Raw genomic sequence first — 57,671 nt, 5'->3', positions numbered from 1 at the left:
GCCGCGAGCGCGTGGCGGACGGCTCGGCAGAGTTACGCGGACCTCGGCCAGGAGGGACACGCCGATCGTGTCCGCACCAGGGGAGCCGGCGGTACCACGGATTGCCTGGTCGACACCTGAGGCCTAACGGTCCGCAGCCCTGAGGTCGCAGCGCGTTCCGGTGTCGCCGAGCCGAGGTAGAGGTGGACCGACCGTCGGTCGGGGCCGGTAGGCGGCATGAGACCCTGGGGCTTTGACCACAGGGGGTTAAATTGCGTCGCAGCATGCGCACTCCGGATCTCGGCATGCTGTCCACCCGGTTGCTGTTCGGACTGCAGTCCGAGCTTTTCCGGCGCAGCGCCGAGGAGGGCTTCGACGACATCAGGCCCCGGCACGGTGCGGTGACAGCCTATCTGGACGAGGACGGTCTGCGGCTGACCGATCTGACCCGGCTGTCCGGGCGGAACAAACAGACGATCGGCGCCATCCTCGATGAGCTGGAGAAGCTGGGCTACGTCAAACGGGTGGCCGACCCGGAGGACCGCCGTGCCAAGCTGATCGTGCCGACCGAACGTGGCCTGCGGTTGACGGCCCTGGCCGACGCCATCGTCGCGGACATCGAGCGAGAGTACGCGGCCAAGGTCGGAGCGGACGCCTACGAACGTTTCCTCCAGACCCTCGCCCTGATCACCGAGGACGTTCCTGGACGACTGGAGTGAGCGATCCGAAGGGCCCGGCTTCAGCCGAGTACGCGTTCGAAGGCGAGGGCAAGCCCGAGCAGCCTGCTGTCCGAGCCGGCGTACCGATCAGTTGGACTCCGACCGGGAGCCCGGCCGGGTCTGCGCCCGGGGGCAGTGACACGGCCGGCAGGTCGGCCACCGAGACGCCGAACACGTAGCGCATCAGCCATGTCACAACCGGCTGGCCGCGAGAGCCGGGCCGCCGTGGTGGGGCCCGATGTCAGCTCGGCTGCATCGCTACGGGTGGTTCTCTGACCGTTGGTGTGCCGCACGTGGCCTTCGGCTGTGCTCACCGGCGGTAGGGGTCACTACCAGCCAACCCGGTTCGACGCGCAGGCCGTGGCAGGTGACCACCCGACGCCCTGCAGGTATGCGCCGGGTCGTCGCCACTGTGGGAAAGAGTTTTGTAGAGCCTGTCGAGGTGCGAGCAGATCTCTCCGGCGGCGAGGCCGACAACTCCAGGTCCGCCGCTCTTCGCGCGGGGCGGTTCCGGCGAATAGTTCACGCGCGGGAGACGCTCACACGTTGCGGTCGCGCGTTAACGTGGCGGGGTCGTTTGAATGGGGTGGTTCATGGCCTTGCGGGATCTTGTGCGACGGGTGCTTGCGCGGCAGGCGGAGGGCATCGTCGCTCGGCCGGTGCCCACCTTGGACGGTTCCGCGGAGACTGTGCCGTTCGTGGCTGATGAGGTTTACCTGGTGATCCGGGTCAGCCAGTTGTGGTTGGCCAATGAGCGCGAGCTGTGGCGGGAGTTCTTGCCCTTCGGCGTTGTGGTGACCGAGTTCCTGCGTGGCGGCACCAGGGTTGCCGTGCCGCACCTGCTTGGATCGGCTGAGCTGAGCCGGCGGCTGCAGGTGACCGGCGAGCGGGACGCGGTGGAGATCTCGAACCTGCGGGTGGCCGGGCCGGTGCCCTACGAGGGCGACGACGTGAGTCTGCTGCTGGCGCTGTTCCGGGCGAAGACGTCGGACCTGCTGGAGCGCTCGCTGAGCCTGATCGAGAACCTGAGTGCCGCCGTCGGTTTCGCAGGGTTGGCGGGTTCCACCAAGATCGCCAGAGCACTGATCGACGGTATCGAGTCGTTCGTGGTCTCTTCGGCGCCGCAGTTGCGCGTCGGCGCGTACCACTCCTGGTCCGCCCCGACCGGCCCTGGCGGCGCGGCCAGCGGCCCGACAGAGCTGGCGTCCACCCACTTCGTGATCATCCGCCGGCCGGCGGGCGAGGCTACCCCGGCGGAGCTGCGGGTGGTCGGCGGCCGGCTCTGCCGGGTGGCTGCCGACGGCGCAACCGTGCCGTACACGGAGCACGACTTCATCCTGGTCCGGGTCGAGGCGGTCCGGCACCGTGACGACTACCGTCAGATGCCGTTCTTCCAGCTCTGGCAACGGACCCGCCAGCACCTCGCGGACGGCGACCTGGAGGCGGCCCAGGTGCTGTGGCGGCAGACCGCCGGGGCGCTCTGCACCGACGAGCTGATCCGCCCGCAGCAGGAGGCGCTTTTCGCGGAGTACCAGCGCCAGTACGTCGCGCTGGTGGAGCGCGCATCCGCCATGGTTTCCACCGTGCGCGGCGACGGGCACTCCCGCGACGGCGAGTCAGGCTGGGGCGCCGCGGCGGAGTTCGAGGACGACCCGGCGACCCTGTTGCGCAGTCTGGGGAGTTGACGCTATGCCGTTCTTCCGCCGCCGCCGATCCGGCTCCGCCGAGCCCACCGACGGGGGCGCGCCCGCGGGCGGTGCCGAGAGCGGGGACGAGGTCACCGAGGAGGTGTTGATGGCTGTGGCCAGTTGGGCGCACGGGCTCATCAACACCGGCCAGTTGGCGGAGGCGGACCGCGCGTTGCGCGGCATGGTCGGCCACGCGTGGGCCCTCTCGCCGAGCCCTGCCAGCTTTCTGGTCTTCCGGCTACTCGGCCAGTGCGCACGGGTCGCCGGCCAGCTCGACGACGCCCGCCGCGCCTACGCGTCGGCCTTCGAGGTGGCGACCGCGATGCCGGACAGCGACCGGGAGCGTGCCCTGGACCTGCGGGTCGCGGCGATCACCGGGATGGCCGCTGTGGAGATTGCCGATGAGCACCTGGACAAGGCTGCGGAGCTCTTCGGGATGGCCACCCAACTGGCCGAGATGGTGACCGACAAGACCGGGCTGGTTTCGGTCCTCTCCGGGCATGCCGAGGTGCTGCACCGGCAGGGCAAGGTAGGCGCCGAGGAACTTTACCGGCGGGCGCTCGACCAGCCAGGCGTGGACGGGCCCCGGCGCGGCATCCTGCTGGACAACGCCGCACGGGAGCTGTTGCGGCAGGGCCGGCGGGACGAGGCGATCGAGGCAGCCGCGGAGGCGGTGCGACTGCTGGCCGACTCGCCGGCGCGGTACGACGCCTACAAGGCGATGATCAACCTGGCGACGCTGCGCCGGGAAGTAGACCGGGCCGCGGCCGGCGAGACGTTCACCGCGGCGCACGACCTCATCCACGACCTGCATTCCCAGGTGGACGCCGCGCACTACACGTCCGGCTTCCGGGCCCGGGTGCAGCGCATTGAGGCGGCCACCCGGGAGCGGGCGGGCGACGACCTGTTGGGCCTGGCTCACCCGGCTTTCCGGGAGATGATCGCCGGCCTGGCCGATCCACGGATGCGGCGGGATCTCGCGGTCGGCGCGCCCGCCTTCTTGGCGGGGCGGGCGAGCGAGGAGGGCCAGCGGCACTTGCTGGAGCACCGCTACGGCGAGGCGGAGCGCTCGCTGCGCACGGCCGAGGAGCTCTGGATGCATCTCGGCGCCTCGCACGCGCTGCCGGCGGTCTGGTCGGCGCTCGGCCTGCTCTACACGACAGTCGGCCGCTACGACGAGGCGCTGGCGCTGCTGGAGCAGGCCCGGCGGACGGCGCACGAGATCGGTGACGCCCGCGCCGAGCTGACCGCGTTGACGAATCTCTGCACCCTGCTCTCCCGCGAGCCGACCCGCACCGAACTGAACGTGCTGGAGCTGGTGGCACAGGCCCGCGCGCTGGTTGACTTCCTGACCGTGCAGATCCCCGGCGACACCACCGGCGACCTCGGCATCCTGGACTCCATCGCGGCCAGCCTGGCCCGCGACCACGGCGCGACGGCGCTCGCCGACCGCTACCTGCTGGCCTCGATCGACGCGGCGCAGCACGCACACGACCGGCACGGCGCGGCGCTGCCCTTCGCGGGCCTGGATCGACTGGCGCTGCGGCTCGGCACACTTGTGCTGGAATGGTCACGATCGGGCCGGGCGGCGCAGGCCGCGCCCTTCCGCGAGCGGCTGGTGGCGCTGCGCCGGGAGGCGACAGACGCCGCGGTGCGTTATCCCGCGGACGCGGCACTGGGGCTCGTCGCGCTGGCCGCCGGTGAGCGCACCGATCAGACGTTGCGGGTGCTACGCGACGCCTGCGACGGCCATGACGACCTGCGCCGGGGCATCGCCGACCTGAGCGACGCGGCGGGCTTCGGCACGATCTTCGCGCCACCGTTCGTCGAGGCGGCGGGCCTGGCGCTTGAGCTGGGTCGGGTCGAGGAGGCCTTCGCGCTGCTGGAGCGCGCGAAGTCGCGGGCGCTGCTGGAGACGCTGCGCGACCGCGAGACCGGTGCCGACCCGGCGGACCCGCTGGTGGCGCGCGAGGCAGCCCTCTGGGCCGAGCTACGCCGGTTGCGCGCGTCGGGCGTGGACGACGGCCCCAGACCCGCCGAGGTCGAGGAGCGCCGGCAGCTGTTGGCCCGCCGGATGGCGGCCTCCGAGGACCAGCACAGAGTACGCACCGAGCTGCTCGATCTCTGGCGGCAACTCGCCGCGACCCACCCGACGATGCGTGCTCACCGGATGGCTGAGCCGATCACGGCCGACGAGGCGGCCCCGCTGCTGGCTGCCGCGGACGACGCGGTCCTGGTGGAGTACCTCACCGGCGCGGCCGGCGTATGGGCGTTCACGCTGAGCGGCACGGGCCTCACGGCCCGACAGTTACTGGGCCCGGACCTCCCCGGCGCTCCGGCCGCCTCCGACGTCGAGGCCTGGCAGGACCTGCTCGAAACGGCCGACGGCGACAGGATGCAGAGGCTTGTCGAGCACCCGGTGCACGCGGTGCTGACCGCCCCCATCGTCGAGGTGCCGCCGGGCCGGGCCGTCTACGTGGTGCCGCACGGCTCCCTGCACCTGGCCCCCCTGCACCTGCTCCCGCCGGCCGCTGACGCCGCCTCCGCCGGTGGTGCCGCTCCCGCTGGTGACGTCGCTAAGTCTGTTACCGCAGAGATCGGGGTTCGGCCCGGGACGTACCTGTTGCCGAGCGCCTCCCTGCTGAGGGCACCCCGACCGAGCGCGGCACGTACCAGCCCTGTCGATGATGGACCCGACGCGCGCGCCGCTGGGACGGGTGGCGAGATCGCTGGCGGAGTCCTCGTGGCGGGCGACCCCCTCGGTGACCTGCCCTATGCGCGATCCGAGTGCGCCTACGTGGCTGACCGGCTGGGCGGTGCGGCGCGGACCGGCGCCGCCGTAACGTCGGCCTGGCTCGCCGACGCGCTCGCCGGCCCCCAGCGTCCGCGCCTGGTACACCTGGCCTGCCACGCGGTCTTCGACCGGCGGCGCCCCGAGCGCAGCGGCCTGGTGCTGGCCGCTGCCTCGACCACACCCGGAGCGGCGAACCGAGGTGACGGCGCGCAGCTGAGGTGGCCGCTCGACGAGGACCGGCGACGCGGTGAACCGCCGGGCCCAGGGCCCACCCGTCCCCAACCGGGGGCGGGCGCTGGTGAGGGGGGCACCGAACTGGTGAGCCTCGCCCGGCTGGCGCAGTGGAACTGGGACGGCACGGTGGTCGTGCTGAGCGCCTGCGACAGCGGACGGCACCAGGTGCACGACGGGGACGAACTGGTCGGGATGGGCCGGACCCTACTGGCGTCCGGCGCCCGCGCCCTGGTCACGGCGATCCGGCCGGTCCCCGACCTGGCCACGGCGCTGCTGATGGGCTGGTTCTACGACGGGCTGGACCCGAATGGTCGGCTCGGGCCGGAGCAGGTCGGCACGGCCCTCGGCCGGGCCCAGCGGCGACTGCGCGAGGCCAGGGCGGCCGACCTGGTCACACGCGGTGTCCAACTGGTGGCCGCAGGGGGCGACCACGCCCTGCTGGGCTGCCGCACGATCGCGGTGGCGCACCGGGCAGCAGGCGACATCGACGCGTTCGTGACCTGGCAGCGCCACCTCGGCAGGCTCGTCGAGGGCCAGCCGCTGCCAGCAGATGCCACCACCCGGCAGGTGTCCACGGGTGCTCCCACGTACCGTACGGTTCGCCCGTTCGCCGGGCTCGCCGACTGGGCCTCGTTCACCGTCTACGGCGCGCCTTGACTCATGGCCGACTCGCAGGTCCCGTGGGGTGTGGCCGCGCTGAGCGGCGAGATCACCGAACCGGCCTGGCGCACCAAGCCCAGCCCGCATCTCGTCGCCACCGACGACCGCATGATCCCACCGCCGGCTCAGCGGATGATGTCCGAACGCGCACTTCGGCTTCACGGCAGGTCGCCGCCGGCCACCCGATCCAGCGGACCCCTGACTACTTGGCTTGACTCGCCGTCGCGCACGGTCAGATCATGCCGGCGCGCAGCGCGTACGCGACAGCGTGGGAACGGTTCCGCAGCTTGAGCCGGTGGGTGAGGCCGTAGATGACGTTCTTGACGGTGCGCTCGGAGTAACAGAGTTTGCCGGCGATCTCGCCGGTGTCGAATCCGTCCGCCATCAGGCGCAGCACGTCGACTTCGCGCAGGGTGAGACCGGCGGCGTTCAGGCCGTTGGGGGCGAGCACCTCGCGCTGCAACCGGTCGATGTGCTTGAGCAGCTCACCGACCAGGTTGGGCGGCATGACGCCACCGCCGTTGGCTGCGGCCAGGACGCTGTGCGCCAGCCGCTCGGCGGTGACCGCCGCTCGCGGCAGGATGGCCACCACGCGGCAGTCCACCGCGGTCAGCAACTCGCTTTCGGTGATCTCCCTGAGGACGAGGACCACCGGCAGGCCGTTCGCGGCGGCCGAGCGTCGCAGCATCGTCACGACGTCCACGGTGAGCTGCTCGCAGCCGAACAGCAGCACCTGCGCGCCGGCGCCGTCGTCGGTGGGCAGCAGTTCGACCGCCGAACAGGACCGCAGGAAGTTGTCGAGCCCCGCGTAGCTGAACGGGTCCGACGCCTGCAGGACAAGTCGCACCTTCTCCACCGTCACCTCCGCGTGTGAGGACTACGGTGGCAGTCTGCGGAGGGGGCCTTCAGAAAATCTCCACACCGTCTTCACGGTGGGTCCTCGGCACGTGAAGATTCGTCGCCAGTGGGGTCGACAGTGGATGTGGGGTCCGGCCCGGGCGGCACCTGCCGGGCGTGGCGCAGCGCCTCGACGTACGTGGGGAACTCCGTCGCGGCCAACTCCAGCCGGCCGGGCGCGAGCTGGTCGGCGAAGACGGCGTCGATGACGTCCAGGGCGAGATCGTCGGGAATCTCGTCCACCCGCTGAAACGGCACGTGCCCCCAGATACGCAGGATGCGCAGTCGGGCCCGTACCGCGGAGAGGGTGCGTTCCAGCTCGGCTATGGCCTGGTCGGCCCGCGCCGCGTCCAGTGTGAACCGCCCCTGACGGGCGAGGGCGAGCAGAAGCTCGCCGGCGAACGGGCTCGACGGTGCATCCGGATCAGTCGGCACGGGTCGAGTGCATCAGCTCCCTGGGCGAGACGGGTAGCATCGTCGAGGACGCTGCCCGTACTCCCGGCGGGATCTACCCGATTGTTGGGTACGGTGATCGAGTGGGTGATGCGGTCCTGAGTGGCCGGCTTGGTCATGGATGGTAGACAATCCCTCGGTGGGGAATAGCCGGACGGGTGGGACGCTCAGGGAGATTCCGCCCGTTCCGCAGGGCTGGGCCCTGCCGGCGGCGTCACACCGTCAGTCACTCAGGGCAGCGAGCTAAGGGCAGCAATGTCAGCGGAGCAGGTGGGGATCGATCTCCGTTTGTTGGGCCCGGTACGAGCCTGTCGGAACGGCGTCGAGCTTGTGCTCGGCTCGGCACGCCGGACGGCCGTGCTCTGCGTGCTCGCGTTGCACACCGGGCAGAGCGTCTCCCGCGACCAGTTGGTCACCGCCGTCTGGGGTGCGGAGGCGCCGCCCAGCGCGACCGGCAACATCTACACGTACGTCTCCACGTTGCGTCAGACACTGGAGCCGTCCCGGAGCAGACGGGCGGCGGGGCAACTGGTCAGCTCGGGCGGGGGCTGGTACCAGCTGCACCTTCCGCCGGTCTCCGTCGATGTTCTCAGGTTCGAGTCGCTGCGCGAGACGGCCCGACGGCAGCGGTCCGCCGGAGACACCGACGCCGAACTCGCCACCGTGGCGCAGGCCCTGCGGCTGTGGGGTGGCGACGCGCTCGCCGGGGTTCCCGGACCGTTCGCCGAGCGACAGCGGCTGCGCCTGACCGAGCTGCGGCTCGCCACCGCCGAGCGGTACACCGAACTGCTCGTCGGGGGCGGACGTCACGAGGAGGCCATTGACCTTCTGCGCGATCTGGCCGCTGCCTATCCGCACCGGGAGGACGTCCGGGCCAGACTCGCCACCATGCGGCCACCTGCGGACCAGACCACGAGCCCGTCCGCCGCGACGGGCGGCACACCGTCGACGAACGGCCGGATGGAGCCGACCGACGGGCCGGAAACGCGTACCGCAGGGGTGCTGGCAGCCGGGCCCTGGCCGCGCACCGGTACCGGCGCCGCCCTGCTGTTCGGCCGCGACCCGGCAGTGCGCCGGCTCCGCCGAGCGGTGGCGGAGGCCGCCACCGGGCGGGGCGGCAGCATCCTGCTCGAAGGACCCGCCGGCATGGGCAAGACGGCACTGCTCACTGCCGCGTTGAGCGCAGCCCCGGACGGGTGCCGCATCGGCTGGGCGGTCGGGGGCGAGGTCGCCCGGGACACCCCGCTCGGCACTCTGCGCGATTGTCTCGACTCCGCGCTGGCGGCCGGACCGCACCAGCTCATGACGCAGGCGCCGATCCCCGCTTCGGTGCCGGACAGCGACGCGGCGGCCGAGGCGGTGCGAACCGTTCGACGCGCCGCAGCCGACGGGCCTCTTGTCCTCGTCATCGACGATCTGCACCGGGCCGATCCGGTCACGCGGCGCGCCTGGGCCACTCTGGGCGGGCAGGTGGGCGAGCTACCGCTGCTGCTGGTCGCCGCCGTCCGACCCGGTGTGAACGAGGCGGCCGAGCGGTCCGCCGCCGACGTCGTGACGCTGGGTCCCCTGGACCCCGACTCGGCCGGCGCACTGGTCCGGGCGGTCGCTCCGCAACCGCCCGAACGCCTGGAGGTGGCCCGGATCCTCGACGAGGCCGGCGGGCACCCGGACTATCTGCGTCAGCTCGCCCGGCACGGTATCGACCCGTTCCCGGCGGCCGCTCTGGCCGCGACGGTCCGGGCACACCTCTCCCCGTATCCTGACGATGTCCGCCAGGTGCTGCGGGCAGTCGCCCTCCTCAGCGCGTACGAGGTGCGGACCCCCGGCACGCAGCCGCCCGGGTGCACGATGGCCGAGTTGGCCGCGGCGACCGACCACCATCTCGACGAGCTCGCCCGGATGCTGGCCCCGGTGCGGGCCGCCGGGATCCTCGCGCCGGGGGACCGGCTGTGCTTCCACCACCGGGTCGTGGTCCGCGCCCTGTGCGAGGGCACGCCGGCCGCGCTGCGGGTCACCCTCTGCCGTGGGTACGTCGAGCGGCTGTCCGCCGCCGGCACCGCCCCCGAGCGGGTGGTGGCGCTGCTGCTCGCCGGGGAGGTCCCGGTCGACGACCGCTTCGGCGGTTGGCTGGCCGACCACGTCGAACGGGTCGCCGAGGCAGCGCCACGGATCGCCGTCGCCGCCCTCGCCCAGGCGCACGCCCAGCACTCCCTCGATCCCGCCCTTCGGCTCACGCTGACCGCGTGGCTGGCCCGACTGCTGCTGCGCCAACGGCACAACGCCGCGTCCGAGGCCGGCTGGGTCGCCGCGCGCACCGCCGATCCGGACTTGGCGGGGGAGATGCGCTGGACAGCGGCGCACAGCCACGAGCGGCGGGGTGACGTCGAAACCGCAGCGGAGATCGCCCACGTGGCGCTGCGGGAACGTCGGATCGGCCCGCAGTGGATCGACCGGCTTCGCGCACTGCTCGGCCGGATCCGGCCGGACCTGCCGGGCAACCCGACCCAACCGCAGATCTCTCGATCGGGCCTCGTCGGCGGGGAAAGGTCGATCGCCTCGTGACCGCTGGTGCCGTCCGCCGCGCTGCTCGCCTCGGGATCCCCAGCCCGGAGGGTCCACGCTGACCATGCCGGAGGATCGGCTGCGGGTGTCCGTCCTGGGACCGGTCCGGGCCTGGCACGGTGATCGGGAGTTGTCGCTGGGCGCCGCCCGGCAGCGAGTGATCTTCGCGCTGCTCGCCGCGGCCGGGGGACGCGACGTCGGGCGCGACGAGCTGATCGCGGGGGTGTGGGGCGCGTCGCCGCCGGCCACCGCGGCGGGCAGTGTCTACACCTACGTCTCCGGGCTACGTCGCAGCCTCGGACCTGGCTCGTTGACCTCTGGCAAGGGCGGTTACGCCCTCCGCCTGCGCCCCGACGACCTGGACGTCACGCGGTTCGAGACGTTCGACGCCGAGGCGGAGCGACTGTACGCGGCCGGCGATCGTGCGGCAGCGGTCACCCGGCTCGACGAGGCGTTACGGCTGTGGCACGGCGAGGCGTACGCCGGTGTCGCCGGTGATCGTCTGGAGGCGGAGCGGGTCCGGCTCGGCGAGCAGCGTCTCCGCGCCGCCGAGCGGCGTGCCCGGATCCTCGTCGAGCTGGGCGACGACACGGTGGTGGCCGAGCTCGTCGTGCTGGTCCGCGACCATCCCCTGCGCGAGTCCCTGCACGAGGTGCTGATGCTCGCCCTGCACCGGGGTGGCCGGCGGGCCGAGGCGTTGGCGGCGTACCGGGCGGCCCGGGATGCTCTTCGCGCCGAGTTGGGGGTCGAGCCGGGGGCCGCCCTCACCCGGCTGCACGAGATCGTCTCCGCCGGCCCGTCCGATTCGCGGTCGGCTTCGGACGTTCCGGCAGTTGCCGGGAGCGCACGGCGGCCGGCGCTCGGCGGGTCGGATGCGACGGTTCTGCCGGGCCGCGACGCGGAACTGCGGCTGCTGCGGGACCTGGTGGGGACGCTCGCCGCCGGTCAGGGCGCCGTCGTCTGGGTGGAGGGCGAATCCGGCATCGGCAAGACCACCCTGCTTCGCGCCGCGTTCGACGACGCGGTCGCCCGGGGCTGCCGAGTCGCGTGGGGTCGTGTCGAGGAGCCGGACCACCACGCCCCAATCTCGACGGTGCTCCGGGCGATGGGGCTGGCGACCGATCGTGCCGCAGGTCGACCGCCCACCGGGGGGCTGCCCACGGACCTGCCGACCGGGCAGCCCGGCGGTGTCGCCGCAGGCGACGGTCCCGAGCTGACCGAACGCGTGCTGACCGAGGTGCGCGCCGCCTGCGCCACCGCGCCCCTGCTGCTGGTCCTCGACGGTCTGCACCACGCCGACCCTCCCGACGTCACGCCGTTCTGGGAGCGACTGGCCGCCCTCGCCCGCCGGCTGCCGTTGCTGGTGGTGGCCGCCGCCCGACTGGAGCCGGGCACCCGGGAGCTGGCCCGGCTGCGCCGCGCCGTCGAGGCCCGGCAGGGTCACCTGCTCCACCTGGACGCCCTGCCCGCGACCGCGATCGAACGGGTGGTGACCGACCTGGTGGGCTCGCCCCCGGGGCCGAACCTGGCCGAGGTCGTGACCATCTCGGCGGGCAATCCCCGCTACGCCCACGAGCTGACCACGGCCCTGCTGCGACGGGGCGCGGTGCGGGTGGCCGACGGTGTGGCGGAGATTGCTCCGGACACCCCGATCGAGGCCCCGCGTCCGCTGCTCGCGATGATCCGCGCCACGATGGACAGCCTCACGGCCGACACCCAGGAGGTGCTCCGGACGGCTGCGTTGCTGGGTGACCGCTTCTCGGTCGACGACGTCGGCGCGGTGGCCGGGCGCCCCGCCGCCGATCTGGTGCCCGCTCTGGAGGAGGCGCTCACCGCGAAGGTCGTCGTGGACGCCCGCACCGACCTGGCCTTCCGACACCGGTTCCTGCGACAGACGCTGTACGAGAGCATCCCCGCCCCGGCCCGGTCGGCCCTGCACCGGCACACCGCCGAGGTGCTGGCGAACGGCGGCAGCCCGGTGGGTCGAGTGGCCGAGCAACTGGCCGCGGTGACCACGACGATGGACGCCTGGGTGGTGTCCTGGCTCGTCGCCGAGCACGTCGAGCTGGCACGGCGGGCGCCGCAGCTGGCCAGCGAGTTGCTCCGCCGGGCGCTCGGCACCGACCTGCCCGATCCGCACCAGCGGGAGCGTCTGCTGGTCGCCCTGGTGCGGCTCGAATTCCGCCATGAGCGTCCGGCCCGCGACGAGGCGCGGGAGGCCGTTCGACTCGCCGAGGACCCGGCCGATCGGGCCGAGATGCGTCACCTCCTCGCCACCATGACCCGCCGCGGTGGTGACCTCGCGGCGGCGCTCGACATCGTCGAGGAGGCGCTCGCCGACCCCGCCGTACCCGCGCTCTGGCACACCCGGCACCGGATGTTGCGGGCCACCTTCCAGCGGGGCCCGCTCGACGACCTCGACCGGGCGGACCGGACGGCGGCGGCGCTGCACCGCGCCGCGCTCGCCGCGAACCAGCCGTACGACGCGGCGTCCGCCCTCCAGACCACCTGGTGGACCAACACCAACCGGCGCGACCACGAGCGGGCGCTGGAGTACGTCGACCGCGCGCTGGACATCATGCGGGACCACCCGGCCTTCTTCGGCCTGTACCTGGATCTGTTGGACAACCGGACGTCGACGCTGCAGAACCTCGACCGGCTGGAGGAGGCGGAGCGGACGCTGCGTGAGGCCGCGCTCCTCGCGGTGCGTCACCGGCTACCGTCCGGGTTGCACGGTGCCGCGGCGGTGCAGCGCTACTGGTCGGGCCGTTGGGACGACGTGCTCTCCGCGGTCAGCGCGGTCAGCGACGACCCACTCGGGTCCACACTGCTGGGCGCCCGGGAGCCGAGTGCGGTCGCCATGCTGCTGCACGGCGTGGCCGCGCTCGTCGCCGCCCGCCGCAACGACACGGTGTTGGCCAGCGGGCACCTGAACTCGACCGAGTTGACGCCGGCCACCGAGGCCGAGCGCGAGTGCTCCGACTTCCTGCTGGTCGCCCGCGCGCTCGTCGCCGAGCAGCAGGGTCGCCCGGAGCAGGCCCTGGACATCCTCGACCCACTACTGGCACCGGCGTACGCCCCGCTGCTGATGCGCCACCAGTGGCTGCCCCATGTCGTCCGGCTCGCGCTGGAGCTGGACCGACGTGATGTCGCCGAGCGGGCGGCGGCCGTCGGTGCCGACGAGGCGGCCAAGGAGGTCCGGCCGGCGCGGGCACGCCCGGTGGCGCAACGGTGCTGGGCGCTGCTCACCGGTGATCCGGAGCCCGCGTTGGCCGCGGCGGCGCACTACCGCGCGGTCGGCCGGGTGGTGGAACTGGCCGCCGCGCTGGAGGAGGCGGCGGTGCTGCTGGCGGCCGGTCGGCACCCGCACGCGGCGACGCGGGTCGGCACCGAGGCGGCGAACCTCTACGCCACGTTCGGCGCCCGATGGGACCTGCGCCGCACCCATCGCCACCTCGGCGAGTACGGCGTGGCCCTGGACCCTGACCGGTTGCCCGAGGGTGAAGGGGTTCAGCGCACCTCGATCTCGTGCAGGGAATATCCGTAGTTGCCGCCCCGCTGGGTGCCGTACATCCGGACATAGCGCCCGGCCGCGCCGTCGACGGGAATCCGCTCGACCCCACCCTGGCTCGCCGAGGTGCTGTGCACCGTCGTCCACCGCCGGCCATCCGGGGAGAGCTCCAACCGGTAGCCGGCGGCGTGGGCGGACTCCCAGCGCAGCACCACCTCGTTGACCTGCCACAGCGCACCGAGGTCCACGGTCAGCCACTGGGGGTCGCTGAACTGGCTGCCCCATCGGGTGACGGGGTCACCGTCAACGGCTTTCGCCGCAGCCCAGGAGGGGCCCTCTGCGCTGGAGGCGGTCACGGATTGGCCGAGGGCCAGGTTACGGCCGGAGGTGTTCGCGGAGCCCCGCGTGGCGGGCCTGACCGGGGAGGTGGTTGCCCGGCCGGCAGGTGTCTTGCCGAGGGTCGTCGCATCGCGCCCGCGAGTCGGGGTGGGCGCGGTGGGGGAATCGGTCGCCGCGGAGAGGCGTGGTGTCGGCGGTGGCACCGCGCCCGTGGGCGGCGACGGTGACGGCGACTCGAACGATGACGGGGCACGTTCGTCCCGGGGGATGTCGGTGGTGCTGGCCTTCTGGTAGGCGATGGTCGCCCCGACCACCACCGGCAGCGCGACCAGTGCGCTCAGCGCCATCCGCCGGCGGCGGGCCGACCGGGAACGGACCGGCCGTTCGGGGACCACCGCCGGTGGTGGTGGTGCGACCTTCGGCGCCAGGGCCTCGACCTGGTCACCCAGGAGGATCGCGGACAGCTCCGGGGCGGTGGGCCGGTCGGCCGGATCTTTCGCCAGGGCCGCGCGCACCACCTCAAGAAGGGACTCCGGCAGCCCGTCGAGGTCCGGCGGTTGGGTGAGGATGCGCCCGGCGACGGCAGACGGCGAGTCGCCGTGGAACGGCGTTCGACCCGTGCCGGCAAAGGTGATCACGCAGCCCCAGGCGAACACGTCGGCCGCGGCCGTGACCGGGTTCTCCGACTCGCCGGAGAACCGCTCCGGAGCCATGTAGGCCACCGTGCCGACCATCGCGTCGGTCCGGGTGTGCGCGCTGGTGACCTCGAACGGTCGCGCGATGCCGAAGTCGATCACCTTGGGGCTGCCCGGAGGCAACAGGACATTGTCCGGCTTGAGGTCGCGGTGGATGATGCCGGCGCGGTGGATGCCGGTCAGCGCGCTGGCGACACCGACGGCGAGCGAGTGCAGCCCCCCACCACGCAGCGGACCACGTTCGGCCACCACCTCGTCCAGGCTGGGGCCGTCGATGTACTCGATGACCAGGTAGGGCGGATCATGGTCGATGTCGGCGTGGAGGAACTCGGCAGTGCAGAACGGCGGGACCCGCCGGATGCGGTCGACCTCGCCACGGAAGCGACGAGCGAACTCGGCATCCGTCGCGAGGTCCGGATGGATGAGCTTGATCGCGACAAAGGTGCCGTCGTCACTCTCGCCGAGGTAGACCACGCCCATGCCGCCCCGGCCGAGCCGACCGACGAGCAGGTAGTCACCCATCCGCTCGGGGTCGGTCGGGCGCAGTGGGCTCACCCGGTACGCGGTGTCGATCATGTCTCCTTCTCGGACGGAACTGGACGAGCCGCGCCGCTGCCTGACCAGTTCGAGATCGATCAAAGCATCGATCGTCCAGCAGGCGACGCCCGCCCCGCATCGGTAGAATTTACCTAGCCGGGCCGGGCGATCCGATGGGTGAGCCGAACCGGTTCGCGGCTTCCACCGGCAGCCGACCCGTCAGCGCCTCGGCCGTCGCGGTGCCGCGTGCGAAGTCGATGTCCGCGTACTACCGAACGGGTCCGACCGCGCCGGCTCGAACGCCAGGGGTAGGTCCTCCTCCATGGCGTACCGGTTGAGCCAGCGTTCGATCGGCTCGCTCGACGGTGCCACCCACGGCTCCGCGCCGGTCTTCGGCACCACCAGCGGCCCGGTGGCGAGGCTGGCCATGATGTCGCCGGTTTTGATGGCACGGGCGGTGTTGAAGGGGAACAGCCAGCACCACCCGCGTTCGGTGGCTGACTCCGGCAGCAGCGCCAGCGGCTCGTCCGGTCGATTCTGTTCGAGGCGCCGGAGCGCCGCGTTTGCCCGGGCGAGTGCCCTGTCGGCGTTCATGGCTCGGTCCTTTCTGTCGTTTCTGGGCTGGAGCCTGCCCCGACCACCGCGGTGGTCGGGGCAGGCTCGCGATCAGTTGACGGGTACCCGGGCCTGCCGTGGCTGCGGCAGGAAACGGGCCGTCATCGGGTCGTAGTAGCGGGAGCCGTCGTAGTGCAGTCCGGTCTCGGCGTCGAGGTACCGGCTGCTCCGTCGCAGCGGGATGCCGTCCGGGCCGGTCGGCCGGCTGCCGTCGGTGCCGACGAGATGCACCGGGGTGCCGGCGTCGTCGGTCACCACGGCATGCGCCGTCCCGTCGCTGACCTGTGCGACCGGGTACGTTCCGGTCGGGTGGTACTCCCACGCCGTCGTGGTGACCCTGCCGTCGCCGTCGCGGTGGTGCTCTTCGACGAGCAGGTCACCGGACCACACGAACGTGGTCTCCTCGATCACCACGCCCTTCTCGTCCGCACGCTGCTTGGCGATCCGCCGATCGAACGCGTCGTAGCGGTATCGCCACCGGTCGTCGCCCGGCGTGGTGACCGTTGCCAGCCGATTCTGGTGGTCCCAGGTGAAGTGCCAGTCGCCTGACGCACCCGAGCGGCTGGTTGCCCGGCCCAGCTGGTCCAGCGTGTACCCGATCTCGCCCGGCTCACCCGGATGCTGGTCCGGCCCCGCGCCGGGGACGGTGGGCGGCTCGATCGTCGGCCCCGCGTCCCAACCGCGGCTGACCTCGCGCCCACCCTCGTAGGCGAACCGGAGCTGCTGCCCGCCAGCCACCAGGATCATCGGTCGTCCGGACTCGTCGTACGACCACTGGGTCACCGCGCCGGAGGGTCGGGTCCGCGCCGTGACCGTTCCGAACCGCTCGCTGTAAGAGACGACGACAGCGTGGCCGTTCACCGCCTCGGTGGTGACCCGGCCGAAGGCGTCCCGCGTCAACTCGATCGTCGAGTCGGCGTCTTCGGCCGCGACGACGCGACCGGCAGCGTCGTACACCAACCGGGTCACGGCCGTGCCGGTGCGGCGCTCCACCACCCTGCCGAGCAGGTCGTGGCTGAAGTGGGTGACGGTGCCGGCCGTGTCGGTCTGCTCGACGAGCTGCCCCGCGGCGTCGTACGCGTACCGCTGGGTGCGACCCTCGAAGTCGGTCTCCTCGGTCACCCGGCCGTTCGGATCGTACGTGTACTGCCACCTCCGGCCCGCCGGGTCGGTGATGGTGGTCAGCCGCAGCTCGGTGTCGTAGCCGTACTCGGTGCGGTTGACCGCGTCGTCGATCCGGGCCGTCACCAGGTCGAACGCGCCATACTCGAAGCGAGTGCGGCGGCCCGCCGCGTCGACGGACTCGACCAGGTTGCCCTCGCCGTCGTACCCGAACTCCTCGACGGTGCCGTCCGGGTTCTCCCGCCAGGCCAGTTCGCCCTCGATCGTCCAGCCGACCTGGGTGGTGCCGTGATCGTCGTCGATGGCGGCGACGCGGCCGAGACTGTCGTACTCGAAACTGGTCTGGCTGCTTCCCGTCATCATCGCGGTGACCTGCCGCGCCGCGTCCCGGACGATGGCCGTCGGCCCGGCCTGGGTGACAGTGCCAGGCCCGTCGTCGACCGGCCGGTCGAAGCGCACCACCTCGCCGGCGGCGTCGGTCTCGGCGAGCACCCGACCGTCGTCGTCGAAGGCCCGCTGGCGCGTGCCGCCATCGAAGTCCGTCCAGGACAGGGCCCGACCGAGCTCGTCGTAGGCGATCGTGGACCGGCTGCCGTCCGCCCGGGTGACAGTTGCCAACCGGCCGTCGGCGTCGTACTCGAAGGTGGTCGTGCGTCCCAGGGCGTCGGTCCGCGACCGGAGCCGGTTAGCGCCGTCCCACTCGGTCCGGGTCGTCCCACCGAGCGGGTCGGTCACGGCGACGACCTGGAAGCGGTCGTTCAGCTCGTACCGGCGCACGTTGCCGAGCGAGTCGGTGACGAGCGTCAGGCTGTCCGAGTACGTGAACCGGTACCGCAGGTGGCCGCCCCTGCCGTCGGTGCTGACGCATCGACCGGAATCGTCGTAGCGGTAGGTGTACCACTCGCCGTTGCGGTCGTCCCAGCGCACGATCCGCGCGTCGGCGTAACCGAAGCGGGTGGCCGCGCCCGAGCTGTTGACCACCTCGACGAGGTTGCGCTCCTGGTCGTAGCCGAAGCGGTAAGCGGTCTGCGGCACGCCGGACCGGTTCGGCAGCCACAGCACCGTGAGCAGGCCGGCGGAGGAGCTGAAGCCGATCCGGGCGCCGGCCGTGGAGCGCAGTTCGGTGGGCGTGCCTGCCTCGTCCCGCTCGATCGACCAGCGCAGATCGCCCTCGATCACGTCGCTGAGCAGCGATTCCGGGCCACTCCCGCTGGTGAACACGAGGGTGCGTCCGGATGTTGGTTCGGTCAGTAGCCAGCCTCCGCCGGTGAGGCGGCGCAGTGGCAGGGTTCGGCCGAGTTGTGGTTGGGCTTCCTCGCCTTCGGCGGGGAGGGGGTAGGTGAGGATGGAGCCGTCGGCGGCGAGGTAGCGGACGTGGTGGTGGTCGATGATGAGGCGTTGGTCGAGTGTGCTGGCCCAGGAGGGGCCGAAGGAGCGGCCCCATTGGTAGTCGGAGCGGTGGGTGCGGGTCAGGGTGAGGCCGGGTAGTACGGCGTCGGTCTCGGTCAGGATCATGCGGCCGGTGGTGACGTCGATGGGGTCGCCGGCGGTCGGTGTCTCCTCGGTGCTCTTGGCCACCGTCGCCGGCGGCACGTCGGTGAGAGAAGCCGGGGCCGCGGCGTCGGTGCCGCCCGCCGGCTCCGTCGTCTCGATCAGGACGACCGAACCCTCCGGGCCGATCGTGGCAACGGCGCCGAGGCCCCCGAGCTGGCCGTCGATGAAGACCACCGGGCCCGACGGGTACCTGATCACGTTGACCACGTGCACGGAAGCGCCGGCCGGCCCGGGACGGAAGGCGACGATGCCCAGGCTCCTGCTACCCCTCGGCAGGTCGCCGAGCGCGTCCATCAGGCCCTGCACACTGCCGACCTCCCTGACGGCGCCGCCCGGATGTGCCGTGCGCACGCCGTCCAGGGTGGTCGGCACCGACGTCGGCGGTAGGTCGAGGACCCGCCCGGACCGTTGGTACTCGTCGATCATCAGGGCGGATTCGATGCCGGTGCGGCCGCTGCCGCCGGCGCCGATCTCGTTGACCCAGCCGAGGCTCCGGTTGCCGAAGTTCTCCAGGTCCGTGGTGGTGTTCGCGGTCGTGCTGTGCACGTTGTTCGCGAGCACCGGAAGGTGCGTGCCGTTGGTCAACGGCACACTGCGGAGCAGGTCGTTGGGGACAGTGCCGTCGGTGGCGACCACCGTTGTGGGTTGCCGGCGGGGGAGGTAGTCCGAGTCGTCGAGCGTCCTCTCGATCGCCGGCAGCGGGTTGTTCGAGTCGAGACCGTCCAGCCGGTCGTGGGTCTGCTCGTACAGGTTGACGACTGGTTGCAGGTCGGCCTGGTCGCGGGAATCCAATGCCGAGACGAAGCTGTCCCAGAGCGCGGTGGCGGTGGCGTGGTCGGGGTGGGACTCGTGCTGGCCCAGGAAGTCGCGGACGGCGTCGGTGCGCGCGTCGGCCAGGGCGGAGAGGTCGTCGAGGATGCGCTGCCGCCCGTCGACGCCGAGGTTGGGATCGAGCACCCGCGGCGCGGGCTGGGTCGGGTCGGCCGCGGTGCCGTCGACAAAGGCCATGCCGACGTAGGGGTCGTACGATCCGCTGCCGTAGGGGGCGGAGCTTCCGCCGTAGTGGGACGACGATCCGCCGGGATAATCGCTGTACGAGACCGGGCCGTAGCTGGTTTCTGCGTAGGGGTAGTAGCCCGACTGCCCACCGCCGGGGCCGCTGTTTCCACCATATGGCGGCTGGCTGCTCTCGGGCGCGGGAGTGTTGTCGAGATGCCGCTGGATGCGACTCACGAGTTCGTTCGCGGCCTCGGTTCGATCCTTCGTGTTGTGGTGGTACGTCCTGGCGTTGCGTCGGGCGGGATCGTTCTGTGCGAAAGCGGCCTGGGCGGCTTCCCGCAGCTCGCCCGCGTAGGATTCGTTCGTTTCCGCCCGAGCGGCCACGGTCTGCGCCCGATCGAGCAGGCCCGTCAGCGCGGTTGGCACCCGGCCCGGCGAGCGATCTCGCCGAAGGTCGTCTTTTATCTGGCGAATAGCATCGCGGATCTGCCCGTCCTCGGTGCGGATTGCCTGAATGATCTGGTGCGCCACGGCCGAGGTGAGCGGGGGCGGCGCGGCGTTGGATCGCACCATGGCCGACAGATCGTCGGACTGGCGATCGATGCCGTCCAGGTCGGAGTTCTTGTCAGCCAGGTAGCGGAACTCCCCGCCCACGATGCCCGGAGGATCGATGCCGTCTGTCGTGGGGTTGATGCCCAGTTGTTGATAAAGACCGAAGAACGGCACGTCGGTGCCGTCTGGATAGCGATGCCCGTGGAGAAGGTTGTTCGCCGCGTCCCTGAAGTGGTGGCTGCTGAAGTAGTCGACGTGGTTCGTCTCGAAATTGACGAGATGTTGCTGGATGGCGTACTGGTGTCCCTGGTCGAAGCCCTCCAGGTGTCGATGCATGAGCTGCTTGATGTGGTCGGCTCGGTCCGCCACATAGGTCGCGACCACCTGCGGCAGAGCGTCCCGCATGTCCCGGAGCTCCTTGCGGGGTGCCAGCAGAAGGAAGTGCTTGCGCAGTACCCGGCTGCCGGTGTTCGTCCCCTCGAGGGTAGCCACGAGTTCCGCCGCGATAGCAGGAAACGCGATGGCGAGATGCCCCTCCAGGCGCCTTTCGTGCCAGGGCAGGGCCCGACCCCCGGTGTGCTGGCGGAAATCAGCGACGACCTCTTTCCCGAGGGCGAGACCACTCTCGACGAGTCGTCGGGGGGTCTGGTTTGCCGTAGGGGGGTAGTGGGTGGCGGCGTACCTGAGGAAAATTGGCAGGGAGTGGTTGTGCATGCCCACCGTCCACTGGGTGTACGGGGCGGTGAATTGGCCGCCCAGGACACCGACGGCATCGCCCGCCGAGACACCTCCAAGGGTCACGTACTGCATCCCCGGCACGTCCCTGAGCGTGTCTCGGAGCGAGTAGTGCCGCCCTTCCGGAACGGTGAGGATCGCGTTGATCGCCGCGTTTCGTGCCTCGCGGACGGCGTTGGGATCTGCGGCGCTTTCTTCCCACTGCTCCACCCGGCTCGGCCCGGAGACCACCTCGACGATCATGACGATGCCAGTTTGATTGCCGAGGGTGCGTTGCTGACTGTCGATCTTGAAGACCAGCCCGGGCGCCCGCGCGATGGCCTCTCCCAGATGAAGGGGGAACTGCGGGTTCAGCGCGCCGATCTGGACGCCGACCTCCGTCTCGGTGGCTATCCGCCAGTGGGTGTCGGCGGCGGCGATGTCGGCGGCGGAGGGGACCGGACCACCAGGCATGTGGGTCTGGTCGTGGAAGACCTCCGTGACCCGTCCGTCCGGCTCGGCGGTGTAGGTGACCCAGGCATCGTCGGAGAAGACGTGCCCTCTGCCCGTGGTGAAAACGGTCGTCCGGGCCGCCGTGACCGGAACGCTCGGCAGTCGCTTCGCCAGGTTGACGGCGAAGAGTGGACCCGCGTCGCAGGCGACGACGGTGATCGGCCGGTTGTTCCAGCCGGGGTCGTTCTCGATCAGACCACCGATGACGTCCGGATCGTAGGCGTGGCCGCCGGCGACGATCTCGCCGTCGACACCCTCCACCGCCAGCTTGTAGTCGGGGCCGACCGGGAGGGAATCGGCGTGGGTCTGGTGAACCACGTCGGTCTCGTGCAGCATGCGCAGACCGGCCGGCGTGAACACCGGCTGGATCGGCCCGAACCGGGTCGTGCCGGAATCCGCCACCACCCGGCCCCTGCGCCGTGCGGTCGAGGGCGCGTCACGGTTACTGTCGCTCCCCGGCCGGGAACCCGGCTCGGGCAGCGATGGCAACCGGTCCCGGACGTCCTCGACACTGGCGCTGCGTGACAGGGGCGTCGCCCCGACCTCGGAGTGCCACAGGTCGGAGTGCGCGACCGTACCGTCGAGATCGGGGGCCAGCAGAGATGCCGCCGGTGCTGCGCCGTGCAGCGCCTCGGGCGAGGGTGGGGCCGCGCGGGCCGGCAGCTGACTGGGCTCACCACTGCGGGCTGGGGTACCCGCCGCGGTGCTGTCGGCGAGCGGATCCAGTCCTGGCTGGGCGACCTTGCAGCTCGTCAGACCAAGCGGGTCCGCGACGGTCAGCGGGTCCGTGACGTACGCCGTCGGGTTCGACCCGCCGGCCAGGCCGAGCGGGTCCGGGCTCAGGTAGCGGGCCGTCGCCGGATCGTAGAACCGGAACCGGTTGTAGTGCAGACCGGTCTCGGCATCGAAGTACTGCCCGGGGAAGCGCAGCGGGGTGGCTGACGGTCCGTGGCTCCGACCCCACAGGTCACTGCGCGCCCACCAGCGCAGCGTGCCGCTGGGCTCGACGAGGTGCGTCGGTGTGCCGACGAGGTCGGTGACGACGGTGCGCAGTTGGTCGTCGGTCTGGGCCACCGGCGTCGAACCGCCCGGCCGGTACTCCCAGGACATGATGGCGATGGTGTCGCTCGCATCCTGATGGCTCTGCTCCACCATCAGATCACCGGACCAGGCGAACCGCACCTGCTCGACCACGCTGTCGTCGGCGGCGAGGCGCTGCTTGGCGATCCGGCGGCCGAAGCCGTCGTAGCGATACCGCCAGCGGTCTCCACCCGGCGTGACCACCCGCACGATCCGGTCCTCGGCGTCCCAGGTGAAGCGCCAGACGCCGGCCGCGTCCGAGCGGCTGACCAGCCGGCCGTTCTCGTCGTACTCGAATGTGGCGTCGTCCGATCGCACGAGCATGGTGCCGTCGAACTCCCACCGGCCGATTCCGGTACCGGTCAGACTGCCGAGTGCGTCGTACTCGTACCGCTCACGCTCGGTCCTGTCGGCGACCACGCTCCGGATCCGGCCGACCCCGTCGGCCTCGAAGGACCGCTCTCCGTCGAGGGTGTCGACGATCGCTGTCACCCGACCGGTGGCGTCGTAGCTGAAGTCACGTTCGGTGGCGCCGGCGATCTGCTGGACCGTGAGCCGCCCGGCGGCGTCGAAGGTCTGTCGCAGCGCCACCACGTCGTCGACCGTCCGGTTGATCTCCCGCCCGTGGGCGTCATGCGCGAAGCGCACCAGGTGGCCGCCAACGCTCAGGCTCGCCGGCCGGCCGCCGTCGTCATAGGTCCACCGGCTCGACCGACCCGACGGTGTGGTGCGCGTCTGCACCGTGTCCAGTTCCGCGTGGTACGAGGTGCGTACGGTCTGGTCGTTGATCGTCTCGGCGACCACCCGGCCCCGGGCGTCGCGCTCGAAGCGGACCACCGAGTCGGGGTTGACCACGGCGACGATCTGGCCCCGCCCGTCGTACTCGAATCGCGTCACGACCTCGCCCGCGCGCCGTTCGATCACCCGTCCCCACTGGTTGTAGCGGTAGTGGGTGGTCTCGTCGGCGGAGTTGGTGTGCGCGATCAACTGTCCGGCGGCGTCGCGCGTGTATCGCTGGGTGCGACCGTCGAAGTCGGTCTCCTCGCTGAGCCGGCCGGCGGCGTCGTAGGTGTAGCGCCAGACCTGCCCGGCCGGGTTCGCGACGGCGATCAGCCGAAGCTCGGTGTCGTAGGTGTACTCCATGCGGTTGCCCGCCTCGTCGATCCGTGCGGTCGGCAGGTCGAACGGCCCGTACTCGACCCGCACCACCCGACCTGCTCCGTCGATGCTCTCCACTAGGTTCCCTTCGCCGTCGTAGCGCCATTCCTGTCGGGAGCCGTCCGGGCCGACGCGCGAGGCGAGGTCGCCCTCGGGCGTCCAACCGAGTTCCGTGCTGCCCTCGTCGGTACCGATGACGACGATCCGACCGAGGTCGTCGTACGTGTAGTGGGTCTCGGCCCCACTCGTTGCCACCGAGGTGGCCTCGGTGAGCGCCCGCCCATCGGCGTCGTCCTCGTAGCGGGTCGTGCGGCCCAGTGGGTCGGTCCGGGACAACAGCCGGTACCCGTCGTCCCACTCGTGCCGGGTGGTCGCGCCGAGGCTGTCGGTCTCCGCCACCACCTGGAACCGGTCGTTGAGTTCATAGCTGCGCACGTTGCCGAGCGAGTCGGTGACGACCGTCAGACCATCCGAGTACGCGAACCGGTACCGCAGGTAGCCGCCCTTGCCATCGGTGCTGACGCATCGACCGGATTCGTCGTAGCGGTAGGTGTACCACTCGCCGTTGCGGTCCTCCCAGCGCACGATCCGCCCGCTCGTGTAGTCAAAGCGTTCGGCGTCGCCAGAGCTGTTCACCACCTCGACGAGGTTGCGCTCGCCGTCGTAGCCGAACCGGTACGCCGGCTGCGTGGCACCGGACGGGGTGGGCAGCCACAGCACCGTGAGCAGGCCGGCGGAGGAGCTGAAGCCGATCCGGGCGCCGGTCGAGGAGCGCAGTTCGGTGGGCGTGCCGGCGCTGTCCCGCAGGATCGACCAGCGGTTGTCGCCTACGGCCACGTCGCTGAGCAGCGATTCCGGGCCGTTTCCGTTGGTGAACACGAGGGTGCGTCCGGATGTTGGTTCGGTCAGTAGCCAGCCTCCGCCGGTGAGGCGGCGCAGTGGCAGGGTTCGGCCGAGTTGTGGTTGGGCTTCCTCGCCTTCGGCGGGGAGGGGGTAGGTGAGGATGGAGCCGTCGGCGGCGAGGTAGCGGACGTGGTGGTGGTCGATGATGAGGCGTTGGTCGAGTGTGCTGGCCCAGGAGGGGCCGAAGGAGCGGCCCCATCGGTAGTCGGAGCGGTGGGTGCGGGTGAGGGTGAGGCCGGGTAGTACGGCGTCGGTCTCGGTCAGGATCATGCGGCCGGTGGTGACGTCGATGGGGTCGCCGGCGGTCGGTGTCTCCTCGGTGCTCTTGGCCACCGTCGCCGGCGCTACCTCGGCCAGTCCGCCCGGGTCCCCGGCCCGCTTCTGCACGACGTCGACAGTCGTTGTCGCCTTCGGCCCCCGGTCCCGAAGGCTGCTGATCTCGTCCTGGGAGGCCCGACGCGTCTCCGACGACGCGGAGCGCCTCGTCGCGGTGTCGTCGATGTGGCGTGCGCCAGTCGGAGCCCGCGCGTGCCCGCGGTCGTCGTCCTCGTCGTGCGGCGCCGGGTTCCTGGAAGCTGGCCCTTCGACAGTGGTCGTCACCGGTCGAGGCGTCACCGGTCGCTCCACCTCTCGCGGTGCGGGAGAGGCCGAGCGGATCCCGGTCGGGGAGCGGCGACCCGGGGAAGCGTTCGTACCAGGAGCGCTCTGACCCTGTTCCTTCGGCACGGGGATCGGCGAGCCGTAGGGGGGCGGCGAAGGGGTGAGATCGACGTATCGCGGTGGGGCCGACCCGGGTACCGGGCCGACGGCGGCCCCGTAGGACGGGGGGTCCGATGGTGTTGACGCCGTGCGGTCGATCGGGCCGGTCGTCGATCCGGTCCTCGCCTCCGACGTGGTCGGCGGCGGGGAACTGGCAGCGCCGGGCGTGGTGGGCGAGCCGGTCGGCGGTGTGATCGCCGGACTGGTGGTCGCGGTGGAGGGCTGCGCGGTCGTGGTCGCACTGGCCGGGGTGGCGCCCGGTGGGGTAGCGCCCGGTGGGGCGGTGGCCTGCGGCAACGGGAAGGTCGCGAGTGGGGAGCCCGGCGGAGCCGCGGCTGTGGTCGGTGAGCCTGGCGGAACCGCGGCCTCCGGCGACGCCGGAGGCGCTGGTGGGGCGGTGGGGGTGGCGGTGCCGCCTGCGGCGGCAGGTGCGAGCTGGGCCGGCGAGGGCTGCCCCGGCGTGAGGGTACCCGGGGCATCGGACGGTGCACCCGTCTGGTCCGGCACCTGGCCGGCGGGCGTGCCGACCGCGTCGGGGGCCTGGCCGGCGGGCGTGCCCACCCGGCCGGGGTGTTGGTCGGACGGGTCGTGCGGCGCGTCCGGTGGGGCCGGCGGGTCTGGACGGCTCACCGGGGATGAACTCTCGCCGGGCATTGGGGTGACCCCGTCCGGCGGCCTGCTGGCGGTGCCGCCGGTGGGCGAGGGCTCGAGACCGGGCAGTCCCGGACCCGGGGCCGCGCTGGCCGGCGGCGTCTGGTCGGCACGCTGGGTGGGGGGCGCTGCGCTGGGTCCGGCACTCGGCGGATCACCGGACCACAGGGGTCCGGGGTGACCACCATCGATGGTGGCGCTCGGCGGCGCGGGCGCGGCGACGGAGGGCTGCGGAGCGGACGGGGCGACCGGTGGCGGTCCGCTCCCGTTCGGCGGAGCACTTCCGGATCCGGCATCCGGGGGTGACGTGTCGCCAGAACCCACCGGTCCGGCCCGCAGGTTCGTCGGATCGTCCAGTGGGGAACGGGTGCCGCCGTGCCCGTCGGTGCCGACAGGGCCGGTTGGCGGGGGAAGGGGCCCGCCACCCGCCGCCAGGTCCCGGGACGGGCCCGGGCCACCCAGACCGGACGCGTCGGGCCGGGCGGCCGGGCCGCCGCCGACGGCCGCGCCGGCGTCGTGGGCGTACCGGCTGGCGTAGGTGCCGACCGCGGCCGAGACGCCGGTGGCCAGGGCGTCGAAGCCGGTGATCGCGCCGATCATCGCCAGGTAGGCGAACTCGCCGAGCGTCTCACCCGCCGCGCTCAGCCCGGCTTGCCCGTGGGTGGTGCCGGAGAATCGGGGGAAGTACCGGCCGCCGATGATGTGGACACCGCCGGCGATGGTGCCGACGGCGGCCCCGGCGCCGACCGACTGCCAGAAGTCCGACGAGCTGAACCCGTCGTCCTTGTTGTCCTTGGCGATCACGATGGTCTGGGCGGCGACGTTCTCCGCGCCCTCCTCCACGCCCTCCTCGGCGCCCTGGACCGTCAACAGAACCATCAGTTCCTGGAGTCGGTTCTGCAATCGGTTGAGCAGCGTCTGGGTGATCTTCTGACCGATATTGATGTACGCGGGCACGAGCGCGACGCCGAAGCCGGAGGCCATCGCCGTCGCGATGTCCAGGACGATCATGAAGGCCGCGACGACGATCTGGGTCTGGGCGTAGTCGATCTGCTGGTTGGCCTGGTCAGCGACGTTGCCGGCGACGAGGGCCTGCCGGATCCCCCCGGGCAGCGGCCGGGTGATCTCGTACTGGAACTGGGCGAACGCGTCGGCGGCCGGACCATCGAGGTTGCCCTCCAGCCCCTGGCCGAGCGCCTGCGTCGCGGCGATACCGTTGTTCAGGTACGCGCCGAACCGCTCCAACTCGACGCTGAGCGCCTTGAGCTGCGACGGGTCACCCTTGGGGAACTTCTCGCCGACCGTGTAGAGGATCGCGTCGTACGCCCACTGCCAGGCGGGGTCGTTGGGTATGTGGAAGTCACCCATCGCGACGACGTCAGCCCCGATCCACGATCAACGGCGTGGCCGAGCCGTGGGCGTCGAAGCTGATCAGCAGCGGCTGGTAGTCGGGCGCGGTGGGATCGACGACTTCGTCCGCCTTCGGCCGGACCAGGAAGAAGTGGTCGGCCGACGCGATGGGGACACCGTCGGCGGTGGTCAGCCGGCGGTCACCGAGCGGGACGATCGAGTCGTAGGGGTTGGCGTCGAGTCGCGACGTGCCGTCGGGGAAGGTGGTGAGCGTCAGCAGTTCACAGCCCGCCGGGATCGGAACACCGTCGACGAGAAGGCCGTCGTCGACAGACATCCGGTGTGCGGAGATCAGCGGTCGGGCCGTCGACTCGGCTGGCGCCGACGACCCGGGGAAGCGGGAGTCCTCCCGGCCCGACTCCGCGCCCACGACCGGTTTGGCGTCGAGGATGCCAGTCCGCATCGGGCCGTCGGCCGGCAGACGATCGTGCCGCCGGCCCGTCCCCGGTGCCGGTTGCTCCACGTGCTCACCGGCGGCGGCGAGGCGCGGGGTCGGCGCGGCAGTCTCCCCGGCCACGGGTTTCTGGTGGAGGCGCCCGGCGCGCTCGGTGATGCCGGCCAGCAGATTGCCGGCGTGCTCGGTCCGGCCGGCCAGCAGATTGCCGGCGTACTCGGTCCGGCCGGCCAGCAGCGGGAACCCGCCCTGCTCAAGCCTGCCGGCGAGACGGGGGGCGGGCGGGGTCTGCCCGTCGGGTACGGGCTCGGTCGCCGCCACCCGCTCGGGTAGCTTCGTGAACTGCTCGGCGATCGTACGTCCGGCGGCTGTCGCGTCCTCGTCCGCCTGCCGGTAGCCCTCCCCGCTGGCGCGCAGGCCGACCGCGGCGTACTCCAGATAGCCCAGGACGCCGAGGACGGCGCTCTCGACGCTGTCCATCGTCCCGTCGAACTGCTTCTGGAACGCGTCGCCCAACTCGTCATCGCCCCACGCGCGCCCGTGCGTGGATCGCAGCAGGCCCAACAGCCGAAGAGCCTCGTGGTAGTGCGCGACATGCGCGGCGTACGAGTTGCCGACCGCGATGACGCCCTCGGGATCGACCCGCAGGTACCCGTTGGGCTGACTCACGGCTGCTCCGGGTCGAGGCCGAGCAGCGCGCGGACCGCGCTGGTCATCCGGGGGCCCCCGGGCGGCAGGTACATGTCCGGACCGGCGTCCCCCCGAACCATCCTGGCCGCGTCCATGCCCGCCGGCAGCAGTGGCGCGAGCAGTTCCGCCGCCTGTTCCATGACCTGCTCCTTCGCCTCGGCGAAGGAGCTCATGATGGTGGCCTGTAACTCGGTGGGAGTCATCCGCCGGTACGCGCCGGTCGGAAAACTGATCTCGCTCAGCACGCCGTTCTGCCCGACCGTGACCGTCACCTCGCGGCGCGGCGAGGTGGCAGAACCCCGCACCCTCCCCATCCGCTCCTGGAGGTCGGTCAGGCTGCCGCGCTGACGCTCGTACTCGGCGAACAGCTCCTCGAGTTGGCGTTGCTGGGTCATCGGTCGGCTCCCTTCGGGACGGGCTCCAGTAGAGATCCGCCCCCGCCCGGCGCGGAAGGGGCGCGGCGCTCGCCGCGCACGAACGTGCAGAGCTTCTTCCCGACCGCACCGGCCGAGGTGGACCGGGGCCGGGTGGGCCGAGGGCGTGCGGGGGTGAAGGAGGCAAATCCGGCGGTCATTCGGGCATCCGTCCGGCGGGTATCTTGCCGCCGGCCGTCGGTCACCGGGAATGTTCGGCGTGGCGGACGCCGAGCCCCGGAGGCTCGACGCCGCCATCCACGGCACGTACGACGAAAGGAGTGCCGTTGTGGCAATGCAACCGGTCCAGACCTCGAATCCGGGCATGCAGGCGGCGGCCACCGAGTTCGCCAGCAAGGCCGAGAGCTTCACCACGGAGCTGCGCAACGTCAACACGGAGATGGCGATTCTCCAGGCGAGCTGGCGCGGTACCGCATCGAACAACTTCAACCAGGCGATGGACAACTGGGAGAGGTCCTTCCAGCTCATCATCAAGAAGCTGTTGCACATGATGGACGTGATGGGCACCACGACCGCCGGCTACCGGACCGCGGAGGAAGACGCCTCGTCGAGCGCCCAGACCTTCGCCACGGCGCTTCCCGGCGTCTGATCCCTCGTCATCTTCTCGAAAGGACGGATCGTGTCCGACTATCGGTTCGATTTCAACCAGGCCGACGCCACTCTGCACGACATGAACCGCATCAACGGGCGCATCTCGAGTTCCCTTGACGAGATGGAGGCCAACGTCGAGCGAAGCACCCAGGAATGGAGTGGCGACGCGCGGGCGGAGTACGCCGTGGCCAAGATCGAGTGGCGCAACGCCGCCAACCAGATGACGGTCTTCCTCGAACAGGCCCGCCAGACGCTGCTACAGATCTCGGACAACTACGGGACCACCGAGCAGCGCCACACCAAGATCTGGAATGACGTCCGCGGCGGCTGACCGCCGGCCGGCTGCCGGGGTCTGGTATTCCTCAGTGGCCGGCACGTCCCAGGCACCGATCCCCAGATTCGGCAGTGCTGGAAAGGTTGTGCTCCTGTGGCCTCCATCGATCTGAGTCATCCCAACGAACGGGCCATCGACCACATCGGCATCCTCGACAGGTTCAACAACGGTGAGATCGATGGCTTTCCCGAGAAGCATCCGGACGGCTGGATCCAGGCGGTCATCGATCGCGTGCAGGCCGAGATCGGTTCCGGCACGAGCCGACTGGAACGGATCGACTGGTCGAACTACACCGCCGAGGAGCGGGCCGCCTGGGAGTGGTACAAGGCCGAGGTGGTCGACACCGAGAGTTGGAAGGAACTGGTCCGGGAATTCAAGGACGACCTTCCTCCGCAGGACGCTCTCGGTTGGAAGGAGTTCGGGGATTCCGACAAGCTGGAGGTCGACGGACGGATCCGCACGCCGGAGGTCAAGGTCTATTCCGGCGGCGACAACAAGGACGGCGACCTGAAGGTCAGCACCGAGGCGATCCGCTACTTCGCCAACTCCCTCGGAGCGCTCTTCGACAACCCGGACGGCCGGGGCGGCAGCATGATGCTCGACGTGGGCGACCACCTCGGCAATCTGGACGTCCTGCCCGGCAAGTTCGCGGTCGCCGAGCTCATGCGGCAGAAGATCCACGGGGCGGGTGGGGGAGTCGGCCTGGTGGTCGACACCCAGGGTCTGCTGTCGAAGATCCACCAGACGCTCTACACCCTCCGGCTGAGCCTGCTCGAGATGGCCGACTCCTACGAGCTGACCGAGGACGGCAACGCGCGTACCGGCAAGGACTTCGAGGAGAAGACCGAAGAGTTCAACTCGATGAGCGAAGAGGACTTCGCCAAGGCCATGTCCGATCCGTGGGGACACATCGGCGACATCGACGACTACGGCGACCTCAAGTCCTCGGGTCGGGGCGGCAAGGACGAGTCCGGTGCCGGAGACGGCAGCGCGTCGGGCGGCAGCGACAGCTAGGTGTCGCGCGCCTGGTCCGGGCGTTCCGACGCCGCACGATCGCGTCCTCAATTCAGCTAGGGGTTTGGTGTAGGGCATGGCAGACGCAGACGCGGGTTCCTGGGGTCACTCCGCGGACCCGGTGGCGACCTTTCCGCCGCTGGCGGTGAGCACCGAAAACGTCAACGACCTGGAGACGTGGGCACGGATGGATCCACCCGGATGGCGCCGGATCAAGGCGGCGGTCACCGGGGGATCGGCGATCGAGAGCGAAGCCGGGTACGCGTACGCCGCGACCCTGGTCAGCTATCCGAGCCTGATCGAGGCTGCCAACAGCTTCCAGCAGACGTACAACCTGCTGCAATGGCTGGAGACGTTCGTCAACCTGCACGCGCACGCGATCGCCGGCGAGGAGAAGCCCTGGCAGGGCAAGGCCGCCCAGGCGTTCCTGGCGAAGATGGACTATCTCAGCGAGTTCCTGGGCAGGCAGGCGGACCGGCTGCTCGGCGGTGCGGGGATGCCCGACTCCGTGAGCGTGCCGTACGAGCTGATGATGAGTGGCAGCTACCTCAAGTGGGCGCAGGAACAGATCAACTATCTCGACGTGGAGTGGGCGAAGATCGCGGCCGCCAACAAGGCCAACCTGACCGACGGCGGCAATGTGGCGATCAGCTCCACCCCCTACGCCCGCCCGATGACGGACCAGATGCTCCAGGTCGCGCTGGAGTTGGCGAAGCAGTACTCGCGGCTGAGCTACGACGCGGTCAGCGCCCCCGACGGCGACGGCAGCCCGGCACCCACACCCCCGCCACCTCCGGCCGCGCCAACACCGCCGCCGCCCCCGCCGCCCCCGCCGGACCCGACGCCCCCGCCGCCGTACGAGCCACCGACCCCGCCACCGTACGAGCCACCGACCCCGCCGCCCTACGAGTCGCCGCCGACGCCACCGCCCTACGAGCCGCCACCCATCCCGACGCCGCCGCCGACCGAGGTCGCGCCCCCGCCGACCCTGCAACCGCCGCCGGGCTCGGATCCTCCCGCACTCTCCACCGCCGGTCCGCCCACTGTGGATGTCCCCGACGACCTCGGCGTCGAATCGCCGGAGGGCTCCGGACCGGGCCTCAGCCCTCCGCCCGGAGCCAGCCCACCCGGTGGCCTGCCGGGTCTCGACCCCCCGGTCGTCGGTGATCCGCCCGGAGGCGGCTCCGGCCCAGGGGGCGCGGTGTCCGGAGGTGGCCCCATCCCGCCGATGATCCCGGTTCCCCCGGCGGCCAGTAGCTCGGGCGGCGGCAACAGCCCCCGGCCGGCTCCGCCGTTGGTCGGCGACCCACCGGACGGCCCCGGTGTGCCCGGCGGGACTCCGCCCGGCGGCGTCGACCTGCCCGGCGGCGGAAGTTCGCCCGGCGGAGTGGACTTGCCCGGCGGGACTCCTCCCGGCGGCGTCGACCTGCCCGGTGGGGCAGAGGCGCCGGGCCTGGGCCAGCCGCCCGGAGCCACTCCGCCGCCGGGAACCGCGCCGGCACCGGGTCCGATGCCGGGGATGCCCGGCTCCCCTGGTGCCGGAGCCGGACCGGGCGGGGGAGCGGCGGCGGAGCGGCCGGACGCCTCCGGGCTGCTCGACGGAGACCAGGACGACTGGTCCCCCGGCGGGCTCGGGTCCGGCGATCCGTCCGCCCCCGGCGGCGCCATCCCGGGCGGCCCTGGAGTCAAGGAACCTGAGCCGGGTCTGGCGTCGGGCGGGCAGCCGCCGGTGCCCGGTGTCCCGGGTGGCGGTGCGCCGATGGTGCCGCCGATGCCAGGTGCTCCGGGTTCGCCGGGAGCGGGTGCCGGTGATGGCACTCCGCCGGAGCGACCGGACGCCGCCGGCCTGGTCGAGGGAGACGCCGCCGACTGGGGCAGCGCTGCCTCGGACTCGTCAGTCGGACCGGAGGCGCCCGCGGGCGCCGCGGCCGGAGGGGCGGGTCTGCTCCGCGCCACTTCCGCAGCCCCGGCCACCAGTGCGGTGCCGGCGCCGGCGGTCGTGCCTTACGTCGCACCGCCGATGATCCCGGTTCCACCCACCCCGCCGCCGGCCGGTGGGCGGGACCAGAACGCCGTCCCGCGTTCGGACGCCGCCGACCTGCTCGCGGCGGAGGGAACGGCCTGGCAACCGGACGAGGCCGCAACCGGGTCGGTGCCCGTGGCCGGTGCGCCGATCGCGGCGACGATCCCGGTCAGGGCGACTCCACCCGCGGTGGTCGGGGTGCCGGCACCGGTGTCCGAGGACGAGGAGCGGACGCCGGCCGACCGCCTGGACGCCGGCGAACCGCTCCACGAGGACAGACCCACCTGGACCGGGGTCGAGTCGCGGCTCGACGAGAACCGGGTCCCGATCGTGCGAACCGCCGAGGCGGGCGCCGACACGTCGGGCTGGGACGACACCACCGGCGCGTGGTGGCTGCACGGCGAGCCCGAGGGTACGGGGGTGACCGGTGGCTGACGAGATCGCACCGGTGCCGATCAGGGCGTGGAAGCGGGAACGCCCGACGACACCGTCCGGCGGAAGCAGACCGATGATGTGCGGCGGCCCGGAGTACACCTCGGCGGAACGTCTCGAGTTGATGCGGGAGAGGCAGCGGGCGATGGACGAGGCGGCCCGCCGGGCGCGGGAGGAGACCGATACGCGCGAGGCCGGTAGGCGTCGCCCGCCGACGCCTACCGGGGAGGAGGACGACCACCTCGCCGCTGGGCGACGTCGCACCGACCGGTACGCGGTCACCCTGCTGCGTCAGGACGACTCGGCGTGGGGCGGCGGAGTCGATTCGGGGCCTTCGGTGAGGGTGGACGGGGCACCGGCATGAGCACTGTCACTGTCAAGCGCCCGCCTCGTGCGAGCGGCCCGGCGACACCGGACGGCGAGGTCGAGCTACAGGAACCGCCGCTGATGGCGGAGGAGGCGCCGCTGGACTTCCGCTCCTTCGCGATGATCGTGCCGATGGGGCTCGGGATGGGCGCGATGATGGCGATGTTCGGCCTGTACAGCCGGGCCCCGGTGATGTACGTGATGGGCGGGGCCATGGCCAGCGGGATGCTGGTCATGGGCCTCCTCCAGATCGGTCGGGCCGCCGCGGAACGCAAGCGCCAGATGCGCGGCGAACGCCGCGACTTCCTGCGCTACATCGCCCAGCTTCGCCGCCAGGCGCGCAAGGCGGCCGAGCAGCAGCGTGCGGTGATGATCTGGAACAATCCGCAGCCGGATTGGCTCTGGTCGGTGGCGACGAGCAGCCGGCTCTGGGAGCGGCGCCCCAGCCACGAGGACTTCGGCCGGGTCCGGATCGGGCTCGGCCGGCAGAACGCGATGCTGCGGTTCGTCCCGCCGCAGACCAAGCCGATCGAGGACCTCGAACCGCTGGCGTCGATATCGCTGCGCCGCTTCTCCGAGGCATATCGGACGGTCTCCGGCGTACCCACCTCGGTGGGCCTGCGCAGCTTCACCAGCGTCGAGTTCGAAGGTGACGACGACCCGGCCGTCGACCTGGTCCGGGCGATGGTGGCGGCGCTGGTGACCCTGCACGCGCCCGACGAGTTGCGGGTGGCGGTGCTCGCGCCGGAGGTCCACCGCGGCCCGTGGAACTGGATCAAATGGTTGCCGCACAACGCCCACCCGACGGCGTTCGACGCGGCCGGCCCGGTACGGATGTTCGCCGGCAGCCATGAGGAGCTGATGGACCTGCTCGGCCCGGAGATCCCGGACCGGGGGGATCATGATCGGGAGGCCCGCCCGTCGTCCAGCGAGCCGTTCGTCGTGATCATCGCGTACCGGGCCGAGCTGCCGGACAGTTCGCGGCTGGTCGGCGCGGGCATCCGTAACGTGGTCATGCTGGACCTGACCGGCCAGATGCCCGGCGGGCCCAGGGTGCTCCGGTTGACGGTGGACGGGACGTCGTTGACGTTCCCGGCCGGAGAGACCACCGGTTCGGCGGTCCGCGACGGGCTGGGCGTCACCGAGTGCGAGGCGCTGGCCCGGATCATCAGCCCCAAGCGGACCAGCGGCACCCTTGACGTCGTCGAGGAGCCGCTGGACAGCGACTTCGAGCTGACCACCCTGCTCGGCATCCGCGACGCGTACACCTTCGACGTGGCGGCACTGTGGCGCAGCCGCGTGCCGCAGCGCAACCGGCTCACGGTGCCGATCGGTGTCACCGAGGGCGGCGAGGTCATCGAGCTGGACCTCAAGGAGTCCGCCCAGGGCGGGATGGGACCGCACGGTCTGCTGATCGGCGCGACCGGATCCGGCAAGAGCGAGTTGCTGCGGACCCTGGTCTGCGCGTTGGCCGCCACCCACTCCTCGGAGATCCTCAACCTGGTGCTGGTGGACTTCAAGGGCGGGGCGACCTTCCTCGGCATGGAGAAGCTGCCGCACACCTCGGCCGTGATCACCAACCTCGCCGACGAGCTGCCGCTGGTGGACCGCATGCAGGACGCGCTCAACGGGGAGATGAACCGCCGCCAGGAGGTGTTGCGCGCCAGCGGATTCGCCTCGCTCTTCGACTACGAGAAGGCCCGGGCGGGCGGTGCCCAGTTGGTGCCGTTCCCGGTCCTGCTGATCATCGTGGACGAGTTCAGCGAACTGCTCTCCAGCAAGGGCGAGTTCATGGACCTGTTCGTCTCGATCGGGCGGCTCGGTCGGTCGCTCGGCGTACACCTGTTGCTCGCCTCGCAGCGGCTGGACGAGGGCCGGATCAACCGGGTCGAGGGCCACCTGTCGTACCGACTGGCCCTGCGGACCTTCTCCTCGATGGAGTCCCGGTCGGTGATCGGCGTCGGCAAGGCGTACGACCTGCCGCCCGAGCCCGGCAACGGCTACCTGAAGATCGACACCACCAACCTGGTCCGCTTCAAGTCCGCCTACGTGTCAGGGCCCTACCGGGGCAGCGGACCACCCCGCGCGGCCGATGACGAGATCGGGCGGATCGCCGCCGAGATCGTTTCCTTCACCACCGGGCAGGTCGCGGTCCGGCACGATCCGGGCCGGGTCCCGGTCGTCGACCCGGTCGAGGAGAACGAGGTGACGGAGACCGACAACCTTGCCGGGCCGAGCCTGGTCGAGGTGCTGCTCGACCGGATCGCCGGATCCGGCCCACCGGCCCGTCAGGTGTGGCTGCCTCCGCTGTCGACCGCTCCCAGTCTGGACACGCTCCTGCCCAGCGTCGTACCCGATCCGCTACGGGGCATGACGGTGGACGACCCGGGCGCGCAGGGCCGGCTCCGGGTGCCGGTCGGCGTCGTCGATCGTCCTGCCGAACAGCTCCGCGAACTGTTGACCATCGACCTTGGCGGGGCGGACGGGCACGTCGGCATCGCCGGCGCGCCGCAGAGCGGCAAATCGACGCTGCTGCGCAGCGTGGTCCTCGCGCTGGCGCTCACCAACACCCCACGCGAGGTGCAGTTCTACGGACTCGACTTCGGCGGTGGAGGGCTCGCCTCGATCGCCGGTCTGCCGCACGTTGGCTCCATCGCCACCCGGATGGAACGCGACCGGGTCGTCCGGACCATCGAGGAGGTCTGGCAGGTCATGGAGCGTCGCGAGTACGAGTTCGCCAGCCGTGGCCTCGACTCGATCGGCGCCTACCGTGCGGCCCAGGACCGGGGCGAGATCAACGACCCGTACGGGCACGTGTTCCTCATCGTCGACGGCTGGTACACGATGAAGCAGGACTTCGCCGATCTGGAGACGCGGTTCCAGGAGCTGACCTCCCGCGGGCTGTCGTTCGGCATCCACGTGATCGTCTCCACCACCCGCTGGTCGGAGATGCGCACCTGGCTGCGTGACCTGCTGGGTACCCGGCTGGAGCTGCGCCTGGCGGACTCGATGGAGTCCGATGTGGGATCGCGGAAGGCGGCCACCGTGCCCCACCAGCCGGGACGGGGCCTGACCAGTGCCGGCCGGCACTTCCTCGGCGCGCTGCCGAGAACGGACGGCAGCTCGTCCGTCGACGACCTCGCCGAGGCGACCAAGTCGACAGTCGAGGAGATCAGCACGTTCTGGAGCGGTCCGGCCGCACCCAGCGTCCGACTGCTGCCCACCCAGCTACCGGTGGAGCAGCTACCGATACCGGAACCGGTCTTCAAGGTGTGCCTCGGGCGGGACGAGCAGCGGTTGGCCCCGGTGTGGCACGACTTCCTGACCACCCCGCACCTGCTCGTCTTCGGCGACAACGAGACCGGCAAGTCGAACCTGCTCCGGCTGGTGTTGCGGGCGATCCAGCAGCACTACACGCCGGACCAGGCCAAGGTCGTCCTCGGTGACGCGCGGCGCGACCTCGACACCGCGATCAGCCCCGACTACCAGGTCGGGTTCGGCTTCACCGGCGACCGGCTCCACGAGCTGGCCGGCCAGACCAGCGTCTCGATGAACCGCCGGGTGCCGGGCCCGGAGATCTCCTCGGAGCGGATGCGCCGGCGGGACTGGTGGGAGGGGCCGGAGCTGTTCGTCATCGTCGACGACTACGACCTGATGACCCGCTCGACCGGCATGGGCTCCGCGCTCGACCCGGTGCTACCGCTGTTGGCCCAGGGTGTCTCCATCGGACTCCACGTGATCATCGCGCGCAGCGCCTCGGGCGCCGTGCGGGCCATGATGGACCCGGTCCTGCGCCGGATGTGGGAACTGGGCACTCCGGCGGCGCTGCTGTCGTACCCGAAGGAAGAGGGCAAGTTCCTCGGTGAGGCCGGCCCACGCAGGCTTCCTCCCGGCCGCGCCCAGTTGGTCACCCGGCGCAGCGTCAGGCTCATCCAGACCGGACATGTCGCATGAGAGGGGAGCACTGGTGAGCGCCACGCACGCCGCTGACATCTGCCGGGTCACCGTTGTCGGTCCGGCCCGTAGGGTCGACCTGGCTGTCCCGGTGACCACGACGGTGGCCTCCCTGCTGCCGTTACTGGTGCGGCAGACCACTGACAGCGGCCAGCGCCCCGATGCGGGTGCGGGCGACGGAGCGTGGGTGTTGCAGCGCCTCGGCCAGGCGCCACTCGAACTGGCCGGCACCCCGGAGAGTTCGGACTGGCTCGAAGGTGAGGAGCTGTACCTCCGCCCGGCCGAGGACCCGCTGCCGGAACTTGACTTCGACGACCTCGCCGACGGGATCGCCACCGCCGTCAACCGGCGTCACGACCGCTGGCAGCCGGAGTATCGCCGGATCCTGTTCATTCTGCTGTCGGCCGTCGTCATGAGCGCCGTCGCCACAGTGCTCACCGCGCACGCTCCGGCCCTGCCGCAGGTGGTGGCCGGTGCGGTGCTGGGCAGCGCGCTCCTGGTCGCGGCGCTGATCTGCGGCCGCCGGCTGCACGACGGCGCGTTCTCGCTGCTCTTCGGAGGTGGTGCGGCCGGCTTCGCGGCGGTCGCCGCCAGCAGCGCCGTCGACGGCGACCCGGAGCGGATCGCGGTGACCAGCGCGGCGATCCTCGCCGCCGCCGTCGCCGTCCTCGCCGTCTCCGCGATCCTGGTGCTCGCGCAACGGACCTTCGCCCCGCACCTGCCGCTGCTGCCGCTGCTGGTGACAGTGCTGACCGGCCTGGTCACCACGGTGATCCTGCTGACGCGTGCCAGCAGCGGGATGACCATCGGACGAACCGCCGCCCTCGCCATCCTGCTGATCTTCACCGTGATCGTGTTGGCCCCCCGGGTGGCGGTGAAGCTCTCCCGGCTGCGCGGTCCGCAACTGCCGAAGACCAGCGCGGACATGTCGTACGACATCGAGCCCACCTCCTCCGACCAGGTCCACCAGCGGACCGACGACGCGGACACCTATCTGACGGTCGCGATGGTCACGGCGGCTCTGGTGCTGCCGGTGCTGTTCCACCTCACCATGCGGGTGCCCGGCTGGGCGGGGTGGAGTCTCGTGCTGGTGGTCGCGAGTGCACTCCTGTTGCGCTCGCGTGCCTTCCTCAATCTCTGGCAGCGCTGCTCGCTCGTTGCCGTCGGTACGGTCGGCTACCTCATGGTCATCACGAAACTTGCCGACCTGTTGTCGCCCGCCTGGCGCTGGGTTCTGCTCAGCGCGCTCGTCGGGCTGCTGGTGCCGCTGGTGATGGCGGCGCTGCGGCCCTGGCCGCGGCGAATGTTGCCGTTCTGGGAGTACACGGCGACCTTCTTCGACGTCGTCACCGGCGTGGCCGTGCTGCCGATCCTGGTGCAGGTGCTCGGCGGCTACGCCTGGGCCCGTGGGCTGTTCGGGTAACCGCCATGCAGACCCAGCGTGACCACGTGCACGCCCACAGCTTCATGACCGGGCGGCTGAGCTCGGCGCTCGTCCAGGGCGATCCGACGAGCGCGCAGATCCCCGGACAGCGGGCGCTGACCGGCCTGTTGATCGGGACCATCGTGATGCTCCTGGTCGGCGGCGGCTTCGCCGTCTACGGCTGGATCGTCCCCGGCGGCAGCCGGGCGTACCGGCAGGCCGGCGCGATCCTGGTCGAGAAGGAGAGCGGCGCGCGGTACATCTACCGGGCCGGCGTACTCCATCCGACGCCGAACATGACCTCCGCGATGCTGTTGCAGGGGCCGTCCGCCAGGGTGAAGCTCATCTCACGCCACTCGCTCAGGGACCTGCCCCGTGGTCCGGAGCTCGGCGTCGCCGACGCGCCGGAGTCCATCCCCACCACCGACGCCCTGGTTCACGGCCCGTGGCTGGTCTGCCTGCCCGGCTCGGTGGTGGACAGCCCCGGGGTGGGGCTCGGCGTGAATCTCGATCCGCGAGCCGCCGCCACGCCGCTGACCGGCGGCACCTTCACAGTGGTCCGCGGGCCGGATGGGGTGACCTACCTGCTCGCCGGGCCGTTCAAGTTCCCGGTGGCAGACGATTCGGTGCTGGTCGCCCTCGGCGCCGCCAACGCGCGGGTGCCTGCCGCGCCGGCCGCCTGGCTGGACGGGCTGCCGACCGGCGTGACACTCGGCCCGGCCCGGATCCCGAACGCCGGCAACCCGGGCCCACCGGTCGGCGGGCGGGTCCACCCGGTGGGCACGCTGTTCCGGCAGCAGCCGGCCGCCGGCGCGGAGCAACTCTTCGTGCTCCGCCCGGACGGGCTGGCACCCGTGAACCGGATGGAGTTCGCCCTCATCGCGGTGCGCGGCGGTGCGGCGCCGGTGACCCTGGACGCGGCCGACGTCGCCGAGGCGCCCCGCTCGGGCGACCGTACCCTTGCCGAACGGCTGCCGGACCTGACCGACCACCGGTGGCAGGATCCCGCAGGCCGGGTGCTCTGCCTGCGGCAGCGGCCGGTCAACCCGGAGACGGTGGTCAGCGAGGTGGTGCTCGCCGAGCGGTACGTCGCGGGGGTCTTCGACGACGGCACGCCGACTGTGGTGGCCACACCGGGCTCCGGCATGACGGTGACGCCGGTACCCAAGGCCGGCTCCACCGCCGAGGTGGTGCTGATCTCGGACCACGGCATCGCGTACCGGCTCGCCGACCCGGACACCGTCGCCGCCCTGAAACTCGCCTCGGTCGCGGCGATTCCGTTTCCGCGGGGCCTGCTGGCCGCGGTGCCGCCGGGCCCGGTGCTCAGCCGTACGGCCGTCAATGGTCCTACCAGGGGGTGACGTCGATGGCATCCATCCGAGATCTGTGGCGCGGTGGGCGCGTTGAGCCCGGTGACGTGGTGCAGCACACCGTGGGCAACGCGCTCGTCCTGCACCATCCCGACGAGATCAGCGACGAGGCCCAGTCGCTCGCGCTCTCCGTCGTGCCGGACAGCGAGCACGACCTTGTCGTGCTGGATCTGGGCAGCGGCATTCCGATCGGCTCCTGGGAGTCGATGGCCGCCGTCCTGCCACGCCGCCGGCGCGGCATCCGGTTGGTCGCCTGCGGGCAGCGCAACGACACGGCGGCGATGGCCGGGCAGTGGCTGTCGGAGCGGCTGAACCGGACGGTCATCGCCCCCGACGGTGACCTGATCCGGGGGTCGGCCGGCGCGCTGTTCGTGCACTCCAGGCCGGGCAGCGGCTGGGTACGCTTCCGGCCCGGGAGGCCGCCGGCGTGGGACGCCAAGCGGTATCCGACGCCGGTGTGGGACACGGCCGCCACCGAACGCCGGGCCTCCAGCTCCACCGGGGAGATCGAGCCCCTGCCCGGTGGGGTGTGGATCCACGACGTGCGGGCGCCCGAGGTCGTCGCCGAGCACCGTGGTCGCCTCGTCGCCGACCTGCCCTGCCAGCCGGAGACGATGACCGTCCTGCTCGGCTGCCCGGGCACCGAACCACTCTCGCTCGACGACGTGGTCCGGTTCTGGCGGGACCTGGACACCGACAGCCGGCTGCGGACCCGCTTCGTGCGGTACGGCGAGGTGCGCATGCCCGAGGGCGGGTCCTTCGGTCAGGCGCTCGCCGACCAGCTCGGCGCCAAGGTCGTCTGCTACCCGGGAGTGCCGATCGGCGCACCCGGCAGGTCCGAGATCCGGACGGTGCGCCCCGACGGCGTCCTGGGCTGGCCGCCCTTCGCCCAGGAACTCGGCTACGCGCCTCGGGCACATCCCAACTCGCTGGCCCGCCGGCCGACCCTGCTCAGCCACCGTGGCCCGTTGCGTTGGACCGAGGAGATCGCGCCCCGGGTGTACTGGTACGCCTCGGACGCGGTGGTCGAGGTGATCGAGTCCGGGCTCTGGGTCCGCCCGGCGGAGGAACCGGGAAACGCGGAACGGGTCCGGGCGACGCCGCTCGACCCTGAGGGGATCGTCCTGATCTTCGACGACACCGCGCCGAGGCGGACAGCCCGGATGCGGGAACTCGCCGCGGACCTGGCGGCCCGGATCGACAGTGGTGTCGGGCAACCCAGCGCGCTCCTTCCGGCGTCGACTGTGGTGCCGGGGCAGAAGCCGGGCGGTCACGCCGCGGCGAACCTGACCCTGACGACGGAGCCACCGCCCGTGCCCGTGCCCGTGCCCGTGCCCGTGCCCGTGCCCGCTCCCGCCCCGCGGGCCCCGGCGGCGACGTTCGGTGTCACGGCCATCCCCGGACCGATCGAGCTTCACCCGGTCCCGGCGGTGCCGGCTATCTCGGTGGGAGGGCCGACGTCGGCCCTCCCACCCGTGCCGTCCGTCGCGGAGGTTCCGCCCGCTCCGGTGGAGATTCCGACCGAGTCCCCACCCGTCGCCGCCCCCGAGGCTGCGCCGCTCGTGGATGCCGGGGCCGCACCACCACCACCGCCACCCGCCGACGGCGCCATCGGCTCAGCCCCGTCGCCCGAGGCGGCATCCCGGCCTGCCGAGCCGCTGGCGGCGCCCGCACCGCCTCCACCGGCGGTGCCGGTGCCGGTGTCGGTGGCAGCGGTCGTGGCCGCGCCCACGCCGACGGCGGCCCCGACCGCTCGTCCGGCCGAGCCGGCGAAGGACAGCGGATCGTCCGCTTCGAGGCTTCAGCCGGTGCTGACGGCGGACGCCTCCGCCCTGCCGCCTCCGCAAGGCGGACTGACGGAGGAACGGGCCTGGCTTCGCCGCTCACTGAGCCGGGACTTCGACTCCATGGCCAGCTCGGTGTCCCGGATCATGTCGGAACACCCCGGTATGCAGGCCGGTGGTGGGAGCACCGCCGACGACATCCTGGTCGACTCGGTGGCGACCCGGCTGTTCCTGACTCGCCGGGGTGCGGGCATCGACGCCGGCCTGCGGTCGGGCGCGATCGGTCCCCACGTTCCACTCGCCCGCTGCGCGGTCTCCGGCCTCTCCCGGCTGCCGTCGTTCCGGGGAAGCACCGTGGTGCGCATCTCGCCGACCGAAGACGAGTGGCGTCTGTACCGGGGTCGGCGACTGGTCACCGACTGGAGCTTCGTCACGATGCTGACCGCACCGTGCGCCCAACAGGACGGCGACACCGAGGTGCTGATCTGGTCGATGACCGCCCGCCGTACGGCACTGTTGGAGCCGGAGGGGGACGAGCGTGTCGAGGATCGGGTGGTGTTCCTGCCCGGTACTCATTTCAAGATCCTGGACACGGCGGATCCCGACGGTGGGCGGCGCGGCACGATCCTGCTCCGCGAGATCGGCGCCAACGAGATCGATGACGACGGCCGCGTCGATCAGAAGCGGTTGTCGCTCGACGAACTGGCCGTCACGTCCCTGCGCCGCAGCCTCGACCGATGGGCGGGCGCGGACGGCCGCACACGAGTCGGCGCGGCCTCGGCCAGCCGCTTCGGCGTGCTGCCCGGCCTGGTCCGCCCGCCGATCGGCAAGAAGGGTTGATTCCGCGATGAGTCGTCAGGTCCTCACGGTGGGCGGTGGACAGCCCGGCGCGTTCGCCACGATCGGCGCGGCCCTCGCCCGTGCCGAACCGGGCGCCACCATCGCCGTCCACGGCGGCCGGTATGCGGAGAGGCTTGTCGTCGGCAACCGGATCACCATCGCCGCCGAGCCGGGCGCCGTCGTCGAGGTGCACGTGGAGGAGGGCAGCGTGCTGGCCGTACATGGCGAGGGCGCCCAGGTGCGGGGAATCTCGTTGTCGAGCGCCGACCCGAAACTGGCGGCGGTCGACGCGTACGCCGGCGAGGCGGCCCTGGACGGCTGTCGCGTCGCGGGCGCCGCCTGGGTGACGCTGCTGGCCCGGCTACAGGGGACGGTCGCCCTCCGCAACTGCGAGATCAGTTCCTCCTCGGGTGCCGCGATCGTGGTGACGGCCCCGGGCGTGAGCACCGTCGAGGACACCGTCATCCGCGACGTCGCGACCTCCGGAATCGTCGTCAGCGAACGCGGATCGCTGACGCTGCGCCGCTGCACGGTGGAGCGGGCCGGCGCGAACAGCATCTGTGTCAACGGGGACGGCCGGCTCGTCGCCGAGCAGTGCGAGATCACCGCCGCCGGGAAGCCGGCCCTCGTGGTGGAGCAACGCGGCCACGTCCGGATCAATCGCCTGCGGGTGCGGGAGAGCGCCAACGTCGACGTGTTCATGCGCGGCGAGATCGACGCGGTCGTCACCGACTCAGAGTTCATCGGCGCGCTCTACCAGTCGGTGCACATCGCCGGCGGCGCCGCGCCGATCTTCCGGGGCTGCACGTTCGGCTCGGCCGGACGCGGCGCCGCGCACGTCACCGGGGAGGCGAAACCGACGTTCACCGACTGCGTCTTCACGGACTCTCCGATCGGGCTGACAGTGGAGGCCGGGAGCACGCCGCGATTCGAGGGCGTCACGATCCAGGGCAGCAGCGAGCAGGCGGCGCTGGTGACCGGCACGGCCGTGATGACAGTGCGGGGGTTGCGCCTCGGCGTCACCGCCGGGGCGGGCCTGCTGGTCACCGGGGACGCCGGGTTCGACGGCACCGACCTGGTGATCGACGCCGCCGCCGCCGTCGCGCTCGACCTGCGGGAATCGGCGCACGGAATCATCCACGACGCCCGGATCGGCGGTACGGCGGGCGCCTGTGTCGTGGTCGGCTCCGGCGCGTCGTTGACGCTGCGGTCGGCGGTGCTGCACGGAGCCGGAGTGCGGGTGGCCGACAACGCGGAGTTACGGCTGCGGGACACCGAGTTTGCCGACGTGGCGGGGGACGGCCTACAGGTCGGCGCGTCCGGCGCGGTGACCGCCAACCGGCTGCGGATCCACCGGGCCCGCCAGGCGGGGGTACGGCTGGAGCGCGGCTCTCGGGGCGCCTTCGCAGACTGCGAGGTGCTGGGGAGTGGCGCCGCCGGGTTCGACGTGGACACCGCGGAACCAGTGTCGATCATCGGCTGCGTCGTGCGGGACAGCGGCGGCGAGGACGTCCGTCAGGCCGACGACGCCAACCTCACCATCACCTCGCTGACCAGGGGACGGGCCGCCGGGGCGCCGACATCCGCCTCCCCGGCGCCGGCGGGCTCCGGGTACGCGCCCGAGACGGTCGCGGACCCGGAGGAGCCGTGCGCCACGGAGGTGGCGGACGGGGAACTGAGTGGACCGCTGCGGGAGCTGAACGGCCTGATCGGTCTGCGCGGGGTGAAGCAGGAGGTCACCGCGTTGATCAACCTGATCAAGATGTCCCAGGTCCGGCAGCTGATGGGTCTGCCGATGCCGCCGATGAGCCGGCACCTGGTCTTCACCGGCCCACCCGGCACCGGCAAGACGACAGTCGCGAGACTCTACGGTGCCCTCCTGGCCGAGCTGGGCGTCCTGACGAAGGGGCACATGATCGAGGCGGCCCGGGCGGACCTGGTCGGCCAGTACATCGGCTCCACCGCGATCAAGACCACCGAACTGGTCACCAAGGCGATCGGCGGAGTGCTCTTCATCGATGAGGCGTACACCCTGTCGGCCGGCTCCGGCGGGTCGGGCCCGGACTTCGGCCAGGAGGCGATCGACGCGCTGATGAAGATCATGGAGGACCAGCGCGACGAGCTGGTGGTGATCGTGGCGGGGTACTCGGAGCTGATGGAACAGTTCCTGGCATCCAACCCCGGTCTGGCCTCCCGGTTCACCCGAACCATCGAGTTCCCGAACTACTCCGTCGACGAGTTGGTCACCATCACCTCGAACCTGTGCCGTAAGCACTACTTCGAGCTGACCGACGAGGCGACCGGGGCGTTGACCGCCTACTTCGAGCGGATACCGAGGACGTCGACGTTCGGTAACGGCCGGGTGGCCCGCAAACTGTTCGAGGCTATGATCAACAATCAGGCGTCCCGGTTGGCGGTCACCCCGCCGACCAAGGACACCCAGATCAACCGGCTCACCGCCGACGATCTCGCCCCCGAGCTGGAGCAGCTGGCCGATCTACCGGTCGAGCAGAAGAGCCAGCCGGATCCGAGCCAGAACCCCGCTGGTGCCATAAACGCCACGCAGAGCTGGCAGCGCATCGGCCAACTGGTCGGCGCCGCCGACGCCCGTGAGGCGGTCGGCGCGACCCTGCTGCACCTCTGTGAGTTGCGCAACCGCCGTCGCTCCTACGGGCGGCACGGTAATGTCCTGCTCTCCGGCGTCGCTGGCAGCGGTCGCAGCGAGTTCGTCCGACACTACGCCGCCGCTCTGTCCGAGCTGGACCTGGTCCCGGTCGGCCACCTGGTGCGGGTCTCGACCGCCAGGGATCTCGCACCCCAGTGGCCGGGTCAGACCCACAGCCTGGTTCGGGCCGCGCTCCAGGACGCGGCCGGCGGCACCCTGATCATCGAATACGCGGACGAGGGCACCGGTGGCCCACCGGAGATCGCCGAGGCGTTGGTCGAGCAGATGCGCCCCGGGCTGGGGGACCCGCTCGTCGTCATGATCGCGGAGCCGGCCGTGCTGGCCCGACTCAGGGTTGCCGTACCCGGTTTCACCGAACTGTTCGGGCAGGACTGGAGCATCCCCGAACTCACCGTCACCGAGGTGGCCGAGGTGGTGGCACGGCATCTGGTCCGGCGCGGGCACGAGATCCCCGACGACGTCCGGGCCGCGCTCACCGGGCTGGCCGCACGGGCACCCGAGCGAACCGTACACGCCGCGCACCTGCTCTCCCGGAGCCTGAGCCGGGCCACCGGGTCCCGCACCCTCGCGCTGGCCGACGTGCACGGGCTGGCCGGCCGCACCGATCCAACCGTCCGGACGGCCCACCACATCGGTGGCCTCGCCGCGGTCGGCTGAGAGGAGAATCCATGTCGCAGCAACCAACGCGCCACGAGATGATCGAGGCTGGACGCGCGTTCGAGCAGCGGCTGCGCAGCGCGCAGGCCAGCCTCGACACGGCGCTGGTCACCGGCCGCTCCGCCGACGGCACCGTGACCGTGCTGGCCAGCGGCCTCGGGCAGCTCAAAGCCGTGCAGGTCAGCCCCGCCGTGTTCGACAACCGTGACACGGCTGCCCTCCAGGACGCGATCGCCCAGTCGATCCGTGCCGCCGCGGCCAATGCGGCCACCCTGGCTCAGGAAGAGATGGGCGATGTCGAGATCAATCTCCACTGACCGGTACGGTCGCGGGCCGAAGTGAGGGGACCGGTGACGAGGGCGATGCGCTTCCGTCGCGAGCGGGCGTCAGCGGGGATCTCCCAGCATCAGGTGGGCAACGCGTTCGTCCTGCACCCCCACGAGCGGCTCAGTGTGGAGGCCCGGTCGCTGGCGTTGGCGGTCGCTGAGGATCCCGACAACGACATCGTCGTCCTCGACCTTCACGACGGGCTGCCCATCGGCACCTGGTGGTCGGTCGCGGCGGCGCTGAAGCGGCGCCGGCGCGGGGGCATCCGGCTCGTCGTCTGCGGGGCATCCGCCGACACCGGCACCCTCGCCGCGCAGTGGCTCTGCGACCGGCTCCGCCGTCCGGTCGTCACACCGCACGGACGTACCATCCGCGCAGCGGCCGGCAACCTCTTCGGCGACACTGCCGAGGGCAGTGGCTGGGTGCGCTACCGCCCGGGTCGCGCGCCGGCCTGGGAATCCCAACGCTACCCCGCCCCACCCTGGGACGTCGCTGCCGCACGGTTCCGTCCGACCAGTGCGGTGGGCGCCGTCGAACCGATCCCCGCCGGGGTCTGGATCCGCGACATCCGCAACCCGGAGGTGCTCAACAGCCGTTGGCAGTGGTTGGTGGCCGCGGTGCCGTGTCAACCCGCCGCGATGACTGTCGTCCTCGGCTGCCCGGACACACCGCCCCTGGCCGTCGACGATATCGCCCGCTTCTGGCGGGAGCTCGACCCGGACGGCCGGCGACACGCTCGGTTCGTGCAGTACGGGCCGGTGGAGCTGCCGGCCGGTGAGGTGCTCGGCCAACGGTTGGCGGACGTGCTGGGATCACCGGTGGTCTGTCTCGGTGGCGTCCCCGTCGGACGACCCGACCGTACGCACATGTACACCGTCACCCCGGACGGTCGGCTGGGTTGGCAGGTCCTCGTCCGGGAGCTCTGTTTCACCCCGCGCCCCGCGCCCGGCGCCGCGGCCAGGCTGCCGCGGATCCTCAGCCACCGGGCCCCGGCGCTGCTCGGTGAATCCGTTGGCCCGATGACCCACCGCTACGCACCGGACGCGGTCGTCGAGATCGTCCAGTCCGGACTCTGGATACGCGCCGACGACACGGCTCGCATCGCCAGCCGGATCCGGGCCCGTCCGGCCGATCCGAGCCGATACGCCCTCATCATCGACGACACGATCCCGTCCCGGGTACCGCGCCTGCGTGAACTCGCCGAGGACCTGATCGACCGGCTCGACCCGACCACGCGCGCCCGCAGCACCCTGCACCTCGCGTCGGCGGTGGCCGCGGACCGCCGCGGACAACCCACCGGCCGCGCCGACGGCGACCCCGGTAATGGACTGACCTACCGGTTCACCGCCGCCGACCTGGCGATCGAGGAGTCGATCGAGGTAGCGCTGCCACCCGCCGAGGCGCTCGCGACGATGGCCGCTCCCGGCCCACAATCCCCGTCCTGGGTACCCGCGGCGACGCCGGACACCCGGGCGGCAGCCGGTGTGCCGACCTCGGCCGCCGCGGCGTTCGTGGCCGAGCCCGACGCGGCGGCGGGACGGCCGGAAGTCGGACCCACCCCGTTCGGCAGGCCGCCTCCGCAGACCGCCACACGGGCCAACGCCGAGGGCACGCTCGGCTCGGTGAACGGACCGACCCGACCGGTCGCCCCACCATCCCCCCTGATCGCCACGCCTCCGCCGGCCTCGATCCGGGTCACGCCCCACCGCACGACGAATCCCCCCGTCGTCGCGCTGCTCCGGGACCGGCCCGAACCCATCGGTACCCCTACCGTCACCCCTGTCGTGTCGCTGGCGGACCGTTCGCTCGCACGAGGGGCCGACCGCTCGGCCACGCCGCAAACGGTTGCTCCGACAGAGCCCCCGCCCGGACCGTCCGCCGAACCGTCGCCGGAGCACGCGCCCCTTCGACCCGCCGACCAGCGGCCCGTGCGGTTTCAGACCACGCCCGCGCCCGACGCGCAGGGACTGCCCACCTCGGCCGGGCTCGACGCGGAGCGGTCGTGGCTACGACAGCGGTTCAGCACGGAGTTCGACGCCACGGCCAGCTCGATCTCCCGGCTGATCGCCGAGCATCCCCGTCTACACGGGTGTGCCGACTCGCTGATCGACACGGTCGCCGTACGTCTCTACCTGTCGGCCCCAGGCGAGGCCGTGGACTCGGCGCTGCGCTCCGGCGCGGCCGGTGATGGGGTCTATTTCGCCAGGTGCGTGGCGGCCGGGCTGGCCCGGCTGCCGGCGCATCGGGGCGCAGCCTGCCTGGCCGCCACGCTCTCCGGCGACGACCTGCGGGAGATCGCGGTACGGGGGACGTTGACGGAATGGGGCTTCACCCACGCGATGGCCGAGCCGCCGATCAACGTTCTGGGCAACGTGGACGTCCTGCTCTGGTCGATGACCGCGCGCCGAACCCGGCTGCTCGAGCCGCCGGGCGACCAGCACGCCGCTGATCGGGTGTTGTTCCTGCCCGGCACCCGTTTCAAGGTGCTGGACGTGACGACCCCGGCTCGGGACCAACCGGGTCGCCTCCTGCTTCGTGAGCTTTCCGCCGACGAACGGGTCCGTGACGGTGGACCCTTCGACGGTCTCGCGTTGACGTCGCTGCTCCGTTGCCACGAGCGTTGGGTGTCTACCGGCCGGCGGAGTCGGGTCGGCGCCGCGGCGGTACCCCGCTTCGCCCGCCTGCCAGGCACGGTCTGACCGAAACGTCGTCACACCGCTTCCCGCTCCTGGTCCGGCATTCAGGGGATATGTACTTCGCTGCATGGCGACGGTGCTTGACCTCTCCGGCTGCCCGCCGAAGAACGACAGCAGGAGATCCTTCGTCTCGCCCGGGACGTGGGCCGGGTCGAGGTGGCCGGCCTGGCCGACGAGCTCAACGTGACGTCGGAGACCATCCGGCGCGATCTCACCATCCTGGAGCGCGCCGGAGTGCTGCGCCGGGTCCATGGTGGGGCGATCCCGGTCGAGCGGCTCGGGTTCGAGCCCGCGCTGGCGGCGCGTGACGCGGTCCTCATCGAGGAGAAGGAGCGTATCGCCAAGCTTGCCCTCAAGCCGCCACACCGTCGTCGCGGCGGGCACCCGACCGGGGAACCCGAGCCCACACCGACCGGCCCTGGAAACGCACCCGGTCGGTGACCGCGGCGAACGCGCACGCCCCGGCCAGCACCGCACACACCACCGTCGTCGGGACGCTGACCAGCCGATACCGCCGGCCTCGTGGATCCCGCGGGTCGTCGATTACCTCCATGGCCACGAACAGGCTGCGACGGTCACCAGCGGTGACTACCGCCAGGATTGACGCCCAGGCCGCATGACCCCCGAAGGATTGACGACCGGGACCACTTAGCGGTCGTCCGCTGCCGTCACCGACTGCTCCAGGATGTCGAGGCCCTCGGCCAGTTCCTCATCCGTCAGGGTCAGGGGCGGCATCAGCTTCACCACCTCGTCGGCGGATCCGGACGTCTCCACCAGCAGCCCACGGGCGAACGCCTCCTGGGCGACCCGTCGGGCCAGCTGCGGTTCCCGGAAGGCCAGACCCCAGACCAGGCCCCGGCCGCGTGACGTCACTGCGTGCGCCCGGTGCCGACCGGTGAGTTCCGCAAGCCTCGCCTCAAGCAGGATGTCCCGTTCCGCTGTCTGCTTCTCCAGTTTGCTGTCGACCCAGAATTCCTTGAGCGCGGCCGCCGCGGTGACGAAGGCGAAGTTGTTGCCGCGGAAGGTTCCGTTGTGTTCGCCGGGTTGCCACACGTCGAGTTCGGGGCGGAAGAGCGTGAGGGACATCGGCAGGCCGTACCCGCTGATGGACTTGGAAAGGCAGACGATGTCGGGAGTGATTCCGGCGTGCTCGAAGCTGAAGAACGGGCCGGTGCGACCGCAGCCCATCTGGATGTCGTCGACGATCAGCAACACCCTGCGGCGGGCGCACAGCTCGGCGAGGTCGGCGAGCCAGATCGCGCGGGCCGGGTTGATGCCGCCTTCGCCCTGCACGGTCTCCACGATGACGGCGGCCGGTAGGTCCATTCCGCTGCTGCTGTCGGCGAGCATGGTGTCGAGCAGGGTGAGCCCGGAGACCTGGCCACCGGCGAAGCCGTCGTACGGGACGCGCCAGGTGTTTCCGAGTGGGACACCGGCACCTGCGCGCAAGGTGGCGTTTCCGGTGACGGCCAGTGAGCCGAGTGACATGCCGTGGAAGGCGCCGGTGAAGGCGACGACGGTGTGGCGTCCGGTCACCTTGCGGGCGAGTTTGAGTGCCGCCTCGACGCTGTTCGTGCCGGTGGGTCCGGTGAACTGCACGCGGTAGTCCAGGCTGCGGGGGGCGAGTACCTGCGATGCGAATTCGGCGAGGAAGTCCTGCTTGGCGGCGGTCAGCATGTCGAGGCTGTGGGTGACCCCGTCCCGCTCCAGGTAGTCCAGCAGGGCTCGCTTGAGGATCGGATGGTTGTGGCCGTAGTTGAGGGCGCCCGCGCCGGCGAAGAAGTCAAGGTAGGCGCGGCCGTCGTCGGCGAACATTCGGCTGCCACGCCCGTGGTCGAACACGATCGGCCAGCTTCGGCAGTAACTACGGACCTCTGACTCGATAGTGGGGGCCATCATGATGTCTCCTCGGAGTTGGAGCTGCCCGTCCATCACGGTTTCGGAGCCGCGTCGATGTAGCTGCCTGCGTCCACGGCCCTGAGCTGCGGGCCCTCGGCGACGGCGCGTTGTGCTGCCGCCCCGCCGCACGCCATGTTCGGGGCGGGGCGGGGCGGCATGAAGTGTGGTGCGGTAAGGACTTCGGCCTCAGGCCCGGGCCATCTGCTCCCGCAGGCTTCGCGGCCGCATGTCCGACCACACCTTCCCGATGTGGTCCAGGCACTCCTGCTTCGACCCGGACGTCCCTTCGGCGGTCCAGCCGAGCGGCAGCTCCCGGTCGGCCCACCAGATCGAGTACTGCTCCTCGTCGTTGCGCACGACGCGGTAGACACCGTCGTCAGTCATGACCCCTCCGGCATGGTCGGGTGATCCGAATAGCTGAGCCCGATGTTGCCGGGCCTACGCGTGCCGTCCATAGAGACGAACACGCAGACGCGTCGTGCGGCTCCGTCCCTGTTCGACGGTCCGCACCTCGCGCAGGCTCTGGGCTCACGGCCGATCGCCACCTGGAAGGGGGCTCGGCATGACCGAGCGACGCCATCTGATCTCCATCGACGACCTCTCCGACGACCAACTGCGCTGGATCGTCCAGCGCGGCGCCGAGTACTCGCGTGGTTCCGCGGGAGCCGACCAGCCCCTGTCCGGGGCGGTCGTCGGCGTGCTGTTCCGCAGGACCTCCACCCGTACCCGGACCGCGTTCTCCGCCGGTGCGCTGCGTCTCGGCGCCGGCCTGATCACGTACGGCCCGAACGACCTGCAACTGGCCACCGGCGAGTCGGTGGAGGACACCGGCGCGGTGCTCTCCGGCATGCTCGACGTCCTGGTCGCCCGCACCGTCGGTCCGGAGTCCGAGCTTCGGGCGTACGCCGCCCAGAAGCGCATGTCGGTGATCAACGCGATGAGTGCGGTCGAACACCCGACTCAGGCCCTCGCCGACCTCACCACGATCGTCCGGCACTTCGGTCGGGTCGAGGGCGTACGGGTGCTGTATGTGGGGGAGGGGAACAACACCGCCTCGGCGCTGACCCTCGCGCTGTCCCGGTACCCCGGCGCCGAGCTGCACCTGCGTACCCCGCCCGGGTACGGCGTGGAGCGGCGGTACCTCGACCAGGCGGCGGTGTCCGCCCGGCGTAGCGGCGCGCGGGTCGAACAGCGGCACGACCTGTCGGGCCTGCCACCGGTGGATGTCGTCTACACCACCCGCTGGCAGACCACGGGTTCGACGAAGCCGACGCCCGACTGGCGTTCCGAGTTCGCCCCGTTCCAGGTCAATGAGGCTCTGATGGCGGCCTGCCCGGGCGCGGTGTTCATGCACGACCTGCCGGCACATCGGGGCGAGGAGGTGACCGGGGCGGTGCTCGACGGGCCCGACAGCATCGCCTTCGCCCAAGCCGAGAACAAGTACCACAGCGCCCGGGCGGTCCTGCAGTGGTGCGCCGTCGACAGCCCGAGCGGCGGAGCGGGGCTGTGACCACGTTTCTCGACGACATCCTGACCCACGCCACGACCCGGCCCGACGCACCGGCGATCGTCACCCCGGACACCGCCCTGTGCTACGAGGACTTCGCCGCCCGGACCGACCGGCTGGCCCGGGCGCTGGTCGCCCGGGGCGTCGGACCGGAGCAGGTCTGCGCGGTCATGGTTGACCGGGGCCCGGAGGCCGTCATCGCGATGGCGGCCGTGCTTCGGGCCGGCGGCGCCTTCCTCACCCTCAACACCGAGCTGCCCGATCAGCGACTGGCGGCGATGGTCCGCACCGCCCAGGCCCGGTTCCTGGTCACCACACCGGCCCGGGCCGGGCAGCACGACCTCGCCATCGACGGCCCGACCGTGTTCGTCGACGCGCCTGACGCGCCGGCACCCCTGCGACAGTTGTCGCCCCGATCGCTGGCCTACGTCAGTCACACCTCCGGTTCGTCCGGGCCGCCGAACGCGGTACTGCTGGAGCACCGCGGCGTCACCAACTACCTACGGTTCATCGTCGACGACTACCAACTCGGTCCGGACACCGTGGTGCTGCAACTCGCGCCGTTCGGGTACGACGCCTCGATCCGCGACACGTTCGCCCCGCTCGTCGCCGGCGGGCAGGTGGTCCTGGTGCCGCGCTCCACCCTGTTGCGCGCCGGTGAGTTCGTCGCGGCCCTCCGCAGGTGGGGGGTGAACACGATTCTGTCGGCCACTCCGACCTTCCTGACGTCGCTGCGGCGCAGCGATCTGCCCGACCTGCGGTTGACCGTGTCCAGCGGTGAGTCGCTGCGACCGTTCCTCGTCGCCGGTGGCCGCGACCGGGTGCCCGGACGGATGATCAACCAGTACGGCCCGACCGAGGCCACGATGACCTCGACCCGCTTCGCCGTGCCGCCGGTCCCGGACACGACTGTCGACCTGATCGGGACACCGATCGACGGTGTGAGCGTGCATCTGCTCGACGACGAGCTGCACGCCGTGCCGGACGGCGGTGTCGGCGAGGTGTGGATCGGTGGATGTGGTGTCGCGCGCGGGTACAGCGGCCGGCCGGTGTTGACCGCGGACCGGTTCCTGCCGGACCCACACGGCGCGCCCGGCGCGCGCATGTACCGCACCGGTGACCTGGCGCGTCGGTTGCCCGACGGTGGCCTCGTGTATCTCGGCCGCACCGATCGGCAGATCAAGGTCCGGGGCTACCGGATCGACCCGGCCGAGATCGAGGGCGCGCTGCTGGCCCATCGCGCCGTCACCGGCGCGGTGGTCACCGCGGGTACCGATGCCGGCGGCCGGGTCTTCCTCGTCGCGCACGTCGCCGCCGCGTCGGCGCAGGTGACGGACGCAGCGCTGCGCGCCCACCTGGCGTTGACGTTGCCCCACTACATGATCCCGCGACGGTTCGCCCGGATCGACCGCCTGCCGACGACGGTCAGCGGCAAGACCGACCGCAGGGCGGTCACCGTGGACGGGCCATGAGGACGACAGGTGTCGGGCCCACCCTCGCGGACGTGCGCCTGGCCGCCGACCGGATCACCGGTCTGGTGGATCGCACTCCGGTGCTGCCGCTGGATTCGCGGGTGCTGGTCAAGGCCGAGCACCGCCAGCGCGGCGGCTCGTTCAAGATCAGGGGCGCGGCGAACGCGATGCTCACCCGGTACGCCGACGAGGTGGTGGCGGGTTCCTCCGGTAACCACGGCATCGCCGTCGCCATGCTCGGTGCCGCGTTGGGCATCAGGGTGACGATCGTGATGGCTGCTGGGGCCAGCGACGGCAAGGCCCGGACTGGAGCGGATCGGGGTGAACCGGTACGACGATCCGGGCACTCGGTGCCAGCGTGGTCCAGGTGACCGGCGGCGTGGTCGAACGCGACCGCCGGGCCGCGGACATCGCCGCGGCGACCGGGGCGGTCTTCGTGCCTTCCTCCGACGACGAACTGGTGGTGGCCGGGGCCGGCACGGTCGGGCTTGAGGTGCTCGAACAGGTGCCGGGCCTCACGACGATCTTCGTACCGACCGGCGGTGGTGGCCTGCTGGCCGGCGTCTGCCTGGCGGCGTCGGCGCTGTCCCGGCGGGTGCGGGTCGTCGGGGTGGAGCCGATGTCCGCACGCCGCTACGCCGTTTCCGTTGCCCAGGGTGCGCCGACGGAGCTGCCACCGTCCATGACGATCGCCGACGGCCTGCGCGGGCAACGACCCGGTGCGGTTCCCTGGCCGATCATTCGGCACCGGGTCGACGACCTGATCGGCGTGACCGACGAGGCGATCACCCACGCGCTGGGTGAACTTCGCCGAGCCGGTGTCAGCGCGGAACCAAGCGGTGCGGTAGCGCTGGCCGGCGCGCTACGGCACGGATCTGCCGGCCGTGCGGTGGTGATCGTTTCGGGTGGAAACGGCGCGACCGGCCGCAGCAGTACGAAGAAAACAGAAGAACCTCCGGCAGAACTGCTGCCGGCGTCAACCGGTGAGTCTGCATGTTCTTCCCTGCGCTGTCTCGGTGGTGCGGAGGAATCTCGTAGTAGGCGCATCGCGGCGGATGCAATTCGAGGAGCGGCTCTATGACCGAACAAACCCCCACCGGGTCAGGAGTGCTGGCGACCATCGGAGCGACACCGATCGTCGAGCTGGTGAAGCTCGACCCCGAGAGTACGTTCAGGACGTTCGCTAAGTTGGAGTCGCACAATCCGGGCGGCAGTATCAAGGACCGCTCGGCGCTGGAGATGCTGCGGGGACGCATACACGACGGGCGGCTCGTACCCGGAAGATCGGTGGTGATCGAGTCCAGTTCCGGCAATCTCGGAATCGGGCTCGCACAGGTCTGCGGGTACTACGGAATTCGCTTCATCTGTGTGGTGGACCCGCGCACCAACAAGGACAACATCGCCATCATGCGGGCGCTGGGCGCGCAGGTCGAGGTGGTCACCGATGTCGATCCGGCCACCGGAGAGTACCTGCCCGTCCGTATCCGTCGGGTGCGTGAACTCGTCGCTACGATCGATCACGCGTACTGCCCGGACCAGTATTCGAACCCGCTCAACCCGCAGGCACACCATACGACCGTACGAGAGATCGTGCGCGCCCTGCCGGACATCGACTACCTGTTCTGTGCCACGAGTTCCTGCGGCACCCTGCGCGGGTGCGCCGAATACATCCGGACGCACCAACTGCCGGTGACCATCGTGGCGGTGGACGCGTTGGGCAGTGCGATATTCGGCCCAGCGGTGGGGTGGCGGATGATTCCCGGCCACGGCGCATCGGTGCGTCCGAAGCTGTACCGCAGCGATCTGGCCGACGTCGTGGTCCGAGTCGACGATCTCGACGCGATCGTGGCGTGCCGCCGGCTGGCCGCCCGCGAGGCGATTCTCGTCGGTGGCTCGTCGGGTGCCGTCGTGGCGGGCCTGGAGCAGATGCGCGATCAGATCCCGCCCGGGGCCACCTGCGCGATGGTCTTTCCCGACCGCGGTGAGCGGTACCTCGACACCATCTACGACGACGACTGGGTCATGACGTACTTCGGTGACGTGTCGCACCTGTGGACCAAGCCCGACATGGAGGTGGCGCCATGCTGATTCTCGGAGCAGGTGAGGTCCGTTCCGTCCTCGACGGGGGCGAGCGCGATGTGGTGTCCGCGGTGGAGGCGGCGTACCGGTCGCACGCGTTGGGCCGTACCCGGGTACCGCAGTCGGTGTTCCTCCGCTTCCCCGACGGAGAGCGCGAGCGGATCATCGCGCTGCCGGCCTATCTGGGAGGTGAGACGCCGACCTGCGGGGTGAAGTGGGTGTCATCCTTCCCCGGCAACCTCCAGCGGGGGATGCACCGGGCCTCGGCCGTGATGATCATGAACTCGGTACACACCGGCGTGCCGGAGGCGATCCTCGAAGCGTCGGCGATCTCGGCCGGACGTACGGCCGCGAGCGCCGCCCTGGCGGCGTCCACGCTCTCCTCGTCCAGCCCCGAATCCGCGGTGACGCTCGTCGGCTGCGGTCCGATCAACTTCGAGGTGCTGAGGTATCTGCGCACCGTGCTGCCGACGCTGGACACGGTGACCCTGTACGACCTCAGCGTCGAACGGGCGCAGTCCTTCGCCGCCGAGGCGCGGTCGGTCTGGCCGACGTTGAAGATCGACGTGGCCGAGAACGCGGCCGACGCCATGTCGCGCCACAAGCTGGTCTGCCTGGCTACGACGGCGAGCGCCCCGCACCTGGGTACCGAGCACTGCCGCCCGGGAACGCTGGTGCTGCATCTGTCCCTGCGTGACCTCACCACCGACTCGATCCGTTCCAGCGTGAACATCGTCGACGACGCGGACCACGTGTGCCGGGCTGCGACCTCGCTGGATCTGGCCCAACAGGAAGCCGGCCACCGCGACTTCATCGCCGCCTCGCTCGGCGAAGTCCTGGTGGCCGGTGAGCGGTACGTCAGAAGCGACGAAGCCGTGACGGTGTTCTCTCCGTTCGGACTCGGCTGCCTGGACCTGGCGGTGGCCGACCTGGTCCGGCGTGCGGCGTCGGACCGCGGCCTGGGCACCACATTGGACGACTTCCTACCGACGAAGCAGCAGGTGTGCGCATGACCGACATCCTCGAAACCGACAACCAGCTCCGACTGTCGTTCGAGCAGGAGCAGCTGTGGTTTCTCGACCAGGTCCGGTCCGGCACCCAGGAGTACCTGTTGCACTGGGGATTCCGGCTGCGCGGGCCGCTGGACCGGGTGGCGCTGACCGCCGCCCTCACCGACATCGCTGGCCGGCACGAGATTCTGCGCACCCGCTATTCGACAGTTGACGGACAGCCGGTGCAGATCATCGACGAGCCGGTGGCGGCCGACCTCACGGTGGTGGACCTCACCGGGCACCCGGCAGCTGAACAGGACCGACGGGTACGGGAGATCGGCGAGGCGGCGGTGACCACGCCGATCGACCTGCGTGGATCAGCCCCCTGGCGGCTGACCCTCGTGCAGCTTTCCCCCGCTGACGCGATCTTGATGCTGGTGGTGCATCACATCGCCTTCGACGGCCCGTCGCTGGGAATCCTCGCCCGGGAACTGGGCGTGCTCTACGCGGCCCATGCCGCCGGCGAGCAGTCGCCGCTGGCGCCGCTGGAGCTGCAGTACGCCGACTTCGCCGACTGGCAGCGGAGCCGATGGGACGCGAACGACGCGG

The 57,671-nt window shown here is 71.4% G+C and carries 33 protein-coding genes and 2 pseudogenes (2 of these 35 running past the window's edge); 25 read left to right on the top strand and 10 right to left on the bottom strand.

The features are described from left to right. From ACGFIQ_RS27420 to ACGFIQ_RS27405, 4 genes are all read left to right on the top strand, one after another. Positions 1–120, top strand: partial view of a BTAD domain-containing putative transcriptional regulator gene (locus ACGFIQ_RS27420; RefSeq protein ID WP_393248362.1) — the final stretch only. The gene continues 2,721 nt to the left of window position 1, outside the view; only the last 120 of its 2,841 coding nucleotides appear in the window; its start codon lies off the left edge, out of view; its stop codon occupies positions 118–120. Positions 121–263: 143 nt separating this feature from the next. Then, a complete protein-coding gene (locus ACGFIQ_RS27415; protein WP_393248360.1) occupies positions 264–698 on the top strand; it encodes a MarR family winged helix-turn-helix transcriptional regulator in 435 nt (144 codons plus the stop codon). Positions 699–1,396: 698 nt separating this feature from the next. Then, positions 1,397–2,383: a hypothetical protein gene (locus ACGFIQ_RS27410; RefSeq protein WP_393248358.1), complete on the top strand. Its 987-nt coding sequence runs from the start codon at positions 1,397–1,399 to the stop codon at positions 2,381–2,383. Between the two features lie 4 nt (positions 2,384–2,387). Continuing rightward, entirely contained in the window at positions 2,388–6,071 is a 3,684-nt protein-coding gene (locus tag ACGFIQ_RS27405) for a CHAT domain-containing protein (protein WP_393248356.1), read from the top strand. Positions 6,072–6,306: 235 nt separating this feature from the next. Here ACGFIQ_RS27405 and ACGFIQ_RS27400 read toward each other — a convergent pair whose 3' ends face one another. Together ACGFIQ_RS27400 and ACGFIQ_RS27395 are read right to left on the bottom strand one after the other, a co-directional pair. Next, on the bottom strand, positions 6,307–6,840 hold the full coding sequence (locus tag ACGFIQ_RS27400) for a response regulator transcription factor (protein WP_393248434.1): 534 nt from the start codon (positions 6,838–6,840) through the stop codon (positions 6,307–6,309). Between the two features lie 161 nt (positions 6,841–7,001). After that, complete coding sequence (locus tag ACGFIQ_RS27395) at positions 7,002–7,406, bottom strand: hypothetical protein (protein ID WP_393248354.1); 405 nt, start codon at positions 7,404–7,406, stop codon at positions 7,002–7,004. A gap of 273 nt (positions 7,407–7,679) precedes the next feature. Between ACGFIQ_RS27395 and ACGFIQ_RS27390 the strand changes: the two genes are divergently transcribed. Together ACGFIQ_RS27390 and ACGFIQ_RS27385 are read left to right on the top strand one after the other, a co-directional pair. Further along, positions 7,680–9,986, top strand: a complete 2,307-nt coding sequence (locus tag ACGFIQ_RS27390) for an AAA family ATPase (protein WP_393248352.1) — start codon at positions 7,680–7,682, stop codon at positions 9,984–9,986. Between the two features lie 64 nt (positions 9,987–10,050). Next, positions 10,051–13,533: a BTAD domain-containing putative transcriptional regulator gene (locus ACGFIQ_RS27385; RefSeq protein WP_393248350.1), complete on the top strand. Its 3,483-nt coding sequence runs from the start codon at positions 10,051–10,053 to the stop codon at positions 13,531–13,533. On the opposite strand, the gene ACGFIQ_RS27380 is transcribed toward ACGFIQ_RS27385, so the two are convergent. The 5 genes from ACGFIQ_RS27380 to ACGFIQ_RS27360 all read right to left on the bottom strand — a co-directional run bounded on the left by ACGFIQ_RS27380 (position 13,497) and on the right by ACGFIQ_RS27360 (position 28,577). After that, the gene (locus ACGFIQ_RS27380) at positions 13,497–15,107 is read right to left on the bottom strand and encodes a protein kinase (RefSeq protein WP_393248348.1); all 1,611 of its coding nucleotides are present in this window, start codon (positions 15,105–15,107) and stop codon (positions 13,497–13,499) included. The genes ACGFIQ_RS27385 and ACGFIQ_RS27380 overlap by 37 nt on opposite strands. A 180-nt stretch (positions 15,108–15,287) precedes the next feature. Then, positions 15,288–15,662, bottom strand: a complete 375-nt coding sequence (locus ACGFIQ_RS27375; RefSeq protein WP_393248346.1) for a YrhB domain-containing protein — start codon at positions 15,660–15,662, stop codon at positions 15,288–15,290. Positions 15,663–15,734: 72 nt separating this feature from the next. Beyond that, positions 15,735–27,056, bottom strand: a complete 11,322-nt coding sequence (locus ACGFIQ_RS27370) for a DUF6531 domain-containing protein (protein WP_393248344.1) — start codon at positions 27,054–27,056, stop codon at positions 15,735–15,737. A gap of 10 nt (positions 27,057–27,066) precedes the next feature. After that, entirely contained in the window at positions 27,067–28,161 is a 1,095-nt protein-coding gene (locus ACGFIQ_RS27365; protein ID WP_393248342.1) for a hypothetical protein, read from the bottom strand. Beyond that, positions 28,158–28,577: a YbaB/EbfC family nucleoid-associated protein gene (locus tag ACGFIQ_RS27360; protein ID WP_393248340.1), complete on the bottom strand. Its 420-nt coding sequence runs from the start codon at positions 28,575–28,577 to the stop codon at positions 28,158–28,160. Before ACGFIQ_RS27360 ends, ACGFIQ_RS27365 begins: the two co-directional genes overlap by 4 nt. Before the next feature lie 313 nt (positions 28,578–28,890). Between ACGFIQ_RS27360 and ACGFIQ_RS27355 the strand changes: the two genes are divergently transcribed. The 13 genes and pseudogenes from ACGFIQ_RS27355 to ACGFIQ_RS27295 all read left to right on the top strand — a co-directional run. Then, positions 28,891–29,205, top strand: coding sequence for a WXG100 family type VII secretion target (locus ACGFIQ_RS27355; RefSeq protein ID WP_393248433.1), 315 nt, complete (start codon positions 28,891–28,893; stop codon positions 29,203–29,205). Between the two features lie 30 nt (positions 29,206–29,235). Continuing rightward, complete coding sequence (locus ACGFIQ_RS27350) at positions 29,236–29,538, top strand: WXG100 family type VII secretion target (RefSeq protein WP_393248338.1); 303 nt, start codon at positions 29,236–29,238, stop codon at positions 29,536–29,538. A 96-nt stretch (positions 29,539–29,634) separates the two neighbouring features. After that, a complete protein-coding gene (locus ACGFIQ_RS27345; RefSeq protein WP_393248336.1) occupies positions 29,635–30,555 on the top strand; it encodes a hypothetical protein in 921 nt (306 codons plus the stop codon). Between the two features lie 76 nt (positions 30,556–30,631). Next, positions 30,632–33,013 carry a hypothetical protein gene (locus ACGFIQ_RS27340; RefSeq protein ID WP_393248334.1) on the top strand — a complete coding sequence of 794 codons (2,382 nt, stop codon included), beginning with the start codon at positions 30,632–30,634 and terminating at the stop codon, positions 33,011–33,013. Beyond that, entirely contained in the window at positions 33,006–33,374 is a 369-nt protein-coding gene (locus ACGFIQ_RS27335; RefSeq protein WP_393248332.1) for a hypothetical protein, read from the top strand. The genes ACGFIQ_RS27340 and ACGFIQ_RS27335 overlap by 8 nt, the downstream gene beginning before the upstream one ends. Continuing rightward, positions 33,371–37,330 carry a type VII secretion protein EccCa gene (gene eccCa, locus ACGFIQ_RS27330; protein WP_393248330.1) on the top strand — a complete coding sequence of 1,320 codons (3,960 nt, stop codon included), beginning with the start codon at positions 33,371–33,373 and terminating at the stop codon, positions 37,328–37,330. Before ACGFIQ_RS27335 ends, eccCa begins: the two co-directional genes overlap by 4 nt. Positions 37,331–37,343: 13 nt before the next feature. Next, positions 37,344–38,753, top strand: coding sequence for a type VII secretion integral membrane protein EccD (eccD, locus tag ACGFIQ_RS27325; RefSeq protein WP_393248328.1), 1,410 nt, complete (start codon positions 37,344–37,346; stop codon positions 38,751–38,753). A gap of 5 nt (positions 38,754–38,758) precedes the next feature. Continuing rightward, a complete protein-coding gene (gene eccB / locus ACGFIQ_RS27320) occupies positions 38,759–40,114 on the top strand; it encodes a type VII secretion protein EccB (protein WP_393248326.1) in 1,356 nt (451 codons plus the stop codon). A 5-nt stretch (positions 40,115–40,119) separates the two neighbouring features. Beyond that, the gene (locus tag ACGFIQ_RS27315; protein ID WP_393248324.1) at positions 40,120–42,747 is read left to right on the top strand and encodes a hypothetical protein; all 2,628 of its coding nucleotides are present in this window, start codon (positions 40,120–40,122) and stop codon (positions 42,745–42,747) included. A 7-nt stretch (positions 42,748–42,754) separates the two neighbouring features. Then, positions 42,755–46,090, top strand: a complete 3,336-nt coding sequence (locus ACGFIQ_RS27310; protein WP_393248322.1) for a right-handed parallel beta-helix repeat-containing protein — start codon at positions 42,755–42,757, stop codon at positions 46,088–46,090. Between the two features lie 11 nt (positions 46,091–46,101). Beyond that, the gene (locus ACGFIQ_RS27305) at positions 46,102–46,407 is read left to right on the top strand and encodes a YbaB/EbfC family nucleoid-associated protein (RefSeq protein WP_393248320.1); all 306 of its coding nucleotides are present in this window, start codon (positions 46,102–46,104) and stop codon (positions 46,405–46,407) included. Positions 46,408–46,440: 33 nt separating this feature from the next. Next, positions 46,441–49,116 carry a hypothetical protein gene (locus ACGFIQ_RS27300; RefSeq protein ID WP_393248318.1) on the top strand — a complete coding sequence of 892 codons (2,676 nt, stop codon included), beginning with the start codon at positions 46,441–46,443 and terminating at the stop codon, positions 49,114–49,116. 90 nt (positions 49,117–49,206) lie between these two features. Further along, a pseudogene (locus ACGFIQ_RS27295) lies at positions 49,207–49,467 on the top strand (DeoR family transcriptional regulator); the annotation flags it as partial. Here ACGFIQ_RS27295 and ACGFIQ_RS27290 read toward each other — a convergent pair. From ACGFIQ_RS27290 to ACGFIQ_RS27280, 3 genes are all read right to left on the bottom strand, one after another. Further along, a complete protein-coding gene (locus ACGFIQ_RS27290; RefSeq protein ID WP_393248316.1) occupies positions 49,466–49,666 on the bottom strand; it encodes a transposase family protein in 201 nt (66 codons plus the stop codon). The pseudogene ACGFIQ_RS27295 and the gene ACGFIQ_RS27290 sit on opposite strands and share 2 nt — an antisense overlap. Positions 49,667–49,761: 95 nt before the next feature. Beyond that, positions 49,762–51,009 (bottom strand): diaminobutyrate--2-oxoglutarate transaminase, encoded by a 1,248-nt coding sequence (gene ectB / locus ACGFIQ_RS27285; protein ID WP_393248432.1) that lies wholly within the window; start codon positions 51,007–51,009, stop codon positions 49,762–49,764. A 189-nt stretch (positions 51,010–51,198) separates the two neighbouring features. Beyond that, entirely contained in the window at positions 51,199–51,396 is a 198-nt protein-coding gene (locus tag ACGFIQ_RS27280) for an MbtH family protein (protein ID WP_093402962.1), read from the bottom strand. Positions 51,397–51,574: 178 nt separating this feature from the next. On the opposite strand from ACGFIQ_RS27280, the gene ACGFIQ_RS27275 reads away from it, so the two are divergent. The 6 genes and pseudogenes from ACGFIQ_RS27275 to ACGFIQ_RS27250 form a co-directional block, all read left to right on the top strand. Beyond that, positions 51,575–52,522 (top strand): ornithine carbamoyltransferase, encoded by a 948-nt coding sequence (locus tag ACGFIQ_RS27275; protein ID WP_393248313.1) that lies wholly within the window; start codon positions 51,575–51,577, stop codon positions 52,520–52,522. Next, positions 52,519–53,991, top strand: coding sequence for an amino acid adenylation domain-containing protein (locus ACGFIQ_RS27270; RefSeq protein WP_393248311.1), 1,473 nt, complete (start codon positions 52,519–52,521; stop codon positions 53,989–53,991). Before ACGFIQ_RS27275 ends, ACGFIQ_RS27270 begins: the two co-directional genes overlap by 4 nt. Further along, positions 53,988–54,955 (top strand): annotated as a pseudogene (locus ACGFIQ_RS27265) (threonine/serine dehydratase); the annotation flags it as partial. The gene ACGFIQ_RS27270 and the pseudogene ACGFIQ_RS27265, both read left to right, overlap by 4 nt. A gap of 113 nt (positions 54,956–55,068) precedes the next feature. After that, positions 55,069–56,079 carry a 2,3-diaminopropionate biosynthesis protein SbnA gene (sbnA, locus tag ACGFIQ_RS27260; protein WP_393248309.1) on the top strand — a complete coding sequence of 337 codons (1,011 nt, stop codon included), beginning with the start codon at positions 55,069–55,071 and terminating at the stop codon, positions 56,077–56,079. Beyond that, positions 56,073–57,083, top strand: a complete 1,011-nt coding sequence (gene sbnB / locus ACGFIQ_RS27255; protein WP_393248307.1) for a 2,3-diaminopropionate biosynthesis protein SbnB — start codon at positions 56,073–56,075, stop codon at positions 57,081–57,083. The genes sbnA and sbnB overlap by 7 nt, the downstream gene beginning before the upstream one ends. Further along, positions 57,080–57,671: the 5' portion of an amino acid adenylation domain-containing protein gene (locus tag ACGFIQ_RS27250; protein WP_393248305.1), read on the top strand. 5,873 nt of this gene lie beyond the right edge of the window; 592 of the gene's 6,465 nt are visible here — the first part of the coding sequence; the start codon lies at positions 57,080–57,082; its stop codon lies beyond the right edge, outside the window. The genes sbnB and ACGFIQ_RS27250 overlap by 4 nt, the downstream gene beginning before the upstream one ends.

This window comes from Micromonospora sp. NPDC048898 (assembly GCF_043198035.1).
GTDB lineage: Bacteria > Actinomycetota > Actinomycetes > Mycobacteriales > Micromonosporaceae > Micromonospora.
The sequence above is the reverse complement of the archived record's forward strand: the minus strand, read 5'-3'. Positions and strand labels throughout refer to the sequence as shown.

What these genes read in the sequence shown, in the direction of transcription:
- ACGFIQ_RS27415 (WP_393248360.1), top strand. Translation starts at nt 264, where the DNA reads ATGCGCACTCCGGATCTCGGCATGCTGTCCACCCGGTTGCTGTTCGGA.
- ACGFIQ_RS27405 (WP_393248356.1), top strand. Translation starts at nt 2,388, where the DNA reads ATGCCGTTCTTCCGCCGCCGCCGATCCGGCTCCGCCGAGCCCACCGAC.
- ACGFIQ_RS27390 (WP_393248352.1), top strand. Translation starts at nt 7,680, where the DNA reads ATGTCAGCGGAGCAGGTGGGGATCGATCTCCGTTTGTTGGGCCCGGTA.
- ACGFIQ_RS27385 (WP_393248350.1), top strand. Translation starts at nt 10,051, where the DNA reads ATGCCGGAGGATCGGCTGCGGGTGTCCGTCCTGGGACCGGTCCGGGCC.
- ACGFIQ_RS27380 (WP_393248348.1), bottom strand. Translation starts at nt 15,107, where the DNA reads ATGATCGACACCGCGTACCGGGTGAGCCCACTGCGCCCGACCGACCCC.
- ACGFIQ_RS27375 (WP_393248346.1), bottom strand. Translation starts at nt 15,662, where the DNA reads ATGAACGCCGACAGGGCACTCGCCCGGGCAAACGCGGCGCTCCGGCGC.
- ACGFIQ_RS27370 (WP_393248344.1), bottom strand. Translation starts at nt 27,056, where the DNA reads ATGGGTGACTTCCACATACCCAACGACCCCGCCTGGCAGTGGGCGTAC.
- ACGFIQ_RS27360 (WP_393248340.1), bottom strand. Translation starts at nt 28,577, where the DNA reads ATGACCCAGCAACGCCAACTCGAGGAGCTGTTCGCCGAGTACGAGCGT.
- ACGFIQ_RS27355 (WP_393248433.1), top strand. Translation starts at nt 28,891, where the DNA reads ATGCAACCGGTCCAGACCTCGAATCCGGGCATGCAGGCGGCGGCCACC.
- ACGFIQ_RS27340 (WP_393248334.1), top strand. Translation starts at nt 30,632, where the DNA reads ATGGCAGACGCAGACGCGGGTTCCTGGGGTCACTCCGCGGACCCGGTG.
- eccCa (WP_393248330.1), top strand. Translation starts at nt 33,371, where the DNA reads ATGAGCACTGTCACTGTCAAGCGCCCGCCTCGTGCGAGCGGCCCGGCG.
- eccB (WP_393248326.1), top strand. Translation starts at nt 38,759, where the DNA reads ATGCAGACCCAGCGTGACCACGTGCACGCCCACAGCTTCATGACCGGG.
- ACGFIQ_RS27315 (WP_393248324.1), top strand. Translation starts at nt 40,120, where the DNA reads ATGGCATCCATCCGAGATCTGTGGCGCGGTGGGCGCGTTGAGCCCGGT.
- ACGFIQ_RS27310 (WP_393248322.1), top strand. Translation starts at nt 42,755, where the DNA reads ATGAGTCGTCAGGTCCTCACGGTGGGCGGTGGACAGCCCGGCGCGTTC.
- ACGFIQ_RS27305 (WP_393248320.1), top strand. Translation starts at nt 46,102, where the DNA reads ATGTCGCAGCAACCAACGCGCCACGAGATGATCGAGGCTGGACGCGCG.
- ACGFIQ_RS27290 (WP_393248316.1), bottom strand. Translation starts at nt 49,666, where the DNA reads ATGGAGGTAATCGACGACCCGCGGGATCCACGAGGCCGGCGGTATCGG.
- ectB (WP_393248432.1), bottom strand. Translation starts at nt 51,009, where the DNA reads ATGGCCCCCACTATCGAGTCAGAGGTCCGTAGTTACTGCCGAAGCTGG.
- ACGFIQ_RS27280 (WP_093402962.1), bottom strand. Translation starts at nt 51,396, where the DNA reads ATGACTGACGACGGTGTCTACCGCGTCGTGCGCAACGACGAGGAGCAG.
- ACGFIQ_RS27275 (WP_393248313.1), top strand. Translation starts at nt 51,575, where the DNA reads ATGACCGAGCGACGCCATCTGATCTCCATCGACGACCTCTCCGACGAC.
- sbnA (WP_393248309.1), top strand. Translation starts at nt 55,069, where the DNA reads ATGACCGAACAAACCCCCACCGGGTCAGGAGTGCTGGCGACCATCGGA.
- sbnB (WP_393248307.1), top strand. Translation starts at nt 56,073, where the DNA reads ATGCTGATTCTCGGAGCAGGTGAGGTCCGTTCCGTCCTCGACGGGGGC.